The sequence below is a fragment of the Paraburkholderia domus genome, assembly GCF_905220705.1.
GTDB lineage: Bacteria > Pseudomonadota > Gammaproteobacteria > Burkholderiales > Burkholderiaceae > Paraburkholderia > Paraburkholderia domus.
In genome coordinates this window covers 57,672-114,384 of record NZ_CAJNAT010000008.1, presented here as the reverse complement: position 1 = coordinate 114,384, position 56,713 = coordinate 57,672, and the positions used below count along the sequence as shown (strand labels likewise).

The window sequence follows — 56,713 nt, the reverse complement described above, 5'->3', positions numbered from 1 at the left end:
TGAGGCGCTGCAAACGCGGCAAGCTGACTTTGCGCCCGTGGTGCGCGATCTCGCCGGCTTGCTCGCCGCGTTGCATGCCAGCGCGGCTCAGCGCGATCGCGACGGCGGCCATGCCGCGCAGGAAAAACAATGGATCGCCGACGCAGGGCTGCTTACGCTCGCAGTGCCGCGCGAGTTCGGCGGTCCCGGCGCGCGCTGGCCTGAGATCTACGAGACGATCCGCAAGATCGCGCGAGTCGACAGCGCGTTGGCACATCTATTGGGCTTTACGTGCTTGCAGGTGGTCAGCGTCAATGTCTGGGGCAACCCGGAACAACGTGCCCGCTATCTGAGCGGCACAGTGGAAGGGCGCTGGTGGTGGGGCAATGCGGTCAATCCGCTCGACACGCGATTGGTTGCACGCGCAACCAGCGACGGCGGCTATCGTCTCGATGGACAGAAAGGATTTTGTTCGGGCACGCGTGGTTCGCACATGATGACGGTTTCCGCGCAGGATGCGGCCACCGGCAAGGCGGTGTTCGCCGTGGTGCCGACCACGCGCGAGGGCATTACTGTGCACGAAGACTGGAATCCGATCGGTCAGCGGCAGACCGATAGCGGCAGCGTCTCCTTTGTGCGGGTCCTGGTCGAACCGCATGAGGTGCTGGAACGGGCCGACACGCCATACGCGAGTTTGCGCACACTGATCTCGCAGCAGGTGCTGACCAATCTGTTCGTCGGTATCGCGCAGGGTGCGCTCGAAGAAGCGCGTGCGTACGTCACACAGCACGGTAAGCCGTGGATCACGTCCGATGTCGATAAAGCCACCGACGATCCTTACCTGATCCAGCGTTTCGGCGAGATGCGCCTGCAGGCGGTGAGCGCCGAAGCGCTGGCCGCGCGTGCCGCCTATGCCCTCGAAGACGCGTGGCAACAGGGCCCAGCTTTTGACGCCGAGACCCGCGCACACGTGGCGCTCGCCACCTCCGAAGCGAAAATTGTCGCGCACCGTGCCGCGCTCGATGTCAGCGAAAAACTGTTCGACGCCTGTGGGGCGCGCGCCACGCACGCGCCGCTCGCGCTCGACCGCTTCTGGCGCAACGCGCGCGTGCATACCTTGCACGATCCGCTCGACTATCGCGTGCGTGACGTCGGCCGTTATGCGCTGAGCGGGACATTGCCGGAGGTTTCTTTGTACACTTGAGGCGGTTCGCGGCAGCCTGCATGATGTGTCGCGGTTTATCCTCTTCAAGAGACCATCGGCTTGCAGTTCAAACTACCGACCACCGCAACGGCGCCGTTTTGCCCATCCGAGGTGCAAGGCTCGGTTGCCGTCACGCAAGGCGCGCCGTTCTGGAAAAAGATCCTGCAATTCGCAGGACCCGGCCTGCTGATTTCGATCGGCTACATGGACCCCGGCAACTGGGCCACTGATATCGAGGCGGGTTCTCGTTACGGCTACAGCCTGCTGTTCGTTGTGATGTTGTCGAGTCTTGCGGCGATGGCGCTGCAATGCCTGAGCATGCGTCTCGGCATCGCCACTGGGCGGGACCTCGCGCAATTGTCGCGGCTGCGTTATTCGCCCGGTGCCGCGCGCTTTCAATGGCTGCTCGCCGAACTGTCGATCGTGGCCTGCGATCTGGCCGAAGTGCTGGGCGGCGCGCTAGCCTTCCATCTGCTCTTCAAATGCTCGCTGACCACCGGCGTTTTGCTGACCGCGTTCGACACGCTGATCGTGCTTGGCCTGAAAGGCAAGAATTTCCGCGATCTCGAAGCGATCATGCTTGGCTTGATTGCGACGATCGGCGTCGGCTACATCATCGAATTGGCGCTGGTGAAGCCGCATTGGCCGTCAGTGGCACAAGGACTGATTCCTTCGTGGCAGGCGCTCAGCAGCCGCGAGCCGATGTATCTGGCAATCGGCATTCTCGGTGCGACCGTGATGCCGCATAACCTGTATCTGCATTCGTCGATCGTGCAAACGCGCGCGGTCAAGCGCGATCCGGCCAGCATCAGGTCGGCGATCGGCATGTCGCGCATCGATACGATCGTCTCGCTGGTGATTGCGCTGCTGATCAACATGGCGATCCTGATTCTCGCGGCCGCCGCGTTCCATGCGACCGGCCACGATCAGGTTACCGAAATCGAAGACGCCTACAAGCTGTTGGCGCCGATCGTCGGCACAGGCTTCGCCGCGGTGCTGTTCGCGATCACGCTGCTTGCGTCGGGACAAAGTTCGACCTTCACCGGCACGGTAGCAGGGCAGGTCATCATGGAAGGCTTTCTGAAACTGAAAATTCCGTGCTGGCAGCGGCGCTTCATCACGCGAGCTCTCGCCTTGATTCCAGCGCTGATCGGCGTGCAGATGATGGGCAACGGTGCAGTCGGCAAACTGCTGGTCGCAAGTCAGGTCGTGCTGAGCCTGCAACTGCCATTCGCGCTTTATCCGCTGATCCGCATGACCAACGATCGTTCGCTGATGGGCGAATTCGCCAACCGGCTGCCGACGCGGCTCCTCGCCTGGTCGCTGTTCGTGGTGATCAGTGCGGCGAACCTGTGGCTGGTGGTGCAGACAGTGGGGCTGGTGGACTGATGCTGCGGTAGGAGGTAGCTGGGGAGTGCCGGGTCTCAGATATCAGGTGTCCGGCGTCAGGGCGAAAACCAAATAAAAAAGGTCCGCGTAATGGCGGACCTTTTTCAAGGGTGCTTCGGTTCGAATCAGGCTGGACCGGCCCTCATCGATTCAATTCAACTCAGGCGGCTTGCGCGATCTGCGCTGCTTCGAGCGCTTCCTGACGAGCGGCGGCGGCCTTCTTGGTCTTGCCGGCGCGCGACGGCGGCTGGCAGGCGCCACATACCACGTTGTGTTGCAAGTCGTGCTTGTGCGCGACGAATTTGCCGGTGCAGCGGCAGCATTTTGTCAACTGCAGGATGTCGGCGTCGAAGAAACGCACCAGCGTCCATGCACGCGTGAGATCCAGCACCGGTTCGGAGTCGCTGTGCTGGCAATGTTCCAGATACAGCCGATACCCTTTGGTCAGCGCATCCAGGTGCGAGCAGCGCGCTTCGTTTTTCAGGAACAGGTATGTGTTGTAGAACAGCGACGCGTGGATGTTCGCCAGCCACGTCATGTACCAGTCCGCCGAGAAAGGCAGCATGCCCTTGGGTGGCGATACGCCTTTGACCTCGCGGTACAGGCGGATCATGCGGTCGCGCGAAAGCGTCAACTCGCTTTCGAGCACCTGCATGCGCGCGCCGAGTTCAATCAGCGCGATCGCACGAAATACTTCTTGTGCGTCTTCCGTCAGGCTACGCTTGAGCATCGCGGTCACCTCGATTAAGCAAACTGCTCAGCAGGCTGGCCTGCAAGCAGGATCGCCGCGTGAGTCGGTGCAACTGCTGCATGCTTCGTCGTTTGCGTCAGCGCCGACAACATCGCGTGGTCGTTGAAGCGGAAGAAGCATAAAAGCTGATCGGAAGCGGCCAGCTTGACGATCTGCGCGAGCGACAGCCCGGCAAGCAAATCAGCCAGTTCCGACGACAAACCCAGCCGGAACATGCCGACCGGTTTGTCCTCACGCAACATACGTTGCGCGAGCATGATGTAAGACAAGTTGATCTCGCGGATTGAATCCAGCGTCTCGCTGCTACGGTCCATTTTCTGTGTTTCCGAAGCCCCGAATTACTATGTCGGCATTTTTTGCCGTTATGTCTTTTGTGCCTCGCCGGAAACGTTGTCCTCCGGCTACATGTCACCACCTGATACAGACGGCGACTTTTTGATACATCACGTTACATTTCGTAACAGCTTGGGACGAATTGTATGAAGGGTAAAACAAGAAATCAATCCCCTCTCAAAAAAATATCTCGAAAAGATGCATCAAATTTCGGTAACTCTTTCACGGTCCCGTAATAGATGATGCTTAGCAGGTTTTTTGTGGCTCGTAAAATTTGTCTGATCCATGGAAACCCTTGTACCACGGGTACCTGAGTCATTCGTCTGAGCAAAGATGCACACCCGATCGAGAGTCGGAAAATCAGGACTGAATCGGAAAGGAAATAGAAAGCGAGGGTAATTGAAAGTAATAAATACCGCTCATTGGCGCTACTGTGGGGACAAAGCAAAGGTGTAACAAGTTGATGCAGCCCCAGTTACAAACGAGGCTGCATTTGTAACTTCCAGCAATCGTTTGCGGGGATCCGTTCGACTTCGAGGCCAAACGCTGGGCGCAGACGTGTACCGAGTACGCTGCCGGCGAAGGCGGCGATCAGCCACAGTCAGCCGTGCAAGCTGCCTGACACGATGCAGCTGAAATGGACACGGATGTTACAACCTGAGGCCAGACGGGCTCTTTAGCCGAGCATCAGGTAGCTGACCACCGCCGCGATCAGCGAGCGGAAGGGCGCCTTCCAGAGCGATGCGTAACGGTCGGCGCGCGCGCCCCGAGGGTAGGACCGGTACCCGAACGCTGTTACATGAAGCGCGCCATCAGATCGGCGTCGTGAAATACCCCGCCGACGTTTAGCGCCTCGACCTCACAGCCATATTTGCGAAAGCCAAGCGACTCATAGAGTCCGCGCGCCGCCTCGTTCCGGCTACTCACCATCAACTGGATTTGCCGAAGACCTTCTATCTGTGCCGCTCGCGCCAGCAACTCATTAAGCAACGCGCGGCCGACTCCGCGGCCCGCAGCTTCCGGTGCGACATACATACCGACAACAGAGGCCTTGTGCCGTTCCTTGTCATGCGAGTTGCGCACCAATCCGACCACGCCGATCAACGGGGCATCGGCCGACGCGTAAGCACCGAGCAAAAAGTCGCCTTCGGCTGCGCGCGCGCCTTGCAACATCGCATCATGTCGTGCCGCGCCCTTGGCCACCGCTTCCTCGTAGCTCTGACCGAACGACTCCGGATGTGCCTTCAGTCCACGCAGGCGAAGCTGGAAGTAGGCCTCGCGGTCGGCTGGCCCGAGTTGACGGATCAGTAGGGCGTTGTTGGTCAAGTGCGTCTCTCCGTGTGGTTTGAACGGCGGTGCAAGCGGTAACAACTCAGCGTTCAATGTTGCTTGCGATTCTGCCGTTCCGCAGTCGCGCTAGGGTTTCACGGCCTTAGCGCCTTGGTTTTCGGCGCGTTGGCTTTCGGCAAACTCGCGCAATGCCGCCGCGGTTTGCTGATCGGCGGGAAAGAACGCCTCTATGGCAAGTTCCGACAACGTCACATCCACTGGTGTGCCGAATACCGTGGTCGTGCTGAAGAACGACAGTACCCCGATCGGCGTGCGCAGCCGCAGTGGCACGGCGATCTGATTACTCGCGGTGTCGTCCTGGTCGGCCACTTCTGCACCGGGCGGAGCGGGATACGCGGCTAGCTCGTCGCGCAGTGCGCTCAACGTGTCGTCACCGCTCACGTCGATTTGCCGCTGGAGTCGGGACAGCGCGTGCGCGCGCCACGCATGCCAATTGACGATCGACGCTGCGATACCTTCCGGATGCAAGCTCAGTCGCATCGCATTGACTGGCGGCTTCAGCAGTTCAGGGCTTGCGCCCGCAAGCAGCGGCGCAAGCGCACTATTTGCGGCGACGATGGTCCAGTGGCGGTCGATCGCGAGTGCCGGATACGGCTCGTGACCTTTAAGCACTAACTCGACAGCCTCGCGCGCGGCGGTCAGCTGGGGGTCTGTCAAAGGACGTTCTCGGAACAGCGGCGCATAACCCGCCGCGATCAGCAGCGAATTGCGCGCGCGCAGCGGCACGTCGAGTCGCTCTGCCAGATGCATGACCATTTCACGGCTGGGCACCGCACGGCCTGATTCGACGAAGCTCAGATGCCGGGTTGAAATATCGGCTTCCGCGGCGAGCAACAACTGGCTCATTCTTCGCCGCTGCCGCCATTCGCGGAGCAGATCGCCAATCGTGCGGCTTGCCGTCGGCGCGTTCGACGGAATGGTTTGCGCAAGAGAGAGCGTGTTCATGTTGCCGATGATAGCCAAAGCGTGTTGGCGATCCATTACCTGACAGGTAATGGAATACCCGGGAATACCCCGAAACACCCGAGAAAGCGTAGGAGCACCCGCGAATACACAGCCCATTCGTGGCCTTGCCTCAGGCGGCAACACAATAAGCGCGAATCAGGCGGGCGCCACACCTTCCGGCACGGCGTTGAGCTTGATGCCCAGCGCGCGCAGCAGTTTGAACACCGTATCCATGCGCGGTTTGGAGCCGGGCGCGAGTGTTTTATAGAGGCTTTCGCGCCCGAGCCCAGCGTCGGCCGCGACCTTTGCGATGCCGCGCGCTTTTGCGATGTCGGCGATCGCGGCGAGGAGGAGGTCGGCGTCGCCTTCTTCCAGCGCTGCGTTGAGATATTCAGCGATCATCTCCTCGCTATCGAGGTAGTGTGATGCGTCGAACCGTGCGGTTTTGACTTTGCTCATGACAGTTCCTTTCTGATTGCTGCCCACATTGATTTGGCATGCTTGATGTCGGTCGGCTGCGTGGACTTATCGCCAGCGCAGAGCAGCAGGTACACCAGCCGCCCTTCGCGCGCAAAGTAGACCCGATAGCCGGGACCGCAATCGATGCGCATTTCGGACACACCGTCTTCCAGCAGCTTTACGTCGCCGAAATGACCCCGCTCCGCACGCCGGACCCGCACCAGGATTTTTGCCCTCGCTCTCATGTCTGCGAGGCCGGCAAGCCAACTGTCGAATTCTTCGGTGCGGTTGACCGTGTACACAGGCGGTGAACCGATTTGTTGATGAGTGTATCCTGCTGGATACGACATTGCAAGTGTAAAAACCATATTTAAAAAGCGGCTCGTGTCCGCACCCGTTCAGTTCGTCACATGCCGCGTATCAACGCTTCGCGGCCTCCATTTTTCCCATGAGGTTAGCGGCCGAAGCGGCCTGTGACGATTCGGCCGAATGGCCAATCCGATCGGCAAAAAGCGACGGTTTTGCACCGTGGCGCATCTGGATGCTTACCTCCCACGTAATCGACGTGCCGCGCTCGAGGCGTCAATCTTCACTCCGAGCCCGCCGCATACAACGTGTCTGCCGAGCGTAGTGCTCAGTCATGCAAATCAAGGAGTCTGAGATGAATGCGCATACCGATCTGATCGACCGTTATTTCGATGCATGGAATGAAACCGATGCAGTGCGCCGCCGCGAACTGATCGCCGCGACGTGGGCCGCCGATGCCGACTATCGCGATCCGCTGCTGGCAGGCGCGGGCCATGACGGAATCGACGCGATGATCCGTGCGGTGCATGAACGCTTTCCGCATCACACGTTTCACCGCACGACGGAAGTCGACGGCTTCGCGAACCGGCTGCGTTTTTCGTGGGAACTCAGCACGCCGGCCGGCGACGCGATCGTCAAGGGATCCGACTTCGGCGTACTCGATGCGCACGGCCGCTTGCAGGCGGTGACTGGTTTTCTCGACCAGGTGCCTGCCGCCGCCTGACCACCCGCTTTTTTTCACGGAGACAATCATGCACGAGTCCGTTGCCGCCACGGCTCCCAGTACTGTTCTTACGGTCGCACGCCTGTCGGGCGCCGTCGACGCGCTCTCCAGCGCGATCGCCGGCTTCGCTCTGCTGGCCGGTACACGCGCGTTCACCTTCACCGCGTTGCTGGCCTGGCGCGAGCCGGTATTGGGTGGCGCGGGTCTTGTGCTGCTCGCCTTGGTCGGATGGTTGCGGTGGCAGTGTCGCCACAATGTCGCTCGCCGCATCGTGTAGAAAAGCGGATTGACGACGGACCGCCGGCAACGGACCGCGCGTCATCGTCTTGCTACAATCGATCGCGACGCGCTACAAGGACAAACCGTTCGAACCCGGGCGCCTAGCCGCCAATCGGACCTCAAGGAGACACCGTGCTGAAGAATCTGGACCCGCTGCTGAATGCCGATGTGCTGCATGCGCTACGCTCAATGGGGCATGGCGACGAACTGGTGATTTGCGACGCCAACTTCCCGGGCGCGTCCGTCGCGCAGGAGACGGTGTTGGGCAAGCTGCTTCGTCTCGATGGCGTGAACGCAGCGCGTGCAATTCGCGCGATTCTGTCGGTGATGCCGCTGGATACTTTCATCGAACGCCCTGCCGCGCGAATGGAAGTGGTGGGCGAGCCGAATACGATTCCGGCCGTTCAGCGCGAGGCGCAGATCGAGATCAATGCGGCGGAAGGGCGCGAGGTGCCGTTTGCTTCGGTCGAACGTTTCGCTTTCTATGAGCGGGCACGCAAAGCCTATTGCGTGATCGCCACCGGCGAAGAGCGCGGTTATGGCTGCTTCGTGTTCACAAAAGGTGTCTTGCTGGCGCCGGATGCGCCGCAGCAATAGCACGGACACTCGCCGAGCACCCGGACACCTCTTTTCTTCCTCTGATACGGCGCGATTTGCGCCGTTCACACCCGCCCGCGCTTGGAAAAGGCGGGCAATGCACATATTCTCAGATGCAAAGTGGGGAACTGCGGCCGCCTGGCCGGGTCTCCTGCTTATTCATTTACAGGAGCCCCTCATGACGCGTCCCGTCGATTCCGGCGTCATCCTTATCGCGCGTATCGCCCTTGCCGTGCTGTTTTTATGGGGTGGCGTGATGAAACTGCTGGGCTATGCGGGCTTCGTCGGCTATCTGCATTCGAAGGGTGTGCCGTTCGTACAGGTCGCCGGACCGATTGCAACAGCGGTCGAGGCACTCGGCGGTCTGCTGCTGATCGTCGGCTTCAAGATCCGCCCACTCGCGCTCATCATGGCCGTCTACACCGTGGCGACCGCGGTGCTGGGTCACGATTTCTGGAACGTTACCGATCCCGCCTTGCAGCGCGATATGGTGATCCACTTCTGGAAGAATATCGGTATCGCCGGTGGTTTCCTGTTGTTGTTCGTGACCGGAGCGGGCCGTATCAGTATCGACGGCGCGCGTTCACCGCGCGGCGGGCTGCATCTCTGATCACGCAGTTGAGGTAGTCTGAGCAGGTCGCTTTTGATTCTGGCTGTAATCAAGGGAGCAAATAATGATTCAAAGTTTTGAGCAAACCATTGGTGGCAAGGTGACGCAGTTGTGCGCAAGTCTCGGCGAAGGGCCTACGCCGCATCGCGTCATCATCAGCCTTGCCGATTCAGCGAAAACCTTGGTGGTTCTGGATGCATCCGGTCTTATCAGCACGATCAAGGCCGAAATCGAACAGCCGGAAAAGCTGATCGCCGACGCGATCGCCAAGGCGCAAAACGAAGGACTGATCGAGCGCGCGATCGACACCGGCACGATTCAGGAAGCGTCGCTGTAAGCCGTGCGGTAGCAGGGTGTTGTATCGCGCCTGCTAGTGCCGTATTAGTGTAAAAAGTCGACCCCCGCGGCGCGTAAGCATCGCGGGGGTCTTTTTTTTGCACTCGCGGCGAAGCGAGGCGGGACGCTCAGTGCGCTTCGCCAATTCGCGCTGGGCAAAGCGACGAGACGATCAGCGCGGTTTGCCAACTTGCCCAGGCTCGATCCCGTGCGGTTTCGAGGTCGATGCGTGCGGCTCCGGATGTACGAGGCAACCCATTACGCCACCGAGCACCAGCAGACCAACCGAGATGGCCGTCGCGGCCTGCATCCCCAAGACGATCTGCGTGGCGGCTGCGCCGCTCGCCAGCGCGCCGAAGGCGGCTACACCGACTGCCCCGCCTGCCTGCCTGGCGGTATTCAGCACAGCGGACGCCGTACCGGCGCGCTTCGCTTCGACGGAGGCCAGCACGGCGGTCGTCATCGCCGGGACCGCGAGGCCCATGCCGGACGGAATCAGCAGGAACGGCAGCAGCAAGCCGACGAGCGGTGTGGACGCATCGACGAAATGCAGCAGGCCATAGCCGAGCCCCGCGGTGATCGCGCCGGCGATCATCGGCACACGTACGCCGAAGCGCCCGACCACCCAGCCGCTCGCCACGTTCGAGAGCAGAAAGCCGCCGGTCAACGGCAGGAAAGCGAGGCCCGCCTGCAGCGGGGTATAGCCGCGTACGCGCTGCAAGTACAGGCTCAGCACGAACACCATGCCGTAGTACGTCAGATTCACACAAATGCCGAACAGCACCGCCGCATTGAAGGTGCGCTTGCTGAACAGCAAGAGCGGCAGCATCGGCGTCGCGACGCGCGATTCCACGGCGATAAAGGCGCCGGTCGCGACTAGCGCGAGTATGAAACCGCCGGCTACCAGCGGATGGCTCAGGCCGAGCGGCCGCAATTCGATCACAGCGGCGACGAAGGCGGTGAGCGCGACGATCGCAAGGGTCTGACCGCTCAGATCGATGCCACGCGGGATTGCCTCGGCTGTAGCCGTTGTTGTAGTCGCCCCAACGGTAGCCGGAGTCCCGGCCCTAGTCCCGCTTCTAGTCCCAGTCGTAACCGCAGCCGCAGCCGGAGCCGCCGTCGCGCGTCGCGCTTCTTTCCGTGCCGATTCACGCCGCGGCACCCAGAGCAAAGTCGCTATCAACCCGACTACGCAAATCGGCAAATTGACGAGAAAGATGCTGCGCCAGCCGAACGCCGCGATCAGCACACCGCCGACCACCGGTCCGGCCGCGATCGAAATCGCGCCCGCGGCGGTCCACAGCCCGACGGCACGCGCCCGCAGCTTCGGATCATGGCCGTATGACTGATTGAGCAGCGCCAGCGAGTTTGGCAGCATGGCGGCCGCGCCGATGCCTTGCAACGCGCGCGCCGCGACCAGCACGGTGGCATCGAGCGCCAGGCCGCAGGCGAGCGACGCGAGCGCAAACAGCACGATGCCGGCCGCGTACATGCGCCGTGTCCCGAGCCGGTCGCCCAGCGCGCCCGCCGAAAGCATCAGCACCGCGAACGCGAGCGTGTACGCGTCGACGACCCATTGCAGCCCCGCGACATTCGCATGCAGGTCCGCACCGATCTTCGGCAGCGCGATGTTGACGATGGTCACGTCGAGTTGCGTGACGACGAAGCCGACACTGACGGTCGCAAGAATGCGGCCGAGGGCGGGCGAGGAGGGTGTATTGGGAGAGTTCATAAGACACATCGTAGGCAGATGCAGCGCACGATGTTTCGGGCTGACGTGAAGTGTCGATGTGCCCGGAACTGCGGGGAAGGCGGGGCGCGGAGCCGATACAAACAACGGCGCACCACGCGGCGCGCCGTTGCGAAAAAGCTTGATCAGCGCGCTTGCGGTGCGTCTTTGATAAACAACGTAGTCAATGCCCCGACAATACAGATCGCCCCGACATACAGCGGCGCGGCCATCGGGTTTGACTTCATCATCAGCGAAACAGCGATTGGCGTGAGGCCGCCGAACACCGCGTAGGCGACGTTGTACGAGAAGGAGATGCCCGAGAATCGCACGACCGGCGGGAACGACTTGACCAGCACGAACGGAATCGCGCCGATCACGCCGACGAAAAGGCCGGCCACGGCGTACAGCGGCACCAGCGCCGAGGTATCGACGGCAAGCTGCTGGAACATCACGTAGTACGTCACTGCCAGCGCGAGGCCGCCGATGAAAATCGTGCGCCCCGCGCCGATGCGGCCCGCGATCGAGCCCGCCATCACGCAGCCGATCGTCAGGCACAGCGTCGCCACGCAGTTCGCCAGCAACGCGGTGGCCGGTGCGATATGAAACTGCTTCTGCAGCAGCGTCGGCGTCATCAGAATGACGACCACGATCGCGGCCGACAGCATCCACGTAAGCAGCATCGACACGATCACGGCGCGACCGTGGTCACGCAATACGGCTTTGAGGGGCACTTCCGCGGCGATCGCCTTGCGTTGCTTGAGTTCAGCGAACACTGGTGTTTCATGCAGCCAGCGGCGCAGATAAACCGAGAACATGCCGAACACGCCGCCGACCAGGAACGGAATGCGCCATGCGTACGCGGAGATTTCCGCGGGCGCGAAGTTGCGATTCACTGCCGATGCAATCAGCGAGCCGAGCAGGATGCCTGCCGTCAGGCCGGCCGTCAGCGTGCCGCATGCATAACCAACGTGCCGCTGCGGCACGTGTTCCGAGACGAACACCCATGCGCCCGGCACTTCGCCGCCGACGGCCGCGCCTTGCATCACGCGGAACACTAGCAGCAATACCGGCGCCATCACGCCGATGCTGGCGTAGGTGGGCAGCAGACCCATCATCAGCGTCGGCACCGACATCAGCAGCACGCTCAGCGTGAACATGCGCTTGCGGCCAAACAGGTCGCCGAAGTGCGCCATGATGATGCCGCCGAGCGGCCGTGCCAGATAACCCGCCGCGAAGATGCCGAAAGTCTGCACCTGACGCAGCCAGTCCGGCATCGCCGCGGGGAAGAACAGCTGGCCGATCGCCGGCGCGAAGAATACGAAGATGATGAAATCGTAAAACTCCAGCGCCCCGCCGAGCGCGGCGAGACCGAGTGTCTTGTAATCGCTTCGCCCAAGAGGGCGTGGGGTGACAGCCTGCGCTCCACCCAGATTTGTCGCTTGCATTGCTTGTGTCTTGTCTTGAATTGGGAACCACACGTAGCGCGTGGAAAGTCGGCGGTCGTCGGGCGAGAAGTGTGGCAAGCGCTGGGTAGAGCACGGGACACCGGCGCGCCGGCCCAGGTAGGGGCAGCGCGATGACGACTGGGGCCAGGCCGCGGATTTTACAGGATGAAAGCCGTTGACTTCGGGAAGTACTTAATTAGATTGGAAAAAGTTCCCCGCGACGCGCCTTTTCGACGGCAGGCTGGACCACGAGGGCCGCGCGTCGTGCGAGCCGCAGCGGTTGAGTGTAGGAATGCCGCGCATCGGTGTCGGAGCGGGGCGATTGATGTGCAAATTAGGAATGCTCCTATGGGATGGCTTGGGCGTCCCTCTGAGAATCGCGTCCGAGCTATCAGTTAAGAGTTATCCCATGCGCATTGCCATTCTTCAGCGTGACCCGTTCATGCGTCAGTCGATCGAAAAGATCCTTATGAGCGCCAGCCATACCTGTATGGCCTATGACGACGGTCTGACCATGTCGAAAGCGCTCGCTCGTTCCACCGTGGATATGCTGGTGCTGGACTGGCAAGGCACTCGCCTGTCCGGCGCCGAGGTCCTGCGGTCGGTGCGCGCGGTCGGCGGCGACCGCCTGCCAGTCCTGTTCGCTTCGACGGAGACGTCGGAGGACAGCGTGGTGCGCGCCTTTGCCAGTGGGGCAGACGACTATGTCGGGCTGCCATTGCGCCCGGGCGAGTTCCGCGAGCGTGTTACGGCGTTGCTGCGCCGCGCCTATCCGGACCGTTTCAGCGCCGCGAACTTCGAAGTCGGCCCCTACCATTTCGACACGCATCGCCAGCTCGTCATGCTGCGCGGTCGGCCGGTCCAGCTATCGGGCACGCAATACCGGTTGGCGTCGCTATTCTTTTCCAACATTGGCCGCGTGATGTCGCGCGACCATATCTTCGCGATGGTGTGGGGACGTGAGTTCCGTGAGTTCACCCGCACGATCGACAGCCACGTGTCGCGCCTGCGTTTGCTGCTCGAGATCGAGCCGCAAAACGATTTCCGGCTGCAACCCGTTTACAAGAGCGGCTATCGTCTGCTGCATTTGCGGCAAGGCGAAGCGAGTGCGGAAAAGCAGGCGGCCTGAGCGGGTCCGACCGCGCACGGGTCGCGGATGCCGGCTGTGGCAACGCCGGCCGCGCCGCTCGATGCGCGGCCGGCCGGGACATCGGCGTAGCGCCTAGGCGGACCGGCGCGTCATCCGCCGCACCGCGACCGGGAGCGGCTACCCATCAACTTGCCGCAACTCAAACCTGCGGCAGCGCCGGCCGGGCTTCAATCGCCCGGCGGATCAACGCTTCCACCGCCTTGCGCTCATCTCCGGCCAACGGCAGCCGCGGTGGCCGCACCGGCTCCGTGCCAAGCCCGACGATCGTCTCGGCCAGCTTGATGTTCTGCACCAGCTTCGCAGAGACGTCGAGCGCGAGCAGCGGCGCAAACCAGCGATAGATCGCTCGCGCTTCTTCAAGACGGCCCGCCTTCAGCAACTTGTAAATCACGACCGTCTCGCGCGGAAACGCGCACACAAGACCCGCCACCCAGCCGTGCGCGCCCATCAATATCGCTTCCATCGCGAGGTTGTCGACCCCGCACAGAATCGCGAAGCGGTCGCCGACCACGTTGATCAGGTCGGTCACGCGCCGCACATCGCCGCATGATTCCTTGATCGCGACGATCTTCTTTTCGTCGGCGATTTCCGCGAACATGTCGGGCGTCATGTCGACGCCATAGGCAAGCGGATTGTTATAGATCATCAGCGGCAGCGCGCTTGCATCGGCGACGCTGCGAAAATGGTGCAACGTCTCGCGCCGGTCCGACAGATAGCGCAGCCCGGGCAGTACCATGAAACCGGCTGCGCCGTGCCGGCTACCGGCTTCGGCCTGGCGGCACGCGTCGAGCGTGCTGTTCTCGGCGATCGTCAGCAAAACCGGCACGCGGCCGCGCGAGGCCTCGACGGCGATGTCGAGCACTTGCAGCTTCTCGTCCAGCGAGAGCGTCGACGCTTCGCCGAGCGATCCGCACACGATGATGCCGTCCACACCCGCGTCGATCTGTGCCTCGATATTCTTGCCGGTCCATTCGCGATCTATGCTGAAATCCGCGTGAAACTTGGTGGTAACTGCGGGCAATACGCCTTCCCAGATATGCGCCACGACTGCTCTCCTGAGTGTGTTGAGTCGAAGCGAAGTGTAAGCAGGGAAAATGCGCCCGTCTTGCGTGATTCACGCGCGGCGGATGACGATTTCAGCATAATGACTATGCCTGCAAGCCCAGCTTGATCGAGCAAGCTGGCTTTTTCAGGACAGGACGCAAAGTGTGTCGAAGTCTTATCGGCATGGCCTTGCACGCCCTCTTTAGTCAGGCTGTTGGGCGGTGTTCAAGTGTGGATCCTGCCCGTTTTCAAAGGTCGGCAGATTGGCGGGCGGGCAGAATGATTATGCCGAAATCGTCACAATCTACGCTTAAGCGCACCAAGACTCCGACGCCCAGTATTCCTACCATGGGCATCATGAAAACCTTAGACATCATCGACTCGCACACCGGCGGTGAACCGACCCGCCTGGTGGTGTCGGGTGGCCCGGAGCTTGGCGGCGGCTCGCTGGCGCAGCGTCTCGACATGTTTCGCACGCATTTCGACGACTGGCGCGCGGGCATCGTCACCGAACCGCGCGGCTCGGATGTGGTGGTCGGCGCGCTGCTGTGCGAGCCGGACGACCCTGCGTGCGCGGCCGGCGTGATCTTCTTCAACAACGTAGGCTACCTCGGCATGTGCGGGCACGGCACGATCGGTCTTGTCGTCTCGCTCGCTCATATGGGGCGGATCGGGCCGGGACGTCATCGGATCGAGACGCCGGTCGGCATCGTCGAAGCGACCCTCAACGAGGACGGCAGTGTGGCCGTGTGCAACGTACCGGCTTATCGCTACCGGCAAGGCGTGCAGGTGGACGTGCCGGGCTACGGCATGTTGAGTGGCGACATCGGCTGGGGCGGCAACTGGTTCTTTCTCGTCGCCGACCACGGGCGCACGCTGGAGGCGGCGCGTATCGCTGAGTTGACCGCGTTCAGCGCGGCAATTCGCGATGCGCTGACCGCGCAGCGTATCACCGGCGCGGACGGCGCCTTGATCGATCACATCGAACTCTTTGGACCCGGCTCGCGCGACGGCATCGACAGCCGCAGTTTCGTCCTCTGTCCCGGCAACGCGTATGACCGTTCGCCGTGCGGTACAGGCACGAGCGCGAAAATCGCCTGCCTCGCCGCCGACGGCAAGCTCCCCGAAGGCGCGGTGTGGCGGCAGGAGAGCATCATTGGCAGCGTATTCGAGGCGAGCTATCGTCACGCCGCCGACGGTGTCTCGGTGATTCCGACCATCACCGGCCACGCGCACATCATGGCCGAAGGGCGTTTGTGTTTCGACGAGCGCGATCCGTTCGCGTGGGGCATCCGCACGGCATGACAGCGGATGCGTTGATCGTCGGGGCGGGCATTGTCGGCGCGGCTTGCGCGGCGGAACTGGCCGCGCTCGGCATGCGCGTCGAGGTACTCGACGCACAGGGCATCGGCGGCGGCGCGACGGCGGCGGGCATGGGCCATATTGTCGTGATGAACGACTCTCCCGCGGAATTCACCTTGAGCCGCTATTCGCGCGAGTTGTGGCTGGCACTTGCGCCGCAGTTGCGCATGCGCGACGCGTTCACGCGCTGCGGTACCTTATGGGTCGCCGCCGACGAGGAAGAGTGGCAAGCCGCCTGCACCATGCATGCCGCGTTCGAAGCGCAGGGCATCTCCGCACAACTGCTCGACGCGTCTACGCTGCGGGCATGTGAGCCGGCGCTGGCGGCATCGATGGCGGGCGGCTTGCGGATCGAGCACGACAGTATCGTGTATGCGCCCACTGTTTCCGAATGGCTGCTGACGCAATCATCAGGAGTCGAGAATATCCGTGTGCGGCTCGGCACGCGGGTTGCTGCAGTCAGCGCTGGCGGCGTGACGCTGGCCGATGGCGAGCGCATCAGCGCTGCGCATGTGATCGTTGCCAATGGCCTGGGCGCTCAACAACTGCTGCCGTCGCTGCCGTTGCAGCCGAAGAAAGGTCATCTGCTGATCACTGACCGTTACCCCGAACTCATTCGCCATCAACTGCTCGAACTCGGCTACATCAAGAGCGCGCACCATGCGGCCGGCACCTCCGTGGCATTCAATGCGCAGCCGCGCCCCACGGGCCAACTGCTGATCGGGTCCTCGCGCCAGTTCGATACAACCGATCCCGTTGTCGACATGCCGGTGCTCGCTCAGATGTTGCAGCGCGCCGCGCAGTATCTGCCGGTCCTGCCGACGCTCAATGGCATCCGCGCGTGGACCGGCTTTCGCGCGGCGTCGCCTGATGGTTTGCCGTTGATCGGTCCGGCAGGCGATTTTGCACCTGGCGCGTGGCTCGCTGTCGGACACGAAGGTCTTGGCGTGACGACCTCACTGGCAACCGCAAAATTGCTCGCCGCGCAAATCACTGGGAACGCCGCGCCGATTCCTGTCGAGCCGTATCTGCCGGTTCGTTTTGCGCAAAAGGTGGCCCATGTCTAACGCTGATGCAGCACGCCTCCATTTGACGATAGACGGTAGAAGCGTCGAGGTTGAAGCGGGTACGACGGTGGCCGCGGCGCTTGTCATTGCGGGCGTCGGCGGCACGCGGACGTCGGTGAGCGGCCAGCCGCGCGCAGCACTGTGCGGGATGGGCGTGTGCCAGGAATGCCGCGTCACTATCGACGGCCGGCTGTATGCGTTGGCGTGTCAGACGCTTTGCCGCGAAGGGCAGGTGGTTTGCACCACTGCGACTGCCAGCGTGGCCAACGTGACCGATGCGACCGACGTATTCAACGCGGCCAGCGAGAACGGCGGGATGAACGGGACCAATGTGGGCAGGGGGACTAACGCCACGGGTACCACTGCCACAACCACCACGGGCACGCGATGAAGCAGCACTTCGATATCGTTGTGGTGGGCGCCGGTCCGGCTGGGTTGACCGCCGCGCAGGCAGCGGCGCGCGAAGGCGCCACGGTCGCGCTGCTCGACGATAACCCGCGCGCCGGTGGCCAAATCTGGCGGCAAGGTCCGGGCCATCCGCCGCAAGCGCCGCTGCACGGGTTGCTCGCCGCCTTGAAGACGCAAAACAACGTCACCCTTTTCCCGTCGACTCGCGTGATCGCGCCTTTGGGTCCGCGCGGTTTGCTGCTTGAGTCAGCTGAGCAGGGTGGCGTGTCTGTCAGCTACGATCGGTTGATCCTCGCGACCGGCGCACGCGAGCGGCTATTACCATTTGCCGGCTGGACGCTGCCCGGCGTAACGGGTGCAGGCGCGCTCCAGGCACTCATCAAAGGCGGCATGCCGGTGCGCGGCGAACGGATCGTGATTGCGGGCAGCGGACCTTTGCTGGTCGCCGCGCTCGCCACCGCGCGTGCTGCCGGAGCACAGGTGGTGGCGGTCGTTGAGCAGGCGTCGGCACTCGAGGTTGCGCGCTTCGGAGTCTCTCTGCTGGGCGAGCCGGCGAAGTTGCGGCAGGCCGTTGCCATGACGCGCGGCTTCGCGGGCGTGCGTTACTGGACTGGCAGCATCGTCCGGCAAGCGCATGGAGATGGCCGCGTCGAGCGCGTGACGATTCGGCGCGGGCAGCGAGAGTTGACGCTTGACTGCGAGCGCATCGCCTGCGGCTATGGACTCGTGCCGAATATCACGCTTGCACAAGCGCTGGGCTGTGCCATCAGCGAGGCGGGTGAGATCGTCGTCGACGGCGAGCAGCGGACTTCGGTCGAAGGCGTGCTGGCGGCAGGCGAAAGCACGGGCGTCGGCGGCGCGGAGCTGGCGGGTGTGGAAGGTGAGATCGCGGGTCTTTCGGCAAGCGGCGCCCTCGCAAGCCGCAGCGCGCTGCATGTGCAACGAGCCCGCTGGCGGCGTTTCGGCAAGCGCGTCGAAGCGGCGTTTGCGCTGCAAGCGGCCGCGCGCACGCTACCCGACGATGCCACGCTGCTTTGTCGTTGCGAAGACGTCAGCATCGGCGAGGTGCGCGCCTATCCAGATTGGCGCGAGGCGAAGCTGCATACCCGCTGCGGAATGGGCGCATGCCAGGGGAGAATCTGCGGCGCAGCGGCTGGGCTGTATTTCGGCTGGCAGGCCGCAGCGCCGCGCCCGCCGTTCAGCCCTGCGCAAATCGGCACCTTGATGGCGGCGAGCGCGGAGCAGCAGCCGGCCGAGTGACCCAGGCACCGTACGTCCCCTGGATATTGTCACCAACCGCACGGCCCTATAATCAACCGCAGGCGCCCGCCTGCGTAGCCGTACGGACGAACGTACCGGCAAACGCGCGCGCAAATGCACTGTTGAGCGCTCGGCGAGCGCATCGACTCAAGCGCCGACCAACGCACAACCGCACCGACCACGGAACCCGTACGATGAACACGCTGGCTCATCCGCTCGAACCGGACGACGCAACGCTGTCCGGCATGCTGTCGCATTTCACGCTGCTCGAGCCCGTGTTCGACGCGATGCCGGACGTCGTGTTTTTCGTCAAGGACGCGCACGCTCGCTATGCACTGGTCAATCGCACGCTGGCCTCGCGCTGCGGTTTCAAGGAAAAGGCCGCTTTGCTCGGCAAGACCGCCGAAGACGTATTCCCGCGCCGCTTCGGCCGCATCTATACCGCACAGGACGAAGCGATCATCAACGTCGGCAACCAGATGATCGATCAACTTGAACTGCACCTGTATCCCGGCCGCCAGCCGGGTTGGTGCCTGACCTGCAAGCAGCCGTTGCGTGATCCGGCGGGCAAGGTGGTCGGCCTCGCCGGCATCTCCCGCGATCTGAAAGCGGACGAAAGCAGTCATCCTGCTTACAGCCGGCTGGCTGCAGTGGTGCAGTCCATCCAGGAAAATTACGTGCAGCCGTTAAATTTGAAACAGCTTGCTGCCATGGCGGATATGTCGGTGGCGCAACTGGAGCGCTACTTTCACAAAGTGTTTCATTTGACGCCGCGCCAGGTGTTGCTGAAAACGCGGCTGGACGCCGCCACCGCGCTGCTGGTTTCGCACGACAAGGTCACCGATGTCGCCGCGCTCTGCGGCTACACCGACCACAGCGCCTTTACGCGCCAATTCAAGGCGACCGTCGGCATCACGCCGACGGAGTACCGCATGCTGCTGCACGGAACCTCGCGAAGCTGATCTGCCGCCCACATGGTTCGTCGCAAGCATCATTACTACGTCTACGTTGTCGCGCTCGACGACAAGGTCTGGAACGAGGCGCGCTTTCGCCGCGCGAATCCGGATTACCGGTTCGACAAGCCATGCGTGTATGTAGGAATGACGGGACTGGACCCGGATCTGAGATTCGACCGGCACAAAGCCGGCATTCAGGCAAATCGCTACGTGCGCGATTACGGCCTGCGCCTCGTGCCCGAGTTGTATGAAGTATTCAATCCAATGCCTTACCGCGGCGCACAGGATATGGAAGTGGAATTGGCGATTGGACTGCGTGAGGCGGGGTACGGCGTATGGCAGGCGTAATTAAAATGTAAAACCCGCCTTATTTTACGCCGAGCCCGCGCAGCACTGCGTTGCCTTCGGGTGTCAGACGGATATGCGAGGCGCCTGCCTGGCCGGAAACCGTTTCGATCAAGCCGGCTTCGTGAAGCTGCGGAATCTCGGGTTTCGCGGACGCGTCGATCGGCGCGTGCAGCAACAGCAGCAGCGTCGCCAGTTCGTGGTGGCTCAGCAGGCGGCGCAGAATCGTGGGCCGCTTCGCTGGCGCTGTCGTCTCATTCGTGTTGTGGTCGGGCTGGTTCATGGAGCGCACCTTGTGCGGGATAGTGTCGAACGGATCATGCGGATGAAGTCTTAAACGATTCTTAAGACACCATTGTCCTGTAACACCGTGACATTATGATTGCGCCGGAACAAGTTACCGACCGTTACACCTGGCCGATTGTTACCTTTGCTTACCTTACGGCGCGCAGGTTTTGCTCGCCGATTCAATCCAAAGATTGCCTACGTGGCGTGTGCCCGCGTAGAAGCGATAGGTGGTCGCGCCATTGTCGCTGCGCACCTTGACGATATTCGAATCGCCGAAGTCGAGCATCTGGCCCTGAGGGATCGCGGCCGACTTGAACGCGGCGTTGTGGCTGGTTGCCACTTGCGTCAGGCAGGCGACCACGTCGTTGACCGAGCGCTGCGTGGTGGTGTCCGTAACGGGCTCGCCGGCATCCGGGTTCTTCTGGAAGTACGCGCAAGCGCTGAGAAGCAGGGGAACTGACAGGACTACGGCAAACTTCTTCATATCTCTCCTGGCGTTTCATTCGGACGACGGTGCGCGCGATGCCCGTGTGGGGCTGAGTGCGCGCGGCACCGGGCCGCGGATCAACCGCCATTATATCGGTGCGGCGCGCCCGCCTGAGCCGATGAAGCATGCGCCGTGCCCGATCTGCCGGAATCAGCAGACGGCAGGCCGAATACCGCCGTCCTGTGGCGTGGCTGGCCGAACGCGCCTATTTGCGGCGCTGGGCCTGCGCCGCGAGCCGCACAGCCGCATTGGCCGCGCCGTAGCCGTCGTAGCCGCCGCGCCGCTCGACAATTTCCATAAAAAAGCGCTGGTCCAGTTGTTCTGTGTACGCGTGGAAGAACTCGCCGCCGCGTTCGTCCCGGTCGTACAGGATGTTGTGCGCGCGCAGCGCCTCGAGCGTCTCGTCTGGCAGCGCATAGCGGGCGGCGAGGTCGTCGTAGTAATTGCGCGGGATGCGCAGCACCGGCAGGCCGTCGGCGACGAACTCGGGAATTGCGTTGAAGATATCGCCCGTGCTGAACGCGACGTGGTTCAGGCCCGAGCCATGGTAAGTGTGCAATGCCTCAGCTACCGCCGTGTGATGGTCCACCGACGCGTTCAGTACGATGCGTACCGTTCCGTCATGACTGCGCAGCGCGCGGCTGCGCACCAGCCCATAAGGATCGGGCACCAGCACGCCCGGCTCGGCCTGGAAGCCGAGCGCAGTGCGCAGAAACAGGACCCACGTATCCAGCGAAGGCGCCGGCACCGACAGGCAGACGTGGTCGATGCGCGTGAGCGGCCCCACTTCGGCCGGACCATTGACGTCGGTGAGCACGAAATCGGCTTCGAACAGGGTGGGCTGGTCCGGCGTCTCGTCGACGAAATAGTTCAGGCTGCCGTCGGGCGCCTGCACGGCGGGCAGCACGCGTTCGTTCGGGCCGATCTGCCCTGAGAACGGCGCGTAGCCGAACCCGGCGGCGCGTTCGAACGCCTGATTGGCGTCGTCCACGCGAAACGCCGACGCGCACAGCGACAACCCATGCTGCTGGAAGAAGGCGTTGGCGAATGAATCCGGCTCGGCGTTCAGCACGATCGACGCCGCGCCGTGCTGAAACAGCGTCACATCTTTCGAACGATGCTGGCCGGCCTGGCGAAAGCGCAGCTTGCCGAGCCAGTCGACGAGATGCGCGCGGGTCGTGTGGTCGACGGCAAACTCGAGAAACTGATAGCCGACATGAGCGGGCGCAGCGGGCGATTGATAGAGCTTGCCGACCGGTTGCTGCGTGGACTCAAGCAGCGCGCGAGTCTGTTCCTCGAGGAACAACAGCGAGCGATGGCCGTCCGCCGCGGTGATGGTGGTCGGTGCGGCGCGAAAGCCGTCATTGAAAATTTCGAGCGAAAGCGGCCCTGAGTAGCCGGTTTTCACGACCTGCGCGGTGAAACCTGCCAGGTCGAAATCGCCCTGACCCGGGAAACAGCGGTAATGGCGGCTCCATTCGAGCACATCCATGGCCAGCTTCGGCGCGTCGGCGATTTGCACGAAGGCGATGCGGTCGCCCGGAATGTCCGCGATCGCGTCCACCGTATCGTTTAGCGACAGCGTATGAAAGCTGTCGAGCACGAGCCCGAGATTTGGATGATTCACCGCGTTGACCAGCTTCCACGCATGGCGGTAGGTCTTCACGTGCTTGCCCCATGCAAGCGCCTCATAACCGGCGATTACGCCGGCCGCTTCGGCCGCGCGGGCCAACGCGCCCAGCTGGTCGGTCATCAGCGAATCGTCGCCGATGGTATCGGGCGAGACGTTGCTGCACACCAGAATCCGGTCCGTACCCAGTTCGTGCATCACGTCGAACTTGCGCTTCGCCCGATCCAGATTGCGCTCGAGGCGCTCCGGGCTCACCCCGTCGAAATCGCGGAACGGCTGGAACAGCATGATCTTCAGCCCGAGATCCTCGGCGATGCGCCGCACGTCCGCGGGCGAGCCGTCGAAATACAGCAGGTCGTTCTCGAAGATCTCGACGCCTTCGAAGCCGGCTGCCTGGATTGCGGTCAGCTTCTCGATGAGGGTCCCGCTGATCGACACGGTGGCAATCGAACGCTGCATGAACGGCTCCTGCAAAAACGATGAAACGACTGTTGGGACGGCGCGAAACGGCCGCTGTGCAGCGTCCGCATACTTTGCGGTCCGCCATGCTGCAATGCGCAAAATGGTCCAGCTAGTTACCCGCGGCCAGCAACTCGAAGATTGAAAACACCCGCGTTAACCGAAATTTTCGACAGTTTATACAAACTAACTAGATGGTACAAATTCGTATAAACCCCGAATGACGATTGCGGCCAATGCGCGCACACTGCGCTTACGTTGTAGCGCCGCGGCGCGTGCTGTGGCCCGCTTTATGTCTTATCTTTGCAGGAGTGGTCGTCATGAGTTTTGCATCAGTGCTGGTCCTCAATGGACCGAATCTCAACCTGCTCGGCACGCGTGAGCCGGCCATCTACGGCTCGGAAACGATCGACGACGTCGCGAAACTCTGCCGCGATGCGGGCGACCGGCTGGATCTGTCGGTCGACTTCTGTCAGTCGAACGCCGAGCATCAACTCATCGACTGGCTGCATGCGGCGCGTACCAAGGTCGACGGCGTCGTGATCAATCCGGCGGCTTACACGCATACCTCGGTGGCGATTGCCGACGCGCTCACCGCGATCGAAAAGCCTGTCATCGAAGTGCATATTTCAAACGTGCATCGCCGCGAAGCGTTCCGGCACCACTCGTACGTGTCGGCGGTGGCCGAGGCGATCATCGTCGGCTGCGGCACGCAGGGCTATGTGCTTGCTCTGGAGCGGATGGCGGTCATCCTTAAGAATAGGGCGGCGAAATGAACGCACAAGCGAACACTCAAGCGAGCGCAAAATCGTTTCTCGTCGGCCTGATCGGTTCGGGTATCGGCGGATCGCTCACCCCGGCGATGCATGAGGAGGAGGGCAGCAAGCTCGGCTTGCACTATGTGTATCGGCGCATCGATCTGGAAGCGTTGAAGCTGGACATCACGGCGCTCTCCGATTTGCTCGTCGCCGCCGAACGCATGGGCTACAACGGACTGAACATCACCTACCCGTGCAAGCAAGCCGTGATCCCGCTGCTCGACGAATTGTCCGACGACGCGCGCGCACTTGGCGCGGTCAACACAGTCCTGTTCAAGGACGGCAAACGTATCGGCCACAACACCGATTGGTCCGGTTTCGCGCGTGCATTCCAGCGCGGACTGCCGGATGTGTCGCTGGAGCGCGTCGTGCAACTGGGCGCGGGCGGCGCGGGCGCGGCGGTCGCGCATGCCGCGCTGACGATGGGCGCGCAAACGCTCACGCTATTCGACGTGGACGCCGCGCGCGCCGCATCGCTAGCTGCGGAATTGCAGAAGCGTTTCCCCGCATCCGCCGTCAGCGCCGGCAGTTCGCTGGCCGATTCGCTCGCCGCCGCGAATGGCCTGATTCATGCGACGCCTACTGGCATGGCGAAATTGCCGGGCTTGCCATTGCCGGTCGAATTGCTGCACCGCGATTTGTGGGTAGCGGATATCGTCTATTTTCCGATCCGCACCGCGTTATTGCAGGCAGCGGAAGCGCTCGGCTGCCGCACGCTGAGCGGCGGCGGCATGGCGGTGTATCAGGCGGTCGACGCGATGCGTATCTTCACGGGTCTCGAGCCCGACGCCGAGCGCGTTTACACGCATTTCCAGTCCTTGTTGCAACGCCCCGCAGGAAGTCCCCCCGGGGGACGCTAAACCGGTAGCACGCGAGCCGTGCACAACCGGGTACACAACCAGACCGAGGAGACAGAGACGCCATGCCACAACCCATTCAATCCACCCCCGCCGATGCAACGGCCCAAACGAATGCCACGGCGAGCACCGCGCGCCGCTCGAAAGCCCGCTATCAGATTCTCGGGCTGCTAGCGGTCGGCACGATGATCAACTATCTGGACCGCACGGTGCTCGGCATCGCGGCGCCGCAGTTGACCAAAGAACTCGGCATCAATGCCGCGCTGATGGGGTTGCTGTTCTCCGTGTTCTCGTGGAGCTATGTAGCGTCGCAGATTCCGGGCGGGCTGTTTCTCGACCGCTTCGGCAGCAAGCTGACCTATTTCCTGTCGATGACGTTCTGGTCGCTGTTCACGCTGGCGCAAGGGCTCGTGCATGGCATCGGCGCGTTGTTCGTGTTCCGGCTTGGCCTCGGCGTGTCGGAAGCACCGTGCTTTCCGACCAATAGCCGTGTGGTCGCCACATGGTTTCCGCAGAGCGAACGCGCAATGGCGACCGGCACATATACCGTCGGCGAATATATCGGCCTCGCGTTTTTCAGCCCGTTCATGTTCATGCTGATGGGCGCATTCGGCTGGCGTTCGTTGTTCTACGTGGTGGGCGGTGTGGGTCTGGTGTTCGGTGTGATCTGGTGGATGTTCTATCGCGAGCCGCACGATCATCCTTCCGCTAATCAGGAGGAGCTCGACTATATCGAAGCAGGCGGCGGTCTGACACACGGGAAGAAAGATGCCGATTCTTCCAGCGCACCGGCTGCATCGGCCAAGAGCGGTTTTGAATGGCGCACCATCGGACGCCTGCTCAAGCATCGTCAGTTGACCGGCATCTGCCTTGGCCAGTTCGCCGGCAACTCGACACTGGTGTTCTTCCTCACCTGGTTCCCCACCTATCTCGCCACCGAACGCCATATGGCATGGCTGAAGATCGGCTTCTTCGCGATCATGCCGTTCATTGCCGCGTCGATCGGCGTGATGTTCGGCGGCATCTTCTCCGATTGGCTGCTGCGTCGCGGCAAGTCGCCGAATGTGGCGCGCAAGCTGCCGATCATTGCCGGCCTGCTGCTCGCGTCGACGATCATTCTCGCCAACTATGTCGAGAGCAACGTGGTGGTGATCGCGATTCTGTCGGTGGCGTTTTTCGCGCAGGGGATGGCGGCGCTAGGCTGGACGCTGGTGTCGGACATCGCGCCGGACGGTCTGCTCGGTGTGACCGGCGGCATCTTCAACTTTGCCGCCAATCTGGCCGGTATCGTCACGCCGCTGGTGGTGGGTTTCATCGTCGCGGCAACCGGCTCGTTTGTCGGTGCGCTGGTGTTCATCGGCGCGGTCGCGTTGATCGGCGCGCTGTCGTACATCTTTATCGTCGGCGATATCAAGCGGATCGTGCTGGTGGATTGAGCCGCACGGTTTGGTCCAACAGCCTGATGCAATAAAGAAGGGGGACGTGGCGATGCCACGTCCCCCTTCTTTCGTTTCAGTCTTGCCTTAGTCTTCCTTGCGTACGAAACGCAGCACGGCGTCGACGATCATCGCGCGATGACGCGCACGCAGGCGCGGGTGCGACGGATCGCGGCCGAACGCCGTACCGAAGGTATGGCGATTGCCGACGCGGTGAAAGCACAGCGAGCTGATCATCAGGTGCAGATCGATCGCATCGACGTCGCTGCGGAACAGTCCCGCCGCGATACCGCGTGAGAGCAGATCTTCGATCGTATGAATGACGGTGACGTTGCGGCCTTTGAAGCTCTTCACCTGCTCGACGTACTTCGCGCCGTGAATGTTCTCGATCGTCACGAGACGGACGAAGTCGCGCTGGCGGTCGTGATAGTCGAACGTGAACTCGACCAGCGCGCGCATGCCCTCGATCGGATCGAGTTCGCTGACGTGCAGATCCTGTTCGAGTGCGCGAATGTCGCCGTACACCTTTTCCAGCACGGCCTGGTACAACCCTTCCTTGCTGCCGAAGTAGTAGTACAGCATGCGCTTGGTCGTGTTCGTGCGCTCCGCGATCGCGTCGACGCGCGCACCCGTTAGCCCCATCGCGGAGAACTCCTGGGTCGCAACCTCGAGAATGTTGCGCTTCGTCTGTTCGGGATCGTACTTGCGTCGGGCGTCGGCACGCGGAGCGTTGGACGCGATGCCGGTGGTATCAGGCTCGGCGGCCTTGCTTCCCTTTTTCATCGTATTTTCGAGCGGCGGTGACGGCGCATTCTAGCATGGCGAAATCGGCCTCAGGAGCGGGTCTCCGGCATAAGCGGCCGCATATTGATCCGCCTGTTGAGTCGGGTCACGGCGTCTGCCGGATTGAGGGGCGCCGGGCGGCGAGGGCGTCGCGCGTCTGCATGGTGGTGTAGGTGAGTTGCGCGGCCGCGAGACCGAGCGCGCCATAGGTGCGCGTCAGGCCGAAGGCCGCGAACGCGTCGGGCACCGGCCGTTCGCCGGAGATGGCCGCCGCCAGCAATTCGCCCGAGACGGTGGTGGGCGCCATGCCGTGCCCGCCGAAGCCGACCGCGTACCAGATGCCGTCCGTGCTGCGGCCGATTTGCGGCATCTTGTGCCGCGCGTAGCTCATCAGGCCGCCCCAGGCGTGTTCGATGCGCACGTCGTGCAACTGCGGATAGACCTTCAGCAGATCGCGCCGCAGCAACCGCGCGATGACCTCAGGCGCGCGGTCGCGAACCGAGATGCGGCCGCCCCACAGGATGCGTGTGTCGGGCAGCGGGCGGTAGTAGTCGAAGGCGAAGCGCGTGTCGTAGACGGCGGCGCGGGTGTCCATCGCGTCTTTCAGGCGCGCGCCGAGCGGCTCGGTGGCCATCACGTAGGTGGCGATCGGCAACACCGCGCGTTCGACCCGTGCATAGACATTGCGCGCATAGCCGCCGCCGGCCATCACGACGTGGCGCGCATCGAGAGTTCCGTGTGGCGTATGCACCGCGAAATCCGAGCCTTCAGGCCGCAAGCGCACAACGGGCGACTTTTCGTGAATCTGTACGCCCGCGTTAGCTGCGGCGTCAGCGACACCGAGCACATATTTCAGCGGATGAAAGTGGAACGCGTTGCGCTCGAACAGACCGCCGTGATAACGGCTCGTCTTCAGTTGTGACGCGAGCGCCGCAGCCGCCACGGGTTCCCACTCGACACCGAACGAATCCCGCATCAGGCGCCGTTGCGTGTCGAGCCTTGCCGGTTCGTCGAACCAGTTGGCGAGGATCACGCCGGCATCGGTCACGTCGCAATCGATGCGGTAGCGCTGAATGCGCTTACGCATCAGATCGACGGCGTCGGTTGTCAGAGTATAGAGTTCGCGCGCGCGGGCTGGTCCGAGGGTTTTCAGCAGATCCGCGCAATCGAGGCTGTAGCCGCCGAACACGAATCCGCCGTTGCGGCCGGAGGCGCCGAAGCCGACCTGTTCGGCTTCGAGTACGACGACGTCGATGACGCCGCGCTCGGCGAGTCCCAACGCCGTGGACAAACCCGCGAGGCCGCCGCCGATGATGCAGACGTTGGCGCTGCGCCGCCCCGTTAGCGGCGCGTAAGCGGACGAGCGCCCGGCAGAGCGGGCAACGGTGGCTTCGTAAAAGCTTTGCATGCAGCTAGGGTAGCGGCAACGGTGCGCCCGCGTCCAGCCATCTGACAATCCTTGCACTTCGGATCGGTTAAACAGAAGGCCGGCATCCGCAAAAAAGCGAATACCGGCCTTGCTCGCTGGTGCTCAACCGGTTCAGGACACCGGCAGCAGCTTGCCGCTGAACACCACCGGACCCGTAGGCGCGTTGTGATTGGGCGAGCCGCCCGGCGCTTCGATCGAGACCGCCAGCGCCGCGTAGCGCTCAGGCTTTTGCTGACCGGCCGTTACCTTGCCGTTGGCGCTGTCCGGCAGCATGCCGAGCGACACCGGATGGCCATTGGCCGGAATGCCCCACAGCTCCATCGCCCGTCCGGCCGGCAAATCGACCTTGCCGAGCGGATGCAGCGTCATGGTGGAGTGAGCTTCGTCCCACGCGACCAGCATGACCGGATGCGTTTCCTTGTCATTCAGCACCGCGACATGCGAAACGGCCGTTTCCGGCTGTTGCGCGACGATCGGCGCCGTGGAGGGCGTCACACCGGACGGCAGCAGCGAGCGCACCGCGACCACCACGGCGACCGCGGCGAACCCTGTCACGCCGATTGCCCAGCCACGCCAGAACGCGAGGCTCTCGAAAATGCTGCCGGACGGGCGCGCGGGTTTTTCGACCACGGTGCGCGGTCGTGCCGCCTCACGCGCCGCTTCACGTACCGACGTCAGGCCGAGGCGCCGCTCGATGGCATCCCACACGGCGGTGGGCGGCATGCGCGGCTCCGCGAGTTCGGCCAACGGTGAGATCCGCCGCTGCCATTCTTCGACGGCCTGACGAATGACCGTATCGTGGTCCGCGTACCGTTGGAAGCGACGCCGGGCGCCACCCCGCAAGGTACCGAGCACATACTCGGCGGCCAGCATATCGACCAGCTGAGGATAGCGATGGAGATTCATCACTCACCTCCCAGGCAGGTCTTCAGCTTGGCAAGGCCGCGCCGGATCCAGGATTTGACCGTGCCGAGCGGCACGGTCAGCACTTCGGCGATCTCGCTATGGCTCTGATCGCGCAGGTAGGCGAGCGCAACCGCCTGACGCTGCGCCGGGTCCAGCTGCTGCATGCAGCCGGCCAGCAGACGTGCCTGCAGGCTGACCGCGGTCAGTGCTTCGGGATCCGGATCGCCGCTCGCCACAAGATCGTCCAACGCATCGCTCCATTCTGTTTCCTGCTTGCTCACCCGCCGCAGGTGATCGAGAGCACGGTTCCGGACGATCGCCGACATCCACGTCATCGGAGCGGACAGTGCCCGGCGGTAGTCGCCGGCAAAACGCCAGATATTGACGAAGCTGTCCTGCAATACTTCTTCGGCCCACTCGTGCTTGCTCAATATACGAAGCGCAAGGCCAAACAGTTTCGGGGCGGCGAGATCATATAGCTCGCGCAGTGCCGCGGTGTCTTCCTTGGCAATGCGTTCGAGCAACTCGGCGAGGGTTTCCGGCGTCAGTTCTCGAGGATTGGCGGTCATGGAAAGTGGTGTGGTGAGCTTGCGAGCCTATGGTACTCACTTTCAGCCTGGCCTTATATGTGGTTTTCCCGCGCGGGCTGCCGGCCTGCATTAACCGCCCCAGCGCAACACCAGCGGATCGAGCCGCCGCGCGACTTTCAGCAAGCCTGCACGCGTGGCCGGATGCATCGGCGGCAACGGATGGCGCACCGCGTCCGATCGAATCACACCGCCTTCTTTCATCAAAGCCTTGCACGACGCGAGGCCGCCCTGGCGGTTTTCGTAGTTGATGAGCGGCAGCCACTGCTGATAGTGGGCGGCGGCCGCATCGGTGTCGCCCGCCGCATAGGCGTCGACGATCAAACGGATGCCGTCCGCGTAGCCGCCACCAGTCATCGAACCGGTTGCGCCCGCATCGAGATCGGCCATCAGCGTGATCGCTTCTTCGCCATCCCACGGACCCACCACGGCAGCGCCGCCCAGTTCGATCAGTTCGCGCAGCTTGTTCGCTGCCTGCGGCACTTCGATCTTGAAGTACGAAACGTTCTGCAGTTCACGGGCCATGCGCGCGAGAAACGCTGCGGACAACGGCGTGCCACTCACCGGCGCATCCTGGATCATGATCGGAATCCCGATTGCGTCGGACACCGTGCGATAGAACTCATAGATGCCGCGCTCGCCAATGCGGATCGTCGCGCCGTGATACGGCGGCATGATCATCACCATCGCGGCGCCTGCAGCCTGCGCGCTGCGGCTGCGTTCAGCGCACAGGTGCGAACTGAAATGCGTGGTCGTGACGATCACCGGCACGCGGCCGGCGACGTGCTCGAGCACCAGGTGCATCAGCGTGTTGCGCTCGTCGTCGGACAGCGCGAACTGCTCGGAGAAGTTGGCCAGAATGCACAGGCCGTTGGAGCCCGCGTCGATCATGAAATCGATGCAGCGTTTCTGGCCTTCCAGGTCGAGACGGCCGGCCTCGTCGAAGATGGTCGGCGCGACGGGAAATACGCCGCGCATCGGAGCTGGGTTGTGTGTTTGGGTCATGGCAATGTGCGTTGCGCTGAGGTGGTCAGGCGTGGGTCTTTGAATGTCTCCACGGCTGACTATACGGCGGCGTGCACGGCGGGTATATTGAATTGTTTCCATCTTGTGATCGCTTTTGCGACTCACCCCCGCGGGTTCGCGGCAAGCCATGAAAGACACCCTGAACGTTCTGCTGTCGAGACTGCGCATGAAGCAACTGCAATTGCTGATCGCGCTAGACGACCACACCTCGCTGCACAAAGCGGCCGGCGCGATGTCGATGACGCAATCGGCCGCCAGCAAGGCCTTACAGGAACTGGAGTCGATGCTCGAGGCGCCGCTCTTCGAGCGCTCGAAGAGCGGCATGATTCCGAACCAGCTCGGCCACTGCGTGATCCGCTACGCGCGGCTGGTAGCGACGGACCTCACTGCGCTGTGCCAGGACGTCGCCGAGATACGCTCGGGGCGCGGCGGCCGTCTCGCGATCGGGGCGATCATGGGTGCGATTCCCGAGTGCGTCGTGCCGGCGCTGAATGATCTGCATGCCGGGCAGCCGGGCCTGACGATCGAAGTGATGGAAGACACGAGCGCGCGCATGCTGCTGCAGCTCGACGAAGGCCGGCTCGATCTGGTGATCGGCCGTGCGGCAGTCGCCGCCGATCCGTCGAAATATCACTACCATCCGCTCGATGACGAGCCCTTATCCGTGGTCGTGGGTTACGGCCATCCGCCATTGCCCAGGAAGGAAGTGAAACTGCGCGACCTGGCCGGCCACCGCTGGGTGATGTATCCGTCGCATATGCCGTTGCACGCATTGCTCGAACGGGAGATGGATCTGGCTGGGCTCGAGATGCCGGACAACCCGATCTCGACCGCCTCCACCTTTGTGACAGTTGCGTTACTGCAAAGCAGTGCCGATCTGGTGTCACTCTTACCGACCGCGATCGCCGAGTTGTTCGTGCGGCAGAAAATGTTGCGCTTTGTGCCGGTCAAACTGAAGTCGCCGTCGCAAACCTTCGGCATTGTGACGCGCAAAGGCGGCGTGCTGTCACCGCCGGCTGAGCAGTTCATCGAGTTGTTGCGGAGCCGAAAGTCGGGGCAAGTCGTGAATCAGGCGATGCAGAAGCAAAAAACCGCCTGAAGAAGCGGTTTTCGACTTACGAAAGACGTCCACTATCATCTCACGCTAATCGGCGCTTCGCCATGTCTTGTGATGGGGTGTTGCTGCGGCGACACTCTCGGGTAAATCTGAACCGATTGCATGCTCGTTTTCCGCGCTACACTTGATCGAAGGTGCGCCGAATTGAAGAGCATGGCGCACGCTCGGGGAGAGCAGCCATGAATCGGCCACTGGTTCGGTTACCGCTACGCGCGACAGGCACGGCGCCCGTCAGGAAGTGGCTCAAATGGGGGCTGGCAGCGGCGTTTCTGTTCGCGCTGGCTTTGGCGGCCCGCTTTATCCAGGTCGAGATCGAAACATCGCGACTGCAGGCGCGCTATCTCTCCGAACTCACGCGCGACGTAGGTTTCTCCGTCGAAAGCGGTCCAAGTCATTCCATCCGATTTCCGCAGGCAGACAAAGGCCCCTACGACAGCCGCCTCGGCTACGCGTTGCTGCCTTCGTTCCAGCAACGACTGCTACAACGCGGGTTTGAAATCAGCGCACAGTCGCGGGATTCCGAGCGGATGCTGTCGCTGGCCGATAACGGTTTATTTATTCCCTACGAGGAAAAAGATCAGGCGGGGCTGCAACTCTTCGACGGTACCGGCGCGCCGCTCTTTGGTGCACAGTTTCCGGGCCGCGTGTATGACAGCTTCGATTCGATTCCGCCGCTTGTCGTCAATTCGCTGCTGTTTATCGAAGACCGCTATCTGCTCGATCCGGATCAGCCGAACCGTAATCCGGCGATCGACTGGGGGCGCTTTAGCCGCGCGCTAGTCGACCAGGGCGCGCGCGTGTTCAACCGGCATCAGTCGACGCCCGGCGGCAGCACGCTCGCTACGCAGATCGAGAAGTTCCGCCACTCGGCGGGCGGGCGCACGGTAACGCCGCCGGAGAAATTGCGGCAAATCGCATCGGCCTCGGTACGCGCCTATTTGAATGGCCCGCAGACCATGCCCGCGCGCCAGCAGATTGTCGTCCATTACCTCAACTCGGTGCCGCTTGCCGCGCAACCGGGTATCGGCGAAATCAACGGGATTGGCGATGGTCTGGCCGCCTGGTACGGCCGCGATTTCAACGACGTCAACCGCATTCTCAAGGCACCGTCGACAGAAGCGAATCTTGCCGAGCAGGGCGAGGCGTTTCGTCAGGTACTTTCGCTGATGATCGCGCAGCGCGCGCCGTCGTATTACCTGCGTCACGGCTACGCCGAACTCGAACGTCTGACGGATAGCTATATACGGTTGTTGGCGAACGGCGGTGTCATAACGATTGTGCTACGCGATGCCGCACTGTCGGCGCAAGTGGATCTGCGGCACACACCGAACAATACGCAGAACGCGGACTCATTCGTGTCGCGCAAGGCCGTGACGTCGATGCGCTCGCATCTGTTGGCGGCGCTCGGCATTCCGAGTTTCTATGAACTCGACCGGCTCGACTTGCAGGCAACGGGCACGCTCAACAATGCCGTGCAGCAAGCCGTGAGTGAACGCCTCGCCGCCGCCGCGACGCGCGATGGCGCAAAAGCCGCCGGGATCGTCGGCTATGAGATGCTGCGCGCCTCCGACGATCCGTCGAGAATCGCCTATAGCTTCACGCTGTTTGAACGGCGTGACGGTGCGAACCTCGTGCGGGTGCAAACCGACAGCGTCAACCAGCCGTTCGATATCAACTCGGGCGCGCGGCTGAATCTCGGTTCAACCGCGAAAATGCGTACCGTGGTGACGTATTTGCAGATCGTCTCCGACCTGCATGCGCGTTATGCCCCGCTGAGCACAGCGGAGCTGAAAGCCGTGAAGCCCGATCCGAATGACCAGCTTACGCGCTGGGCGCTCGATTATCTGGCGCATACCTCGGATCGCTCGCTGCAAGCCATGCTCGATGCGGCTGTGGAACGCAAATACTCGGCGAGTCCGGGCGAAACGTTTTATACGGGCGGCGGCGCGCAGAGCTTCAACAACTTCGATTCCGACGACAACAGCCGCATTCTCACCGTGCACCGCGCATTCCAGCATTCGGTGAATCTGGTGTTCGTGCGGCTGATGCGCGATATCGTCCACTACGAGATGGTGCAGACGACCGGACCGTCGTCGCAATGGTTGGGCGATCCGGCGATCCGCAAGATGTATCTCACGCGTTTCGCCGACCAGGAAAGCCGCGTGTACATGAATCGTTTCTACACGAAGTACCACGGCAAAACGCCTGAACAGCAGCTGACCTTGCTGCTGCTCGGCGTGCGCAAATCGCCGCCTAAAGTGGCGACGGTGTTGCGCAGCGTCGCACCGGACGAATCGAATGCATGGTTCAACGCGAAGATGCGTGCCGCGTTGAAGAACACGCCGGCGGCCTCCATGCTGGACGACGAGGATCTGGCGAACCTGTACGACAAGTATGCGATCGACCGCTTCAATCTGAACGATCGCGGCTACATTTCGAGCGTGCATCCGCTGGAACTGTGGACCCTCAACTATCTGCGCGCCCATCCCGATGCGACGCTCGACCAGATCGAAAACGCGAGCCGCGACGTGCGCCTGTCGACTTATTCGTGGCTCTTCAAGACTCGCTATCACGCCACTCAGGACCGCCGCATCAAGCGAATGGTCGAACTGCGTGCGTACGATGCGATCGGCAAGTCGTGGCAGGCGCTCGGTTATCCGTTCGCGACGCTCACGCCGTCGTATGCGGCGGCGATTGGCGCGTCCGGCGACCGGCCGGCCGCGCTCGCGCAACTGATTGGGGTGATTGCCAACGGCGGCAATAAGGTGCCGACCGAAACTCTCACGCAACTCGACTTCGCGAAAGACACGCCGTACGAAACGCATTTCCAGCGCGCGGCGGTGGCGCCGCAGCAGCAGTTGTCGCCGGAGATCGCTGGAGTTGTCAGGGGGCTGTTGCGTGATGTTGTACTGGGCGGTACGGCTAAGCGTCTCGCGCAGGGCATGACGTTCCCTGATGGTCAGACACTTGAGATTTACGGCAAGACTGGCACCGGCGATCAGCGCTTCAATGTGTGGGCCAAAGGCGCGCGCCTGATCGAGTCGCGCAAGGTGAACCGCAGCGCAACCTTCGTGTTTGTGATGGGAGACCGCTTTTACGGCACGCTAACCGCCTGGGTGCATGAGCCCTATGCGGCCCATTACGACTTCACGAGTGCGCTGTCGGTGCAGTTGCTCAAGTCGCTGGCGCCGGTTTTGCAGCCGTTGCTGCAAAACCCGCCTGCCAAAACCGCTTCTATAGCGAAGGTGGCCACACAATGAGCATTGGCGCCTAATATTCCGCGTCCGTTGCCGGCTTAAGGAACAGCTCGTGCACGGGCGCGAAATGTGCGTACAACGGCAGAATCGCACCGCCCATTGCCCGCGCATCGGCGCCGATGGTGCCTTCCAATAGTTGCGGCCGCACCATTCCCTCCCATTCGAAGCGATCGAGCACACGTTCGGTTCGGCGGATGATTTCGCGGACCAGTTGCCGGTCGAGCTCGCCGTCGATCACCACCGCTTCCAGGTCGAGCAGGGCAGCCGCATTGGTCAACGCACTGGCGATCGCAGGGCAAGCGGTATCGAGCCATTGTTCGGTCTGCCGCCACAGTTCAGGCGATAACGCGCGATGATCATGCGCGGCGGCGGACGGTGCACCCGCGTCGATCAACAGCTTTTCCAGAACGAAACCCGACGCCGCGTGCAGCAACTGCGTTGCCGGTTTGCGCGTGCTGCCGTCTCTCAACGGAATCGAACCGACAGCACCAGCGTTGTCATGCGGCCCGCCATGCAGACGGCCGTCGATCACCAGGCCGCCGCCGATAAACGTGCCGACGAACAGATAGAGAAAATTGTGAATCCCACGCCCCTGGCCCATCACGAGTTCGGCCGCGCAGGCGGCGGTGGTGTCTTTGGCGAACTCGACGGGCAAGCCCGTCATCGTCGCGATACGGCTGCGCAAGTCGATCTCGTGCCACGCTTCCAGCGCGTCGGGCGGCGCGCCGAGAAAATCGCGCCAGCCGCCGAGCCACAACGGCGCCGCCACGCCCACGCCAACCACTTTGTTCGCCTTCGCGCCGAGCGTCTGATTCACGCGCGCCAGTTTGCTTTCGAGCGCCGGGAATAGCGTGCGCGGGTCGGGATAGGCATATTCGAATACGTCGCGACACACCACGTGGCCGGCGAAATCCATCGCCAGGACGTCGAGACTGCGGCGCCCCACCTTGATGCCGATGGTGTACGCGCCGTCGGCGCGCAACGCGATCGGTACCGAGGGTTGACCGATGCGGCCGCGCACGCGCGCCTGCTTCTCGAGCAGGCCGTCGTCGATCAGACGGTCGACGATCATCGACACCGTCTGCATCGACAGGCGTGTGAGACGGCCCACTTCGGCTTTCGGCAGCGGTCCGTGCAAACGGATCGTCTGCAGGACGATCCGTTCGTTGAACTGCCGCATGCCGACCTGATTCGAGCCGACCGTGCGTTTGAGAAGTGAACGTGTCCCGGTGGTTTCCATCGTCGTGTGCCCCTCAGCGGGATGCATGCATCATGCAATCGCCTTGACGTCCGCTTCCTTCGCGCCCGTCATGATCGCCACGGCCTCCGACATGTGGATGTCTTTGGTGTTGACCAACGCAGCACGCCGGCCGAGCCGCTGGATGTGGATGCGATCCGCGACTTCGAACACGTGCGGCATGTTGTGGCTGATCAGGATCACCGGCAGGCCGCGCTCGCGCACGCGGCGGATCAGCTCGAGCACCATGTTGCCTTCCTTTACGCCGAGTGCGGCCGTGGGTTCGTCGAGAATCACCACATGCCGCGCGAACGCCGCGCTGCGCGCGACGGCCACACCTTGACGTTGGCCGCCGGAGAGCGTTTCGACCGCCTGGCGCATCGAACGGATGCCGATTTGCAAATCCTTCATGTGCGCAGTGGCTTCGTCGAGCATGCGGCGCTTGTCGATCATCTTGAAGATCGAACCGCGCCAGCCCGGCTTGACGAGCTCACGGGCGAGAAACAGGTTTTCGGCGATGCTCATGGCGGGCGCCACCGCGAGTTCCTGGTACACGGTTTCGATGCCTTGAGCGCGTGCATCCAGCGGGCTGCGGAATTTGACCGGCTTGCCGTCGAGCAGGATTTCGCCTTCATCGGGCACGGTGGCGCCCGAAAGCGCCTTGATCAACGACGACTTGCCCGCGCCGTTATCGCCGATCACGGCGAGAATCTCGCCGGGCAGCACTTCGAAATCGCAGCCGTCGAGTGCGGTGACGTTGCCGTAGCGTTTGACGAGTCCGCGCGCCTGCAGAACGGGCATCACGGCAGAGGCGGAAGTAGGTGTCGGCATGACAGTCTCCATGCAGGATAATTGCGGTTGAGTGCTCAACCGCGACGATGGGAAAGTTTGTCAGCGGCAACCGCGAGAATCACGAGCATGCCGGTGATCAACACCTGGTAGACCGAAGAGACACCGATCAACGTCAAGCCGTTACGAAACACACCGACAATCAGCGCGCCGAGCAGCGTGCCGGAAATCGAGCCGCGTCCGCCGAACAGACTTGTGCCGCCCAGCACCACCGCCGTAATGCTGTCGAGGTTCTCGGTTTGCCCTGCCTGCGGATCGCCGACGCCGGTGCGCGACACTGACAGCAGCGCGGCAATGCCGTAGATCGCGCCGGCCAGCGAATACACCGTGAGCAAGATCTTTTGCGACGAGAGGCCCATCAGGCGCGCGGCTTCAGGGTTATTGCCGAGCGCATACAGATGCCGGCCGGGCACGGTATCGCGCAAGACGAACCACGTCGCCACGTACATCAGCAGCGTGAGCACCGTGCCGTAGGTGACGTCGGCGGGGCCGAGTTTGAACGTGTTGCCGAGGAACATGATCGCGTCCGGCAGATTCGACACGCTCTCTGCGTTCGAATAAATCTGCGTGAGCGCGAATGCGATGTTCAGCGTACCGAGCGTGACGATAAAGGCGGGCAATTTGATCCGCGTGATCAGCACGCCGTTGAGCGCGCCGAACAGCGTGCTCGCGGCGACGCCGCACAGAATCGCGAGAATCGGCGGCACACCGAGCGTGACCGCGAATTTGGTCATGATGATCGAGCCAAACGCCATCACCATCCCGCACGACAGATCGATCCCGCCTGTCAGCACGATCAGCGTCTGGCCGATGGCGATGACGGCGACCACCATCGTCTGTTGCAGGATCAGGGAAAGGTTCTGGAACGACAGGAACCGGTCGCTCTGCGAAATGAAGAAGCCGCAGGCCAGCAGCAGGGCGATTAGCGGCCCGATTTCAGCGAGCGACGGCAAGCGGTCGGTGAAAGGGCGCGAGTGGCCGACGGGCGCGGAAGGAGTCGACATGATAGGTGTCCTCAATGCATGAGCGTGGTGGGCAGACCACGCGGTAAAAACGGCGGCCGGCGATCCGGGAGGCCGGTCATCCGGGGCCGGCCGTCCGGCGATACTTGAGCGGCCCAGCAGAGCGGGCCGCCGTTCAACGCGCGTTACTTGTTGCCCCAGCAGTTGTCGAGGCCGAACTTCGTATCCTTGCTGTCGATGCCGGACATCGGCTTATCGGTGATCAGCGTCACGCCCGTATCCTGATAGCCGGAGACCTTCTTTCCAGTCTTCGCATAGTCGACACCCGCCGTCACGCCAAGCGAGGCCATCTTCAGCGGATACTGCTGCGAGGTCGCAGCAATCGCGCCAGCCTTCACATTACGTACGCCTTCGCAGCCGCCGTCGATGGAAACGATCATCACGCTCTTGTCCTTGCCCGCCGCTTTAAGCGCGCGATACGCACCCGCCGCGGCCGGTTCGTTGATCGTGTAGACCACGTTGATATCCGGCGATTTCTGCAGGCAATTTTCCATCGCCGTCTGGCCCTTCGCCTGATCGCCTCGGGTGTCCTGGCTGCAGACGATCGACGGATCGCCTTCCTTCACGCCGAAGCCTTCCAGGAAGCCGTTATGACGCAGCACACCGACCGAGACGCCGGGCGCGAGGTCGAGCGTGGCGATCTTCGCGGGCTTGCCGTTCATGGCGGCTTTTGCGTACTTGCCGATCAGCACGCCGGCTTTGAAGTTGTCGGTGGCGAAGAGGGCATCCGTGGCATCTTGCGGATCGGTCGGCGTGTCGAGTGCGATCACCATCACGCCGGCGGCGCGCGCTTTCTTGATGCTCGGCACGATTGCCTTGGTATCGCTCGGCGTGATCAGGATCGCTTTCGCGCCAGCCGTCATCATGTTTTCAATGGCGGTGACCTGGCTCGCGTTATCGCCGTCGAACTTGCCGGCCGCGGTGATCAGCTTGGCACCGTCTTTCGAGGCAGCCGCTTCGGCGCCCTGTTTCATCTTCACGAAGAACGGATTCGTGTCGGTCTTGGTGATGAGTCCGACGACGGGCTGGTCGGCCGCCTGGCTCGCGCTCGCACACCACACGGCCGATGCCGCGACGCACATCGACACGATTTTCCTGGCGACAGGATGCCTGCGGGAATTCAGATTCATGGGACGCTCCTCCGGTTATTGGCCACGACGTTGTGAACTGCGGGCGGTGGCGCACGCGAACGCTGCGCGTTTGCCACCTGTTTGCTACCTGTTTGCAATCTGGTTTGGAACCTGAAGCGATTTCGAGGCAGTCCGAAACTGGCTGCTTAAATCACTTTAGTTGATTTAGTACAGCAGGCATGACGACGTTCGTCAAGGACGCGATCGGGACGGACATTAACGTGCCGATGCGGCCGCCATGGCGGTGGGCCTTACGTGACGGGGCTTGGCGGCAGTGATGCGATGCAAGATCGAGCACCGGGACTTGGGGAAAGTCCTGGCTCGCTTGTAAGCGAATTGAAGTCTTAAACGACCTTTAGCGACGACACGGGCTGCCGTCGCGAAGGTACTCAGTAGCGGACGAAAGTAGCCATTTTTAAGGCGATGACTGCAAATCTGGTCAAACCGCGAGAATCGCGACGACCGTGCCTGAAGGCACTTACCTGCGCTGCGCGAGCGTTTGACGCTTCGTTTCGAGTTGAGTGACGACGCGCTGCAAGGTCCGCTCAGCCAACCCCGGCGTCTGCACGAACTTGCAGCCGATCACGAAGCGCCGGTCGCCCTTCGGCGTAGTCAATTGGCGGGGCGCGACGATTTCCAGATCGAGGCGAAGCGTACCGAAGCTGCCGAGTTGCAGCGTGACGTCGCGCAATACAGTGCCGCTTTCAAGCGAGCCGAAGCGCTCGTCGGCGGTTTTCAACGCCACGCCGCCCAATGAAAGATCCTGCAGTTCCATCCGGAACGAGCCGCCGTCGCCATCCGCATACGGCCCACAAGCGATGTACGGATCCAGCACGGGCGTTTGCACGCGGAAGAATTCGCGGCGTTGAACGTAGTACAGGAGCGAAGGGAAAGCTGCCTCGAAAGCCGGGCGTCCTTCGAATTGGATTGGGTCTGCGTTGAGCGTCATGAACTCCGTGCGAATGCCACCTGGCAAACTGCGGAAAATCAACTGACGTGCAGCCGGAAGCGCGTAATTGTCCAGCTCTGTACTGCCGGCGTCGAAGATAAAGCGGGCATTGCGCGAATCGACATCAAGCATTTGCGTGACGATCTGGCGGCCGTTGAACTCCACCGTCACGAAGTCTTGTCCGGCCATCAGCTTGCGCAGGCAAACTGCGATTTGCAAGGGATGGCGCTGCGCGAAGGTCGAGTCTGCGTCGGTGGTCTGTTCGGCGAGATCAGCGTCCAGCAGAAGATCGGCAATCATTTGAGTATCCATGCTTGTTATGGCCTTGGCCCGGCCGGTTGGGGGAGCGCGGGAGGCATGGGATTCATGCCGGCGCTCGGCCTTTTCCTGCTTTATTGCAGGGACCGTGCCAACTGCATGGATGGACTGATTGAGGCGGTGATTTTGCCGTGGAACCGCTTGATACGGGCGTTTGCGGGCGGTGGACCAGGAGGCGGGGGCGGGCGCATGCAGGGTTCGCTACGTAACGTCCCCGATGCTGTTACGGCCACATTACCTCGGACGCGGCGCGCCGGTCGAAGCGCGTATAACGAGTTGCGGCGCGGAGGAAATCCGCATCGGCACGTTTGTCGCGACCTGGCCACCCGCTTGCCCGTACGACGATTCGATCAACTCGCGCAGCAGCGATACCGCGAGGCCGGCGACTTCGACGGTCGGCACGGCGACCGTCGTCAACGCGGGCCGCGACTCGCGCGCCAGTTGAATATCGGTAATGCCGATCACGGACAGATCGCCTGGCACGTTCAAGCCGAGGTCGGCGGCGGCGTGCATCGCGCCGAGCGCCGGCAGATCGTTGGTCGCGAAGATCGCAGTGAGTGTCAGATCGGCTTCCAGCAGCGCGCGCGCCGCGGTGTAGCCGCCTTGTATCGTATCGGGCGCATGCTTGACCCGGCCTTTGGGCGCGCCGGCGGCACGCACTGCATCGACAAAACCTTCGTAGCGGGCCGCGTGAATGCCCGAGGCCTTGCTGCCGACAATCGCACCGATCCCCCGATGGCCGAGCGTCAGCAAATGCGTGCCGGCCAGTTCGCCAGCCAGACGAAAATCGACTGCCACACACGGCAGCCCCGGGGGCTCATTGGGGCGTTCCCACATGCACAGCACCACCGGCGTGCCGCGCGCTTCGGTTGCATGAAGGTCCGCAAAATCGAGGTTCGCATTCGTCACGAGCACGCCTTCGGAAAGCGTGCCGGCAATCTGGTCGAGATACGCCCGCCCGGTCAGCGGATCTTCGTTCGTATTGCAGATGATCACGAAGTGCCCGCTGCCGCGCGCCGCGTGTTCGACGGCGAGCGCGAATTCCGGATAGAACGGATTGGCGATGCTCGACACCATCAACGCCAACGTCGGCGCGCGGCCTTCGGCGAGTGCGCGGGCGGCGAGATGCGGGCGGTAGCCGAGCGCGTCGACGGCGTCCAGCACCCGCTGCCGGGTGGTCGCGCCGACCCGGCCGCGATTGCGCAGTACGTTCGATACCGTGGCAGGGGTGACGCCGGCGTGACGCGCGACTTCGCTGAGGGTAGGCATGGCTTTGCAATATTTGGGATGGCTGTTCGATATTTGCATCGCAGCGCAAGGCGCGGCACCATTTGCCGCACAGACAAAACGATATCGGAGACAGGCAAGACCAACCGATCGCATGCGGTCGATTTTTTAGGTCCTGCTGATTAAGCGCTTAATCTCCGACATCGAGCCGATTAAATCACGGAGTCGATGCGATGGCGAGCATTTCGTTGAGAGGCGTGCAGAAGGCGTATGGCGACGGCGCGCTGGTGATCCGCGATGTCGATCTGGAGATCGGCGAGAACGAGTTCTGCGTATTTCTCGGCCCGTCCGGCTGCGGCAAGTCCACCTTGCTGCGCATGATCGCGGGCCTCGAAGACGTGACCGACGGCGACCTGTCGATCGCCGGCCGCCTCGTCAACGACGTACCGGCGGCGCAGCGCGGCGTGGCGATGGTGTTCCAGAGCTACGCGTTGTTTCCGCATATGACCGTGTTCGAGAACATGGCATTTGGCCTCAAGCTCGCTAAAACCCCGAAAGACGAAATCGACCGCAAGGTGCGGGAAGCCGCGCGCATCCTGCAACTGGATGCCCTGCTCGAGCGCCGGCCGAAGGCACTATCCGGCGGCCAGCGGCAGCGTGTGGCGATTGGCCGGGCGATCGTGCGCGAGCCGGGCGTGTTTCTGTTCGACGAACCGCTTTCCAATCTCGACGCGACGCTGCGTGGCCAGACCCGCATCGAAATTGCGCGGCTGCATAAGCAATTCGCCAAAGCCAGCGTGGTGTACGTCACGCACGACCAGATCGAAGCGATGACGCTCGCCGACAAGATCGTGCTGCTGCACGCGGGCAAGGACACCGAGCGCTACGGCAGCATTGCGCAGATCGGCGCGCCGCTCGAGTTGTATCACCGTCCGAAGAGCCGCTTCGTCGCCGGTTTCATCGGGTCGCCGCGCATGAACTTTTTGCCGGGGCGGGTGGCGTCGGTCGATCCGCACGGCGTGATCGTGACGCTCGATCACACAGGTGAAAACGTGCACGTGCCGGTCAGTGGAGACGGGCTCCACGAGTCGCAAGCCGTCACGCTCGGCGTGCGCCCGGAACATCTGGAATTCATCGACGCGACAGCATCTGACAACGCGCAGGACGCCGTTCTGACCCGCACCGTATCCCTCGTCGAACAGCTCGGCGAACACAGCTATGTTCACCTCGATCAGCCCGGCGGCGCCGTGCTGATCGCCAAAGCGCCGGGCGACACGCGCCTCGCGCCGGGCGACCGCGCGAGCTTGCGTGTCCCCGCCCGCGCATGCCATTTGTTTACCGAAGACGGCTTCGCCGCCGCTTCGCTCGAATCCGTCGAACACTACGCATAGAGGACATTCGGATGCGCCTTGGAGTCTGTTATTACCCGGAACACTGGCCGGAGTCGATGTGGGAAGACGACGCTCGCCGGATGAAAGCACTCGGCATCGAGCAGGTGCGGATCGCCGAGTTTGCGTGGAGCCGGATGGAGCCAACGCCTGGCGAATATGACTGGGGCTGGCTCGATCGCGCGATCGACGTACTTGGCGCGGCCGGTCTGCACGTGGTCATGTGCACGCCGACCGCGACGCCGCCCAAGTGGCTGATCGACCGTCATCCGGATATTTTGCCGATCGGCGCGGATGGCCGCCCACGCGCCTTCGGCTCACGCCGTCATTACGATTTCTCATCGCCTTCGTATTTCGCCGCATCGCAGCGGATCTGCACGGCAGTCGCCGAGCGTTACGGCAGGCATCCGGCTGTCGCGTACTGGCAGACCGATAACGAATTCGGTTGTCATCACACGGTAGTCAGCTATTCGCCGGCGGCAGTGGGGCGCTTTCGCGAGTGGCTCAAGGCGCGCTATCAAACGATCGATGCACTGAACCGTGCGTGGGGCACGGTGTTCTGGAGTATGGAATACCGCAGCTTCGACGAGATCGACGCGCCGGTGGCGACCGTGACCGAAGCGCATCCTTCGCATCGGCTCGATTACCGGCGCTTCGCCTCCGACGAAGTGGCACGCTACAACCGCATGCAGGTCGAGATCATCCGCGCGCATTCGCCGGGGCGGCCGGTCGCGCACAACTTCATGCAGCTCTTTACCGAGTTCGATCACTACAAGGTGGCGGCCGATCTCGATGTCGCGGCGTGGGACAGCTATCCGCTCGGCGCGCTCGAAGAGCAGTGGTTTGCGCCAGACGTGAAGGCGCGCTGGTTGCGCAGCGGGCATCCCGACTTCGCGTCGTTCAATCATGACGTGTATCGCGGCATGTCGAAGCTGCCGTTCTGGGTGATGGAGCAGCAGCCCGGTCCGGTGAACTGGGCGCAGTGGAATCCGGCGCCGCTGCCTGGCATGGTGCGGCTGTGGAGTTGGGAGGCGTTCGCGCATGGCGCCGGCTGCGTGTCGTATTTCCGCTGGCGCCAGGCGCCGTTTGCGCAGGAGCAGATGCATGCCGGTTTGAATACGCCCGATAACCGGCTTGACGTCGGCGGTAATGAAGCCGCGCAGGTCGCTGAGGAGATTCGCTCGGTGCTCGCTGCGGGTGCCGACGCCAATGCGGCGATTCGCTCGAAGGTCGCACTCGTCTACGACTACGAAGCGAAGTGGCTCTTCGAGATTCATCCTCAAGGTGCGGACTTTCACTATCCGCGCTTCGCATTCGAGTATTACTCGGCGCTGCGTGCCCTCGGACTGGATGTCGATATCGTGCCGGTCGATGCGCCGCTCGACGGCTATCGTCTGATCGTCGTGCCGCCGCTGCCGGTTGTGCCTGCCGATTTCGCCGCGCGACTTGCAAGCTCGGGCGCGCAAGTCGTGCTGGGTCCTCGCACCGGTTCGAAGACGGCAGATCTGCAGATTCCGGCGAACCTGCCGCCGGGCGCACTCGTTTCTGTGCTGCCGATCCGTGTGTGGCGCGTTGAATCGATGCGGCCGAATGTGACCGAAACCGTGCGGCTGGTGGGCAGCGAGGACGCGGCCCTGGACGACGGCCTCGCGCGCCACTGGCGCGATTTCATCGAAGGCGAGGGCGATGCAGCGGCTTCGCCCGACGTGCGTGCCCGTTTCGCTGACGGCCATCCCGCCTACGTGAAGAGTGGTGCGTTTCATTACCTCGCGAGCCTGTTCGACGAGGCGCTCACCGTGCGCCTTTTGAAGCAGATCGCCGAGGAAGCAGGTGTCGATACGATACCGCTCGGCGACAGCGTGCGGTTCAGCCGTCGCGGTGCGCTGACCTACGTGTTCAATTACAGCGATCAGACACACACGCTTGCCAATGTCGCCGATGACGCTTTCGTGATGGGTTCACGCGCGATCGAACCGCAGGGTGTGGCCGTCTATCGATCGAACAAATGATCTGAAGCGCTGAGCGAAGGATTCCATGCAGTAACAACAACGACGCAAAATCAAGGAATAAAGGAGACAGCAACATGGCACTGAAACCACGCAAGATTCTGCTGGCACTCGCGCTGGCCGCGGCGGCCGTAGGGACGTCCGTCGTCAGCACGGCGCAGGCGGGCACGCTCGAGGTCAACATCGCGTTCAAAGGCGCGAGTCAACGCGCCGTCTGGCAGTCGATCATCGACGACTTCAAGAAAACGCATCCCGGTACCGACGTGAAGGTGTCGTTCGTCGACGAAGAAGCGTACAAAGTACAGTTGCCCGGTTGGCTCTCCACCGTCGCGCCCGATATCGTCAACTGGCATGACGGCGAGCGGATGGCGTATTACGCGCAGCGCGGCCTGTTCGAAGATCTGAGCGGCGACTGGGCAAAAAACGGTTGGAACGATATGTATGCGTCGACGAAGGAAGCGTCGTCGTATAAGGGCAAGCAGTACGCCGCACCGACCGTGTATTACTCGTGGGGCATGTTCTATCGCAAGGATCTGTTCCAGAAGGTCGGCATTACCAGCGAACCGAAAACGTGGGACCAGTTTCTCGACGACTGCAAGAAGCTGAAAGCGGCGGGCATTACACCGATTGCCGTAGCAGGCCGTGATTCATGGACGCTGGCCGGCTGGTTCGATTATCTCGACCTGCGTCTGAACGGCAACGCATTCCATCAGAAGCTGATGGCGGGCGACATCGCGTACACCGATCCGCGTGTGAAGAAGGTCTATACGACGTGGAAGCAACTGATCGACGCCGGCTATTTCATCGACAATTCGCTCTCCTACGATCTGGATTCGGTCCAGCCGTTCCTGTTCCAGGGCAAGGCCGCGATGATGCTGATGGGCACCTTCATCAGCGCCGGTTTTCCGCCGAACGTGAAGCCGCAAATGGGCTACTTCCAGTTCCCGATCATCGACGCGAACGTGCCGACCGCCGAAGATGGTCCGGTCGAATCACTGCATATTCCGTCCAAGGCGAAGAACAAGGCAGACGCGCATGCTTTCCTGGCGTTCGTCGAGACGCCGGAAAATGGCGCGAAGCTGGCGGTCGGGCTCGGCTCGCTGTCGGCGAACAGCAAGTCGCCTGAACCTGAGGATCCGATCTCGAAGATCGGCTTCCAGATTCTCTCGAACACGAAGGGCGGCATTGCGCAGTTCTACGATCGCGACATGACCAAGGAAATGGCCGATGAAGGGATGAAGGGGATGCAGCAATTCGTCTCCGATCCGTCGAAGCTCGACGACGTGCTCGCGCAACTCGAGCAGACGCGTAAGCGGATCTACAAGAAGTGAGGGGAGGCGGCCCGGTCCCGGGCCGCCTGTTTGAGCGCCAACTTGCTACGTTCGATCCGCAACTAAATTGCATGGGACCAGAGTAAGCGCTAAAGCGCTAACTCTGGTCGACAGGAGAATGATCGTGTCGCACTCCGTCACCCGCCACTCTGTTGGTGGTCCTGCCGAATCCGGCGGTCCTGGCTCGCCCGCATCGGGCGTACCGGCATCGGGTGTGCCGGCATCGGGCGGTGCATTGCGCGGCGGGCCGCCTCGTGTGGCGCGCCGGCGCCGTCCATCGCCGACCGCACGCCGGCAGCGGCGAGCCGCTTTCCTGTTTCTTGCGCCGGCCTGTGTAATGGTGGCGATCTACGTCGTGTGGCCCATCATCTCGACCATCCGCCTGAGCTTTTTCAACTGGGACGGGATGACCGACCCGTCTTTCATCGGCCTCGCGAATTACGTCGAGCTGTTCCACGCGCCCACGTTCTACACGGCGTTAAAGAACAACCTTATCTGGCTGCTGCTGTTTCTGCTCGCGCCGCCGATGGGGCTTGCCGTCGCGCTCTATCTGAACCAGGCGGTGGCCGGCATCCGCATCGTCAAATCGCTGTTCTTCGCGCCGTTCGTTCTATCGGGCGTGGTGGTCGGTTTGATCTTCTCGTGGTTCTACGACCCGACCTTCGGCCTGCTCGCGGTGATTCTCGGGCACGGCGTGCCGGTACTCGGCGATCCTCGTTACGCGACCCTCGGGATCGTGTTCGCGGCACTGTGGCCGCAAACCGCGTATTGCATGATTCTCTACCTGACCGGCCTGACCTCGCTGAACGCCGAGCAGATCGAGGCTGCGCGAATGGAAGGCGCACGCGGCTGGTCGATGCTGTGGCACGTAATCCTGCCGCAATTGCGGCCGACCACGTTCATGGCGATCGTCGTCACGGTGATCGGCGCGTTGCGCAGCTTCGATCTGATTTCGGTGATGACCGGCGGCGGACCGTTCGAAAGTTCAACCGTGCTCGCGTATTACATGTACGACCAGGCGATCAAGTATTACCGCATCGGCTATTCCGCGGCGGTGGCGGTCGTGCTGTTCGGGATCATGCTGGTGTACATCGTTTATCACCTGCGCCGCATGCTGCGCACCGAGCAATAAGGAGCCGGTCATGTTTCCGATCCCGATCGACAAATGGAAGCCGGCAACGCGCCGCGTGTACAAACTGACGTTGCCGCTCGCGCTGCTGATCTGGCTGCTGCCGATGATCGCGGTTCTCGTGACTTCGGTGCGTTCGACGGAAGAACTGAGCGAGGGCAACTACTGGGGCTGGCCCAAACACTTCGCGATGTTCGATAACTATCGCGAGGCGCTGACGACCTCGCCGATGCTGCATTACTTCTGGAACAGCGTGCTGATTACCGTGCCCGCCGTGGTGGGCTCGATTGCGCTTGCAGCGATGGCGGGATTCGCGCTGGCGATCTATCGGTTTCGCGGCAATTCGACATTGTTTGCAACCTTTGTTGCGGGCAATTTTGTCCCGGTGCAGGTGTTGATGATCCCCGTGCGGGATCTGTCCTTGCAGCTCGGCCTGTTCAATACCGTGAGCGCACTGATTCTGTTCCACGTGTCGTTTCAGACCGGTTTTTGCGCACTGTTTCTGCGGAACTTCATCAAGCAGTTGCCGTTTGAACTGGTCGAGGCGGCGCGGATCGAGGGCGCGAACGAGTGGACGGTGTTCTTCAGAATCGTCTTGCCGTTGATCCGGCCCGCGCTTGCGGCGCTGGCTATCCTCGTGTTCACGTTCGTGTGGAACGACTACTTCTGGGCGCTGTGTCTAACGCAAGGTGACGATGCTGCGCCGATTACCGTAGGCGTGGCGGCATTGAAGGGGCAGTGGACCACCGCGTGGAATCTTGTGTCCGCCGGGTCGATTCTTGCGGCCTTGCCTTCGGTCGCGATGTTCTTTGCGATGCAGAAGCATTTCGTGGCCGGGTTGACGTTTGGGGCGACGAAGGGGTGAGGGAGCGCGCTACGCAAGGCAAGCTCGCGCAGCGCCGCCCGGAAACTGCCGGGTTTGGGGTTAGAACGTGTGCCGGATCGCAGCACGGACGACAAACTGACGCGACGACGAAGACAGGTCCTGCGCACCGGGTACGTATGCCTGATCCAAAGCCGATCCGGTTGCCTCGCCTGCAATCTTTTGAAAGGCACCCTGGACGTAGACATCGGTGCGCTTTGACAGGTTGTAGTCCGCCATCAAGCCGATGGTGTCAATCTTCGGCCGCACGCTGCCTGTCGTTGCATCGAAGTTCTCCAGCGTATAGACGTATTGCGCACCTACGAAGAACGCCGGCGTGAACTGATATTTTCCGTTCAGTTCGAAATTCTGATACTTCAAGCTGGTCAACGTGCCGCCTGCTAGCGCGCCGCTAGTCGGTTCGATGCTTTCCTGTCCGCTGAGGTAGCCGACATTCGCAGTCGGATTACTAATGTTCGTGTTGGTATAGACGAAACCAAGCGTCGCCGGGCCCATTGTGTAGTTGACCCCTGCGCCAAAAATGCGCAAGCGCTCCGATTGGAAGTTCGCGTCCGCGGCGACTGTCGAACTCGAACCGGCAATTGCGCCACCGGACGTGGCGCCAGGATTGTCCGCATTCAGGTAGGACGCAGCGATCAACAACCCGCCGTTCGTATACTGTGCGCCAACGCTCAACTGCCGGTTGTTGGCGAAGCCGGTGCTGTTGCTGAAGCTATACGTGCCGCCGAACTGGAAGCCGGCGATTTCCGGACTCGCATACTTGACCGTGTTGTTGACGCGGAACGTGTTATCCGTATTGTCGTTGTCGAACGGATGGGATAGCAGATAGCCGCCCCAGTTGCCGTTGGCCGTCGTCTGCGCAAGATAGTCGACCACTGAGTCGTATTGACGGCCGAACATAACCGTACCGTACTGCTCACTCTCAAGACCGACATAGGCCTGGCGTCCAAACCCGAGACCGCCTTGCGCGAGTTTGCCGGTGTTGACGTTGAAGCCGCTTTCGATCTGGAAGATCGTCTTGAGGCCGCCGCCCAGATCTTCGGCACCTTTCAGCCCCCAGCGGCTGCCTTGTGCATAGCCGCTCGCCATTTCATACACGTGGCTTCCGCCAACGTTGTTCGTGAAGTCGAGCCCCTCGTCAATCACGCCATACAGCGTTACGCTGTTCTGCGCAAAAACCGACGTCGAAAATGCGGACGTTATTGCAATACAAAGAATCGTTTTATTCAATTTGTCATCCTAAATATATAGTGTTTTTTATGCCCGATTTTCGTTGACCAAGCCGACGATTCAGCGGAATCGAAAATAGAGCAGCAGAGCGCTCAGGTCAGGCTCACTTTGCCCCGTAGATATCGAAGTCGAAATACTTCCGGTTGATCCGTGCATAGGTCCCGTTTGCCAGTATGGCAGCCAGTGCCTGATTGAATGCATCGCGCAGCGCGACGTCCTCCTTGCGAAGGCCAAGACCGTCACCGAGACCGAAATACTTCGGATCGTCCAAAGCCGGGCCGGCAAACTTGTAGTCTTTGCCCTCGGGTTTCTTGAGAAACCCGTCGTTCGCTTCGATCGATGCCTGGAATGCCGCATCGAGCCGTCCTGACATCAGGTCCGTGTAGACCTGATCCTGATTCTGATACGAGACGATCTGCACGCCAGCCGGTTGCCACTGTGCTCTGGCGTAGTCCTCCTGACTCGAGCCCTGTTCGACACCGACACGTTTCCCCTTTAGCGAAGCAGCAGTCGGCAGTAGATCGGAGTCACGCTTGACGACCAGTCGCGCCGGCGCGTTGGAGATCTTGTTCGTGAACGCGATCTGCTGCATGCGCTTGGGTGTGATGGTCATCGAAGACGAGATCGCATCGAATTTTCTCGCCAACAGTCCGGGGATCATGCCGTCGAAGCTGGTTTCGACCCATACGCACCGCGCATGAAGCTCGGCACAGAGCGCATTGGCGATGTCCACGCCAAAGCCGGTCATTTTTCCGTCCGGCGTCTTGAACTCCAGCGGCGGGTAAGTTGGGTCAACCGCCAGCCGGATCTCCTTGCCGGACCAGTCGGCGGCACTGGCGGCACCGGACAGCGCCATCAAAGCGATCGAGATTGCTGTAAGTGTCTTCTTCACGTGTGTTTCTCCTCAACGTCGTTGTTGAACTGCTTAGGTTCCGTACGCACAGGTTTTGCCAGAAAACGTTCGGTCAGCTTGACCCAATAGGTGGCGCCCACGGCCAGGCAGTCGTCGTTGAAGTCGTAGCCGGAGTGGTGTAGTGCGCAACTGCGTTCGCCGTCGCCATTGCCGATCACGAGGTAACTGCCCGGGCATTGTTCGAGCATGCATGCGAAGTCTTCGCTGGCGGTGAAGGGTTCGAGGCCGTCAATCATGGACTGCGTGCCGAACCAGTCCGCCGCCACCTGGCGCGCGAAATCCGTTTCCGTGCGGTGATTGATCAGCACTGGATGACACCTGACGTAGTCGATCTCCGCCTGTGCGCCGAAACTCGCCGCCTGCCCGTGGACGAGTTCGCAAATCCTGCGCTCTAGCAGGTCCCGAACATCCGGCGCAAGCGCGCGCACGGTCAACAGCATCTGCGCCGATGACGGGATCACATTCGACGCGACGCCTGCATGAATCGACCCGACGCTGATGATGGCAAGATCGCGCGGGCTCACATTACGCGACACAATACTTTGCAGCGCAGTCACGATCGACGCGCATACGACGATCGGATCAATCGTCTTGTCCGGTACGGCGCCGTGGCCGCCGCGACCCACCACCCGCACGGTGACGGTGTCGGCTGAGGCCATGAATGCGCCGCTAAAGAAGCCCAGATGACCTGCCGGATAACCCGGAACGTTGTGGAGCGCGAAAACGGCATCGCACGGAAAGCGTTCGAAGAGTCCGTCTTCCATCATCTTTTGCGCGCCGCCGAGGCCTTCTTCAGCGGGTTGGAAGATCAGGTTCAGCCTGCCGGAGAACGCCCGCGTTTCGGCCAGGTACTTTGCTGCGGCCAACAGCGTGGCCGTATGTCCGTCATGGCCACATGCGTGCATGATGCCTTCGTTCCTGCTGGCATGAGGCAAGCCGGTCGTTTCGTGGATGGGAAGCGCGTCCATATCGGCGCGCAATCCGAGGGACGGCCCTTGTCCGTTCTTTAGTGTGCCGACCACGCCGGTTTTACCGATGGCGCGCGTGACCTGATAGCCCCACTTGCTCAGGCATTCGGCGACCAGTTCACCGGTTGCGACTTCCTGAAAGCCGAGTTCCGGATATGCGTGAATGCGGCGGCGCAAGCCGATCATTTCCTCCTGAATGGCGGCGATGCCGGGCAAAACGAAGTCTTTAACCATCGATGAAGTCCTTTGAAGAGCGGAAAGATCCGGTCGCCGCGCCCGGCCGTCCGGGCTTTGGGCGTCGCAACTGTCAGCACTGGACGGAATGCTATTCAGCTAAATTTCGAGGGTGAAGCCGCAGTTTTGTTATGCTGACAACCATTTGTTGTCGGGGTGGTTTCGTGAAGATTCATCAATTGCAGGCGTTGGTCGCGAGTGCGGAAACGGGCAGCATCCGGGCGGCAGCACGGTCATTGGGGATTTCTCAGGCCGCAGTCACGCGCTCGCTGCGCGAACTCGAAGCCACCGAACAACTGCCGTTGCTGATACGTGCGCCCGAAGGGATCAGCTTTACCGAATATGGCAAGACGTTGCTAACGCACGCGAGACTGGTCCTCAATCAGTTGGAGCACGCGCAGAACGACCTGGCAAGATTTCGCGGCCGGGCTGAGGGAAGGCTTAGCGTTGGTGTGACACCGTGGATCACGTTGACGTTTCTGGCCGAGACGGTATTGCTGTTTCGCAAGCGAATGCCCGATATTCAACTGGAACTGTTCGAGAGCCTGATGGCCGTTGCGCAGCCGCTTTTGCGAGCAGGCGACATGGACTTTGTGATCGGGCAGTTGCATCCGTCTACTGCCACTCAGGAGTTTTCCTGCGAACCGGTTTTAAACTACGAGACGGCCGTGATGGTTCGCCGGGGGCATCCGCGTCAGCACTGCCGTTCGGTTCATGAATTGCTGGATCAGGACTGGGCATTGAATTTCGCGCCTGACGGTCAGGACGCGCTTATCGAGTATCTGTTCACGCGCCATGGGGCGCAGATTGAAGCGAGCCGCATTGTGCGGGCACAGTCGCTAGGAACACTGCAGATGCTGGTTGAGCGCGCCGACATGTGCACATGGTGCCCAACCGTCCTCCAGACCGCGCCGCTGTTTCAAGGTCAACTGGTGGCGCTCGCGCTGAATGAGAAGTTCGATTCGCGACAACTGAGCATTGTCACGCGTCGAAACAGCACGCTCGGCGGCGCGGCCCGTTGCTTTATTGAGTGTCTGCTGCAAGTGATCCGCAAGCATGCACGATCGGCCAGGAAAGAAGACCTTGCGCTGTTCGATACCTTGACTTTGCTTGTTTAAGCGTCGAGAAAACTGCGTGGACGTCGTTGTGCCAGCCAGAATCGCCTGAACGACCACACCTTGGCCCGCTTCGTCGTCAGCCGAGGTCGCAACATTTGCCGTCCGATTGCGGCAGACGTTGTATTGCCCCTCGAAGCTGCCGGAACATCGCCAGCGCCAAGGCCCCGGTCTAACGGAATATTTCGGCAATGAGGTTAGCCACGGTCCGGATGCGCTCGCTGTCGCGCAGGGCGGGATGCAGCACCATCCACACGTCCTGATCGAGCGCCTTGATGTGCTTCTCGATGCAGACGAGATCGCTCGTCGTGTCGCCCGCGAGTTGGGCGAGCACGCCGAGTCCGGAGCCCCCCAGCACGCCGTCGAACACGCCCATGCCATAGCTGCTTCGAAGCGAAGGTGCGGGCGCGCCAGGCAGGGTTTTTAGCCATTGCATGGCCGGGTGATCAGGCTGCCGGTCGTCATAGCCGACGAACGACAGCTTGTCCCATTCCTTCCTCGTGATCGCTGCCTTGTGACGCAGATAGTAGTCGCGCGAACCGAACAACCCAAAGCGGATCTTGCCGATTCGCCGGACATACAGATCGCCTTCGTCGGGGCATTCGGACCACAGCGCGATGTCCGCTTCACGGCGGGCAAGGCTATACGGCCGTCGTGAGGTCAGCACTTCGATGGCGAGGCCGGGCAGCCGCTCCTGGAACGAACCGAGCAATTTAAGCAAAATGTAAGACGGCCATTCGACGGCATTGATCCGCACGGTGCCGTGAGCGCCTGCGCCACCGGTCACGTCCGCGGCACGCTCGATCTGGTGGGCGAGATCCTCCATCTGCTCGGCCCAGGCCAGCACGCGCGCGCCAAATGCCGTCACCGTACAGCCCGACGGCACCCGGTCGATGAGCGGCTCGCCCAGCCGCCGCTCAAGCTCGGTCAGGCGGCGCGACAGGGTCGGCGCGCTCAGATCGCAGGCCGCCGCGGCCGCTCGCATGGTGCCGCCGCGCGCGATCTCCACCAGAATCCGTAGGTCGTCCCAGTCTACGTGTTCCATTTTTGAAACGCTCGATTTTGAAATTAGGCATAGCATAACGTGGATCGCGAGGATAGCATTGGATCTGGCCATACTCGTCCCTGCATCTGGCAAAGAAACTTGAGGGTTTCGTCAGCAGCCGGCGGTGGGTGTGGCGAACCTGCCCATCACACGACTCAACGGCTATCAGTACGTAGACCGAACGAGCGATACGGAGACATCAATGATTCGTCATTTCCAACCGGCGCGGCGTCGCGCCATCATAGCCAGCGCAGCCTTCCTCGCAGTGTCGATTCTGCCGATGCCCGCAGCGTTCGCTCAGGCCGCACACAAGCCGAAAGTCGCGCTGGTGATGAAGTCGTTGGCGAACGAGTTTTTCCTGACCATGGAAACCGGCGCGAAAGACTATCAAAAGCAGAACCCCACGAAATTCGATCTCGTCACGAACGGCATCAAGGACGAAACGGATACGGCTAACCAGATTCGCATCGTCGAGCAGATGATCGTGTCGAAGGTCGACGCACTCGTGATCGCCCCGGCCGATTCCAAGGCGCTGGTGCCGGTTCTCAAGAAAGCGGTCGATGCCGGCATCATCGTGGTCAATATCGACAACAAGCTGGATCCGGACGTGCTCAAGTCGAAAGACCTGAACATCCCGTTCGTCGGCCCGGATAACGCGAAGGGCGCATTGAAGGTGGGCGACTATCTGGCCAAGCACCTGAAGTCGGGCGACAACGTCGCCATTATCGAAGGCGTCTCGACCACCACCAACGCGCAGCAACGCTCGGCCGGCTTCAAGCAGGCCATGGCGGCGGGCGGCATGAAGGTTGTCTCGCTGCAGTCGGGCGAGTGGGAAATCGATAAGGGCAACGCCGTGGCGAGCCAGATTCTCAACGCCAACCCGGACGTCAAGGCGCTGCTGTGCGGCAATGACAACATGGCAATCGGCGCGGTATCGGCCGTGCGCGCGGCCGGCAAGGCCGGCAAGGTGCAGGTGGTGGGCTACGACGACATCAACGCGATCAAGCCGATGCTCGCCGACGGCCGCGTGCTTGCCACAGCCAATCAGTACGCCGCCAGACAGGCCGTGTTCGGTATCGATACGGCGTTGAAGGCACTCGCCGAACACAAGAAGCAGTCGGAATTGTCGGGCGTCGTCGAAACGCCTGTCGATCTGGTCACCAAGTAAGACTGGCATAACGCGTGGCCTGCGTCGTTTGCGGGCCGCGCCGCCTGGTCTTTGTCTGGCTTTATCAATCTGATGTCTACTCCCAACCTATCCTTTGCTGATGTCCCGCCCATGCTGAGTGTGCATGGCATCGGCAAGACCTACGCCGGGCCTGTGCTCGCCGATATCTCGCTGGACCTGTATGCAGGCGAGGTGCTGGCGCTGACCGGCGAAAACGGCGCGGGCAAGAGCACCTTGTCCAAGATCGTCGGCGGTCTCGTCACACCGACTACCGGTTCGATGACGCTTGACGGCGCGGCCTACACGCCGGCCAGCCGCAAGGACGCCGAGGCGCTCGGCGTGCGCATGGTCATGCAGGAGTTGAACCTGCTGCCGACTCTCTCGGTGGCGGAGAACCTGTTCCTGAACCGCTTGCCGCAGCGCGGCATGTTCGGCTGGATCGACCGCGCGAGGCTGCGCGAGGACGCCCGGCACGCCATGGCGCAAGTCGGGCTCGATGCGATCGATCCAGACACGCTGGTGGGCACGCTGGGCATCGGGCATCAGCAGATGGTCGAGATCGCACGCAATCTGATCGGCGATTGCCGCGTGCTGATCCTCGACGAACCCACCGCGATGCTGACTGCCCGCGAGGTGGACCTGCTGTTCGAGCAGGTCGAGCGGCTCAAGGCGCGCGGCGTGGCGCTGGTGTACATCTCACACCGACTGGAAGAATTGAAGCGTATCGCGCGGCGTGCTGCCGTGCTGCGCGACGGGCGGCTCGTGCATGTCGATGAGATGGCTAATCTCTCAGCCGACCGCCTCGTGACGCTGATGGTCGGGCGTGATATCGGCGAGCGCATCGACCTCGGCGAGCGGCGCATCGGCGAGGTGGCGTTCAAGGTCGCGGGCATGACGCGCGAGCCGGTTGTGCGCGATGTGTCCTTCGAGGTGAAGGCGGGCGAGATTTTCGGCATTAGCGGCCTGATCGGCGCGGGCCGCACGGAATTGATGCGGCTCATCTACGGCGCCGATCGCGCGGATGCCGGCACGGTATCGATTGCACATGACGGCGGCTCGCTCGAGCCCGTGAAGGTCTCGTCGCCATCGGATGCCGTGAAGAGCGGCATCGCGCTGATTACGGAGGACCGCAAAGGCGAGGGCCTTCTGCTGACGCAGCCCATTGCAGCCAATATCTCGCTCGGCAATCTGCGTGCGGTGTCGAAGAACGGCGTGGTGGACGGCCGTCGTGAGGCGTCGCTGGCGCGCAAACAGATCGATGCAATGAGCATCCGCAGTTCGGGGCCGTCGCAGCCGGTGTCCGAGCTCTCCGGCGGCAACCAGCAGAAGGTGGTGATCGGCCGCTGGCTCGCGCGCGATTGCACGGTGCTGCTGTTCGACGAGCCCACGCGCGGCATCGACGTCGGCGCGAAGTTCGATATCTATGCCTTGATGGGCGCGCTCGCGCGGGAAGGGCGCGC

General features: G+C 62.1%; 53 protein-coding genes and 2 pseudogenes (2 of these 55 only partly in view). 27 read left to right on the top strand and 28 right to left on the bottom strand.

What is annotated here, in order from left to right; all coding sequences use genetic code 11:
- Positions 1-1,183, top strand: the 3' portion of a protein-coding gene (locus tag KHO31_RS16735; RefSeq protein WP_201075924.1) for an acyl-CoA dehydrogenase family protein. It extends 20 nt beyond the left edge of the window; the window shows 1,183 of its 1,203 coding nt (coding positions 21-1,203); its start codon lies beyond the left edge, outside the window; the stop codon is at positions 1,181-1,183.
- Between the two features lie 60 nt (positions 1,184-1,243).
- Complete coding sequence (locus KHO31_RS16730) at positions 1,244-2,572, top strand: Nramp family divalent metal transporter (protein ID WP_201075926.1); 1,329 nt, start codon at positions 1,244-1,246, stop codon at positions 2,570-2,572.
- Between the two features lie 160 nt (positions 2,573-2,732).
- Here KHO31_RS16730 and flhC read toward each other — a convergent pair whose 3' ends face one another.
- The 7 genes and pseudogenes from flhC to KHO31_RS16700 all read right to left on the bottom strand — a co-directional run bounded on the left by flhC (position 2,733) and on the right by KHO31_RS16700 (position 6,778).
- Complete coding sequence (gene flhC / locus KHO31_RS16725; RefSeq protein WP_054039111.1) at positions 2,733-3,302, bottom strand: flagellar transcriptional regulator FlhC; 570 nt, start codon at positions 3,300-3,302, stop codon at positions 2,733-2,735.
- A gap of 14 nt (positions 3,303-3,316) precedes the next feature.
- On the bottom strand, positions 3,317-3,637 hold the full coding sequence (gene flhD / locus KHO31_RS16720; protein WP_035558891.1) for a flagellar transcriptional regulator FlhD: 321 nt from the start codon (positions 3,635-3,637) through the stop codon (positions 3,317-3,319).
- A 494-nt stretch (positions 3,638-4,131) separates the two neighbouring features.
- Positions 4,132-4,413 (bottom strand): annotated as a pseudogene (locus KHO31_RS39315) (YeeE/YedE thiosulfate transporter family protein); the annotation flags it as partial.
- Between the two features lie 38 nt (positions 4,414-4,451).
- A complete protein-coding gene (locus KHO31_RS16715; protein WP_201075928.1) occupies positions 4,452-4,982 on the bottom strand; it encodes a GNAT family N-acetyltransferase in 531 nt (176 codons plus the stop codon).
- A gap of 90 nt (positions 4,983-5,072) precedes the next feature.
- A complete protein-coding gene (locus KHO31_RS16710) occupies positions 5,073-5,951 on the bottom strand; it encodes a helix-turn-helix domain-containing protein (RefSeq protein WP_456238760.1) in 879 nt (292 codons plus the stop codon).
- 156 nt (positions 5,952-6,107) lie between these two features.
- Positions 6,108-6,410 (bottom strand): addiction module antidote protein, encoded by a 303-nt coding sequence (locus KHO31_RS16705; RefSeq protein WP_201075933.1) that lies wholly within the window; start codon positions 6,408-6,410, stop codon positions 6,108-6,110.
- Entirely contained in the window at positions 6,407-6,778 is a 372-nt protein-coding gene (locus tag KHO31_RS16700) for a type II toxin-antitoxin system RelE/ParE family toxin (RefSeq protein ID WP_201075935.1), read from the bottom strand. Before KHO31_RS16700 ends, KHO31_RS16705 begins: the two co-directional genes overlap by 4 nt.
- A gap of 293 nt (positions 6,779-7,071) precedes the next feature.
- On the opposite strand from KHO31_RS16700, the gene KHO31_RS16695 reads away from it, so the two are divergent.
- The 5 genes from KHO31_RS16695 (at position 7,072) to KHO31_RS16675 (ending at position 9,263) form a co-directional block, all read left to right on the top strand.
- Positions 7,072-7,440, top strand: a complete 369-nt coding sequence (locus KHO31_RS16695; protein ID WP_201075936.1) for a nuclear transport factor 2 family protein — start codon at positions 7,072-7,074, stop codon at positions 7,438-7,440.
- A 28-nt stretch (positions 7,441-7,468) separates the two neighbouring features.
- On the top strand, positions 7,469-7,717 hold the full coding sequence (locus KHO31_RS16690; protein ID WP_201075938.1) for a hypothetical protein: 249 nt from the start codon (positions 7,469-7,471) through the stop codon (positions 7,715-7,717).
- A 134-nt stretch (positions 7,718-7,851) separates the two neighbouring features.
- On the top strand, positions 7,852-8,316 hold the full coding sequence (locus KHO31_RS16685; protein ID WP_201075940.1) for an RbsD/FucU family protein: 465 nt from the start codon (positions 7,852-7,854) through the stop codon (positions 8,314-8,316).
- A gap of 178 nt (positions 8,317-8,494) precedes the next feature.
- Positions 8,495-8,926, top strand: a complete 432-nt coding sequence (locus KHO31_RS16680; protein ID WP_211623748.1) for a DoxX family protein — start codon at positions 8,495-8,497, stop codon at positions 8,924-8,926.
- Positions 8,927-8,990: 64 nt separating this feature from the next.
- Positions 8,991-9,263 (top strand): hypothetical protein, encoded by a 273-nt coding sequence (locus tag KHO31_RS16675; RefSeq protein WP_201075944.1) that lies wholly within the window; start codon positions 8,991-8,993, stop codon positions 9,261-9,263.
- 171 nt (positions 9,264-9,434) lie between these two features.
- On the opposite strand, the gene KHO31_RS16670 is transcribed toward KHO31_RS16675, so the two are convergent.
- Positions 9,435-10,994 (bottom strand): MFS transporter, encoded by a 1,560-nt coding sequence (locus tag KHO31_RS16670; RefSeq protein WP_236071280.1) that lies wholly within the window; start codon positions 10,992-10,994, stop codon positions 9,435-9,437.
- A 143-nt stretch (positions 10,995-11,137) separates the two neighbouring features.
- Entirely contained in the window at positions 11,138-12,439 is a 1,302-nt protein-coding gene (locus KHO31_RS16665) for an MFS transporter (RefSeq protein WP_211623746.1), read from the bottom strand.
- Between the two features lie 409 nt (positions 12,440-12,848).
- On the opposite strand from KHO31_RS16665, the gene KHO31_RS16660 reads away from it, so the two are divergent.
- Entirely contained in the window at positions 12,849-13,568 is a 720-nt protein-coding gene (locus KHO31_RS16660) for a response regulator transcription factor (RefSeq protein ID WP_201085765.1), read from the top strand.
- Positions 13,569-13,728: 160 nt separating this feature from the next.
- Here the strand turns inward: KHO31_RS16660 and KHO31_RS16655 are convergent, their stop codons facing one another.
- Positions 13,729-14,634 (bottom strand): dihydrodipicolinate synthase family protein, encoded by a 906-nt coding sequence (locus tag KHO31_RS16655; protein WP_201075951.1) that lies wholly within the window; start codon positions 14,632-14,634, stop codon positions 13,729-13,731.
- 347 nt (positions 14,635-14,981) lie between these two features.
- Between KHO31_RS16655 and KHO31_RS16650 the strand changes: the two genes are divergently transcribed.
- From KHO31_RS16650 to KHO31_RS16625, 6 genes and pseudogenes are all read left to right on the top strand, one after another.
- Positions 14,982-15,938, top strand: coding sequence for a 4-hydroxyproline epimerase (locus KHO31_RS16650; protein ID WP_201075953.1), 957 nt, complete (start codon positions 14,982-14,984; stop codon positions 15,936-15,938).
- Entirely contained in the window at positions 15,935-17,062 is a 1,128-nt protein-coding gene (locus tag KHO31_RS16645; protein WP_201076102.1) for an NAD(P)/FAD-dependent oxidoreductase, read from the top strand. The genes KHO31_RS16650 and KHO31_RS16645 overlap by 4 nt, the downstream gene beginning before the upstream one ends.
- A pseudogene (locus KHO31_RS39310) lies at positions 17,055-17,306 on the top strand ((2Fe-2S)-binding protein); the annotation flags it as partial. The gene KHO31_RS16645 and the pseudogene KHO31_RS39310, both read left to right, overlap by 8 nt.
- A 143-nt stretch (positions 17,307-17,449) precedes the next feature.
- Positions 17,450-18,730, top strand: a complete 1,281-nt coding sequence (locus tag KHO31_RS16635) for an FAD-dependent oxidoreductase (protein WP_201108383.1) — start codon at positions 17,450-17,452, stop codon at positions 18,728-18,730.
- A gap of 194 nt (positions 18,731-18,924) precedes the next feature.
- On the top strand, positions 18,925-19,692 hold the full coding sequence (locus KHO31_RS16630) for an AraC family transcriptional regulator (protein ID WP_201075956.1): 768 nt from the start codon (positions 18,925-18,927) through the stop codon (positions 19,690-19,692).
- Positions 19,693-19,704: 12 nt separating this feature from the next.
- Positions 19,705-20,034: a hypothetical protein gene (locus KHO31_RS16625; RefSeq protein ID WP_201075957.1), complete on the top strand. Its 330-nt coding sequence runs from the start codon at positions 19,705-19,707 to the stop codon at positions 20,032-20,034.
- A 19-nt stretch (positions 20,035-20,053) separates the two neighbouring features.
- Here the strand turns inward: KHO31_RS16625 and KHO31_RS16620 are convergent, their stop codons facing one another.
- From KHO31_RS16620 to KHO31_RS16610, 3 genes are all read right to left on the bottom strand, one after another.
- Positions 20,054-20,314, bottom strand: a complete 261-nt coding sequence (locus tag KHO31_RS16620) for a hypothetical protein (RefSeq protein WP_201075958.1) — start codon at positions 20,312-20,314, stop codon at positions 20,054-20,056.
- Between the two features lie 156 nt (positions 20,315-20,470).
- On the bottom strand, positions 20,471-20,803 hold the full coding sequence (locus tag KHO31_RS16615) for a hypothetical protein (protein ID WP_211623745.1): 333 nt from the start codon (positions 20,801-20,803) through the stop codon (positions 20,471-20,473).
- Between the two features lie 208 nt (positions 20,804-21,011).
- Positions 21,012-22,895, bottom strand: coding sequence for a bifunctional sugar phosphate isomerase/epimerase/4-hydroxyphenylpyruvate dioxygenase family protein (locus KHO31_RS16610; RefSeq protein ID WP_211623743.1), 1,884 nt, complete (start codon positions 22,893-22,895; stop codon positions 21,012-21,014).
- A gap of 320 nt (positions 22,896-23,215) precedes the next feature.
- Here KHO31_RS16610 and aroQ point away from each other — a divergent pair, with 320 nt between their 5' ends.
- From aroQ to KHO31_RS16595, 3 genes are all read left to right on the top strand, one after another.
- The gene (aroQ, locus tag KHO31_RS16605; RefSeq protein WP_211623741.1) at positions 23,216-23,671 is read left to right on the top strand and encodes a type II 3-dehydroquinate dehydratase; all 456 of its coding nucleotides are present in this window, start codon (positions 23,216-23,218) and stop codon (positions 23,669-23,671) included.
- Positions 23,668-24,573 carry a shikimate dehydrogenase gene (locus KHO31_RS16600; RefSeq protein ID WP_211623738.1) on the top strand — a complete coding sequence of 302 codons (906 nt, stop codon included), beginning with the start codon at positions 23,668-23,670 and terminating at the stop codon, positions 24,571-24,573. Before aroQ ends, KHO31_RS16600 begins: the two co-directional genes overlap by 4 nt.
- Before the next feature lie 62 nt (positions 24,574-24,635).
- A complete protein-coding gene (locus tag KHO31_RS16595; RefSeq protein WP_201075967.1) occupies positions 24,636-26,006 on the top strand; it encodes an MFS transporter in 1,371 nt (456 codons plus the stop codon).
- An 87-nt stretch (positions 26,007-26,093) separates the two neighbouring features.
- Here the strand turns inward: KHO31_RS16595 and KHO31_RS16590 are convergent, their stop codons facing one another.
- The 5 genes from KHO31_RS16590 to KHO31_RS16570 form a co-directional block, all read right to left on the bottom strand.
- The gene (locus tag KHO31_RS16590) at positions 26,094-26,789 is read right to left on the bottom strand and encodes a TetR family transcriptional regulator (RefSeq protein WP_201075968.1); all 696 of its coding nucleotides are present in this window, start codon (positions 26,787-26,789) and stop codon (positions 26,094-26,096) included.
- 106 nt (positions 26,790-26,895) lie between these two features.
- Positions 26,896-28,197, bottom strand: a complete 1,302-nt coding sequence (locus KHO31_RS16585; RefSeq protein ID WP_201075969.1) for an NAD(P)/FAD-dependent oxidoreductase — start codon at positions 28,195-28,197, stop codon at positions 26,896-26,898.
- A 132-nt stretch (positions 28,198-28,329) separates the two neighbouring features.
- Positions 28,330-29,124, bottom strand: a complete 795-nt coding sequence (locus KHO31_RS16580; protein ID WP_201075970.1) for an anti-sigma factor — start codon at positions 29,122-29,124, stop codon at positions 28,330-28,332.
- On the bottom strand, positions 29,124-29,693 hold the full coding sequence (locus KHO31_RS16575) for an RNA polymerase sigma factor (RefSeq protein ID WP_201075971.1): 570 nt from the start codon (positions 29,691-29,693) through the stop codon (positions 29,124-29,126). Before KHO31_RS16575 ends, KHO31_RS16580 begins: the two co-directional genes overlap by 1 nt.
- A 90-nt stretch (positions 29,694-29,783) precedes the next feature.
- Positions 29,784-30,716, bottom strand: coding sequence for a dihydrodipicolinate synthase family protein (locus KHO31_RS16570; protein ID WP_201108382.1), 933 nt, complete (start codon positions 30,714-30,716; stop codon positions 29,784-29,786).
- A 148-nt stretch (positions 30,717-30,864) separates the two neighbouring features.
- Here KHO31_RS16570 and KHO31_RS16565 point away from each other — a divergent pair, with 148 nt between their 5' ends.
- Together KHO31_RS16565 and KHO31_RS16560 are read left to right on the top strand one after the other, a co-directional pair.
- Positions 30,865-31,836: a LysR family transcriptional regulator gene (locus KHO31_RS16565; RefSeq protein WP_201075975.1), complete on the top strand. Its 972-nt coding sequence runs from the start codon at positions 30,865-30,867 to the stop codon at positions 31,834-31,836.
- A 197-nt stretch (positions 31,837-32,033) separates the two neighbouring features.
- On the top strand, positions 32,034-35,114 hold the full coding sequence (locus KHO31_RS16560; RefSeq protein WP_201108381.1) for a transglycosylase domain-containing protein: 3,081 nt from the start codon (positions 32,034-32,036) through the stop codon (positions 35,112-35,114).
- 10 nt (positions 35,115-35,124) lie between these two features.
- On the opposite strand, the gene KHO31_RS16555 is transcribed toward KHO31_RS16560, so the two are convergent.
- The 6 genes from KHO31_RS16555 to KHO31_RS16530 all read right to left on the bottom strand — a co-directional run bounded on the left by KHO31_RS16555 (position 35,125) and on the right by KHO31_RS16530 (position 41,885).
- A complete protein-coding gene (locus tag KHO31_RS16555; protein ID WP_211623735.1) occupies positions 35,125-36,351 on the bottom strand; it encodes an ROK family transcriptional regulator in 1,227 nt (408 codons plus the stop codon).
- Between the two features lie 30 nt (positions 36,352-36,381).
- Positions 36,382-37,179: an ATP-binding cassette domain-containing protein gene (locus tag KHO31_RS16550; protein WP_201075981.1), complete on the bottom strand. Its 798-nt coding sequence runs from the start codon at positions 37,177-37,179 to the stop codon at positions 36,382-36,384.
- 35 nt (positions 37,180-37,214) lie between these two features.
- Positions 37,215-38,201, bottom strand: coding sequence for an ABC transporter permease (locus KHO31_RS16545; RefSeq protein WP_201075982.1), 987 nt, complete (start codon positions 38,199-38,201; stop codon positions 37,215-37,217).
- 143 nt (positions 38,202-38,344) lie between these two features.
- Positions 38,345-39,349, bottom strand: coding sequence for a sugar ABC transporter substrate-binding protein (locus KHO31_RS16540; RefSeq protein WP_201075983.1), 1,005 nt, complete (start codon positions 39,347-39,349; stop codon positions 38,345-38,347).
- Between the two features lie 478 nt (positions 39,350-39,827).
- Positions 39,828-40,598: a flagellar brake protein gene (locus tag KHO31_RS16535; protein WP_201075984.1), complete on the bottom strand. Its 771-nt coding sequence runs from the start codon at positions 40,596-40,598 to the stop codon at positions 39,828-39,830.
- Positions 40,599-40,850: 252 nt separating this feature from the next.
- On the bottom strand, positions 40,851-41,885 hold the full coding sequence (locus KHO31_RS16530; RefSeq protein ID WP_201075985.1) for a LacI family DNA-binding transcriptional regulator: 1,035 nt from the start codon (positions 41,883-41,885) through the stop codon (positions 40,851-40,853).
- Between the two features lie 191 nt (positions 41,886-42,076).
- On the opposite strand from KHO31_RS16530, the gene KHO31_RS16525 reads away from it, so the two are divergent.
- The 5 genes from KHO31_RS16525 to KHO31_RS16505 all read left to right on the top strand — a co-directional run bounded on the left by KHO31_RS16525 (position 42,077) and on the right by KHO31_RS16505 (position 48,562).
- A complete protein-coding gene (locus tag KHO31_RS16525) occupies positions 42,077-43,234 on the top strand; it encodes an ABC transporter ATP-binding protein (RefSeq protein ID WP_201075987.1) in 1,158 nt (385 codons plus the stop codon).
- Between the two features lie 11 nt (positions 43,235-43,245).
- The gene (locus KHO31_RS16520; protein WP_201121741.1) at positions 43,246-45,240 is read left to right on the top strand and encodes a beta-galactosidase; all 1,995 of its coding nucleotides are present in this window, start codon (positions 43,246-43,248) and stop codon (positions 45,238-45,240) included.
- Positions 45,241-45,314: 74 nt separating this feature from the next.
- A complete protein-coding gene (locus tag KHO31_RS16515) occupies positions 45,315-46,568 on the top strand; it encodes an ABC transporter substrate-binding protein (protein WP_201075996.1) in 1,254 nt (417 codons plus the stop codon).
- 118 nt (positions 46,569-46,686) lie between these two features.
- Positions 46,687-47,700 (top strand): carbohydrate ABC transporter permease, encoded by a 1,014-nt coding sequence (locus KHO31_RS16510; RefSeq protein ID WP_201075997.1) that lies wholly within the window; start codon positions 46,687-46,689, stop codon positions 47,698-47,700.
- 10 nt (positions 47,701-47,710) lie between these two features.
- Complete coding sequence (locus tag KHO31_RS16505) at positions 47,711-48,562, top strand: carbohydrate ABC transporter permease (RefSeq protein ID WP_169489617.1); 852 nt, start codon at positions 47,711-47,713, stop codon at positions 48,560-48,562.
- 60 nt (positions 48,563-48,622) lie between these two features.
- Here the strand turns inward: KHO31_RS16505 and KHO31_RS16500 are convergent, their stop codons facing one another.
- The 3 genes from KHO31_RS16500 to KHO31_RS16490 all read right to left on the bottom strand — a co-directional run bounded on the left by KHO31_RS16500 (position 48,623) and on the right by KHO31_RS16490 (position 51,925).
- Positions 48,623-49,810, bottom strand: coding sequence for a porin (locus tag KHO31_RS16500; protein WP_211623733.1), 1,188 nt, complete (start codon positions 49,808-49,810; stop codon positions 48,623-48,625).
- Positions 49,811-49,913: 103 nt separating this feature from the next.
- Positions 49,914-50,702, bottom strand: coding sequence for an ABC transporter substrate-binding protein (locus KHO31_RS16495; protein ID WP_211623731.1), 789 nt, complete (start codon positions 50,700-50,702; stop codon positions 49,914-49,916).
- Positions 50,699-51,925: a M20 aminoacylase family protein gene (locus KHO31_RS16490; protein ID WP_211623729.1), complete on the bottom strand. Its 1,227-nt coding sequence runs from the start codon at positions 51,923-51,925 to the stop codon at positions 50,699-50,701. Before KHO31_RS16490 ends, KHO31_RS16495 begins: the two co-directional genes overlap by 4 nt.
- A 164-nt stretch (positions 51,926-52,089) precedes the next feature.
- On the opposite strand from KHO31_RS16490, the gene KHO31_RS16485 reads away from it, so the two are divergent.
- Complete coding sequence (locus tag KHO31_RS16485) at positions 52,090-53,043, top strand: LysR substrate-binding domain-containing protein (RefSeq protein ID WP_211623728.1); 954 nt, start codon at positions 52,090-52,092, stop codon at positions 53,041-53,043.
- A 169-nt stretch (positions 53,044-53,212) separates the two neighbouring features.
- Here KHO31_RS16485 and KHO31_RS16480 read toward each other — a convergent pair whose 3' ends face one another.
- Positions 53,213-54,085 (bottom strand): LysR family transcriptional regulator, encoded by an 873-nt coding sequence (locus KHO31_RS16480; RefSeq protein WP_201076016.1) that lies wholly within the window; start codon positions 54,083-54,085, stop codon positions 53,213-53,215.
- A 202-nt stretch (positions 54,086-54,287) separates the two neighbouring features.
- On the opposite strand from KHO31_RS16480, the gene KHO31_RS16475 reads away from it, so the two are divergent.
- Together KHO31_RS16475 and KHO31_RS16470 are read left to right on the top strand one after the other, a co-directional pair.
- Positions 54,288-55,253, top strand: coding sequence for a sugar ABC transporter substrate-binding protein (locus tag KHO31_RS16475; RefSeq protein ID WP_201076017.1), 966 nt, complete (start codon positions 54,288-54,290; stop codon positions 55,251-55,253).
- 72 nt (positions 55,254-55,325) lie between these two features.
- Positions 55,326-56,713 carry the 5' portion of a sugar ABC transporter ATP-binding protein gene (locus tag KHO31_RS16470; RefSeq protein WP_201121747.1) on the top strand. 283 nt of this gene lie beyond the right edge of the window, so only the first 1,388 of its 1,671 coding nucleotides appear in the window; the start codon lies at positions 55,326-55,328; the stop codon falls past the right edge of the window.

Bases quoted from the DNA above. Each gene is read 5' to 3' on its own strand.
- KHO31_RS16590 (WP_201075968.1), bottom strand. From the start codon at position 26,789: ATGAAAAAGGGAAGCAAGGCCGCCGAGCCTGATACCACCGGCATCGCG.
- KHO31_RS16615 (WP_211623745.1), bottom strand. From the start codon at position 20,803: ATGAAGAAGTTTGCCGTAGTCCTGTCAGTTCCCCTGCTTCTCAGCGCT.
- KHO31_RS16475 (WP_201076017.1), top strand. From the start codon at position 54,288: ATGATTCGTCATTTCCAACCGGCGCGGCGTCGCGCCATCATAGCCAGC.
- KHO31_RS16680 (WP_211623748.1), top strand. From the start codon at position 8,495: ATGACGCGTCCCGTCGATTCCGGCGTCATCCTTATCGCGCGTATCGCC.
- KHO31_RS16635 (WP_201108383.1), top strand. From the start codon at position 17,450: ATGAAGCAGCACTTCGATATCGTTGTGGTGGGCGCCGGTCCGGCTGGG.
- KHO31_RS16650 (WP_201075953.1), top strand. From the start codon at position 14,982: ATGGGCATCATGAAAACCTTAGACATCATCGACTCGCACACCGGCGGT.
- KHO31_RS16490 (WP_211623729.1), bottom strand. From the start codon at position 51,925: ATGGTTAAAGACTTCGTTTTGCCCGGCATCGCCGCCATTCAGGAGGAA.
- KHO31_RS16525 (WP_201075987.1), top strand. From the start codon at position 42,077: ATGGCGAGCATTTCGTTGAGAGGCGTGCAGAAGGCGTATGGCGACGGC.
- KHO31_RS16625 (WP_201075957.1), top strand. From the start codon at position 19,705: ATGGTTCGTCGCAAGCATCATTACTACGTCTACGTTGTCGCGCTCGAC.
- flhD (WP_035558891.1), bottom strand. From the start codon at position 3,637: ATGGACCGTAGCAGCGAGACGCTGGATTCAATCCGCGAGATCAACTTG.
- KHO31_RS16630 (WP_201075956.1), top strand. From the start codon at position 18,925: ATGAACACGCTGGCTCATCCGCTCGAACCGGACGACGCAACGCTGTCC.
- KHO31_RS16545 (WP_201075982.1), bottom strand. From the start codon at position 38,201: ATGTCGACTCCTTCCGCGCCCGTCGGCCACTCGCGCCCTTTCACCGAC.
- KHO31_RS16480 (WP_201076016.1), bottom strand. From the start codon at position 54,085: ATGGAACACGTAGACTGGGACGACCTACGGATTCTGGTGGAGATCGCG.
- KHO31_RS16540 (WP_201075983.1), bottom strand. From the start codon at position 39,349: ATGAATCTGAATTCCCGCAGGCATCCTGTCGCCAGGAAAATCGTGTCG.
- aroQ (WP_211623741.1), top strand. From the start codon at position 23,216: ATGAGTTTTGCATCAGTGCTGGTCCTCAATGGACCGAATCTCAACCTG.
- KHO31_RS16695 (WP_201075936.1), top strand. From the start codon at position 7,072: ATGAATGCGCATACCGATCTGATCGACCGTTATTTCGATGCATGGAAT.
- KHO31_RS16645 (WP_201076102.1), top strand. From the start codon at position 15,935: ATGACAGCGGATGCGTTGATCGTCGGGGCGGGCATTGTCGGCGCGGCT.
- KHO31_RS16595 (WP_201075967.1), top strand. From the start codon at position 24,636: ATGCCACAACCCATTCAATCCACCCCCGCCGATGCAACGGCCCAAACG.
- KHO31_RS16530 (WP_201075985.1), bottom strand. From the start codon at position 41,885: ATGCCTACCCTCAGCGAAGTCGCGCGTCACGCCGGCGTCACCCCTGCC.
- KHO31_RS16510 (WP_201075997.1), top strand. From the start codon at position 46,687: ATGATCGTGTCGCACTCCGTCACCCGCCACTCTGTTGGTGGTCCTGCC.
- KHO31_RS16580 (WP_201075970.1), bottom strand. From the start codon at position 29,124: ATGAATCTCCATCGCTATCCTCAGCTGGTCGATATGCTGGCCGCCGAG.
- KHO31_RS16575 (WP_201075971.1), bottom strand. From the start codon at position 29,693: ATGACCGCCAATCCTCGAGAACTGACGCCGGAAACCCTCGCCGAGTTG.
- KHO31_RS16690 (WP_201075938.1), top strand. From the start codon at position 7,469: ATGCACGAGTCCGTTGCCGCCACGGCTCCCAGTACTGTTCTTACGGTC.
- KHO31_RS16505 (WP_169489617.1), top strand. From the start codon at position 47,711: ATGTTTCCGATCCCGATCGACAAATGGAAGCCGGCAACGCGCCGCGTG.
- flhC (WP_054039111.1), bottom strand. From the start codon at position 3,302: ATGCTCAAGCGTAGCCTGACGGAAGACGCACAAGAAGTATTTCGTGCG.
- KHO31_RS16620 (WP_201075958.1), bottom strand. From the start codon at position 20,314: ATGAACCAGCCCGACCACAACACGAATGAGACGACAGCGCCAGCGAAG.
- KHO31_RS16585 (WP_201075969.1), bottom strand. From the start codon at position 28,197: ATGCAAAGCTTTTACGAAGCCACCGTTGCCCGCTCTGCCGGGCGCTCG.
- KHO31_RS16560 (WP_201108381.1), top strand. From the start codon at position 32,034: ATGAATCGGCCACTGGTTCGGTTACCGCTACGCGCGACAGGCACGGCG.
- KHO31_RS16570 (WP_201108382.1), bottom strand. From the start codon at position 30,716: ATGACCCAAACACACAACCCAGCTCCGATGCGCGGCGTATTTCCCGTC.
- KHO31_RS16675 (WP_201075944.1), top strand. From the start codon at position 8,991: ATGATTCAAAGTTTTGAGCAAACCATTGGTGGCAAGGTGACGCAGTTG.
- KHO31_RS16520 (WP_201121741.1), top strand. From the start codon at position 43,246: ATGCGCCTTGGAGTCTGTTATTACCCGGAACACTGGCCGGAGTCGATG.
- KHO31_RS16555 (WP_211623735.1), bottom strand. From the start codon at position 36,351: ATGGAAACCACCGGGACACGTTCACTTCTCAAACGCACGGTCGGCTCG.
- KHO31_RS16705 (WP_201075933.1), bottom strand. From the start codon at position 6,410: ATGAGCAAAGTCAAAACCGCACGGTTCGACGCATCACACTACCTCGAT.
- KHO31_RS16710 (WP_456238760.1), bottom strand. From the start codon at position 5,951: ATGAACACGCTCTCTCTTGCGCAAACCATTCCGTCGAACGCGCCGACG.
- KHO31_RS16670 (WP_236071280.1), bottom strand. From the start codon at position 10,994: ATGAACTCTCCCAATACACCCTCCTCGCCCGCCCTCGGCCGCATTCTT.
- KHO31_RS16550 (WP_201075981.1), bottom strand. From the start codon at position 37,179: ATGCCGACACCTACTTCCGCCTCTGCCGTGATGCCCGTTCTGCAGGCG.
- KHO31_RS16610 (WP_211623743.1), bottom strand. From the start codon at position 22,895: ATGCAGCGTTCGATTGCCACCGTGTCGATCAGCGGGACCCTCATCGAG.
- KHO31_RS16535 (WP_201075984.1), bottom strand. From the start codon at position 40,598: ATGATTGCCGATCTTCTGCTGGACGCTGATCTCGCCGAACAGACCACC.
- KHO31_RS16665 (WP_211623746.1), bottom strand. From the start codon at position 12,439: ATGCAAGCGACAAATCTGGGTGGAGCGCAGGCTGTCACCCCACGCCCT.
- KHO31_RS16515 (WP_201075996.1), top strand. From the start codon at position 45,315: ATGGCACTGAAACCACGCAAGATTCTGCTGGCACTCGCGCTGGCCGCG.
- KHO31_RS16600 (WP_211623738.1), top strand. From the start codon at position 23,668: ATGAACGCACAAGCGAACACTCAAGCGAGCGCAAAATCGTTTCTCGTC.
- KHO31_RS16565 (WP_201075975.1), top strand. From the start codon at position 30,865: ATGAAAGACACCCTGAACGTTCTGCTGTCGAGACTGCGCATGAAGCAA.
- KHO31_RS16660 (WP_201085765.1), top strand. From the start codon at position 12,849: ATGCGCATTGCCATTCTTCAGCGTGACCCGTTCATGCGTCAGTCGATC.
- KHO31_RS16700 (WP_201075935.1), bottom strand. From the start codon at position 6,778: ATGGTTTTTACACTTGCAATGTCGTATCCAGCAGGATACACTCATCAA.